Raw genomic sequence first — 54,062 nt, 5'->3', positions numbered from 1 at the left:
AACTCGTCACTGAACTTCCTAGGCATGATCCAATCCTCCTCTAGAAACGATCGGAACTAAACCCAGGACACTTCACTTCGACTGATTCTTTGATTGGGTCTTGGCCTGAATCTTGGCTTGGTTCTTGGCCTGGTTCTTGGCCAGGTTGCGGGCGGCCTGCTCGCTGAGTCGTCGAGAAGCGGCTTGCTCGGCGCGACGAATCTGCTGGAACGTCACGCGCCCAGCGGCGCGGAAGGCGCGGTACGGGTTGAACAGCTGCGGGCGGCGCAGGCGGCGGGCGAACCACTCGCCGAGGACCACGCCACCGGCCAGCGCCAGACACGTGCCGATGGCCAAGAAGAGGTTGTTCAAACCGAGCACAGTCTGCTCGTTGAGCAGTGCGTACATGCTGCGGTAGACACCTGAACCCGGCAGGAACGGGGTCACGCCGGCGACTGCGGTGATCAGGGGGGCGATCAGGAAGCGGCGGGCGAGCAAACCACCGGCTAAGCCGACCATGACCGCACAAATCGCGGTGGCGAACAACCGGCCGGAGCCGAAGGGAATGAGCACGGCGTAGTACGCGAAGCCACCGATGAAAGCGGTCACAGCGGTGACCACGATGGCGCGTCGTTCGGCGTAAACAGCAAGCGCGAAACCGGCGGCGGCGGCTGTGCCACCGAAGATGCGCACGGCGGCGGAACTGTACGTCGGAGTTGGCGGTTGCGTCTCGATCGGCGGCAAACCGGCACCGAATAGGTCCGCGACTTGAATGCCTATGGCTACGCCCGCGACGATCGCGCCGGTGTTGAGAAGCGCTGCGAAGAAACGCCCCGACGCTGTCACTGGTGATCCCGTGACACCGTCTTGAAGTGATTGCACCAGTGTCAAACCGGCGAGCAAGACCACGATGCCTGTTGCGATGACCTGGCTGGGCACAATGGTTGTGCCAGCCCGGGCGGCCAGGGTGTAGAACAAGGCGGCGGGCACCGTGGCTACGAAACCGCCGAGGACGCAATGATAGAAGTACGGCAGCTCTTTCTTCCCCAGCCACGCGTTGATCGAGGTGATCAGGGCGGCGGTGAACGCACCCAGCACCGACATGAACCAGTCGCCGCCGAGCAAGATCGAGATGGCCGCGCCCATAATCGACCATCCGGCGATGGAGACCCACAGCGGGTAGGGCGGTTTGGCGTTGTACAGGTCGTCGAGAATCTTCTCCGCCATCTCCGGCGGCGTCGCACCGGCGCGGATCGAGCGGATCAGACGGTCGACTTCCTGGAGTTTGGAGTAGTTCTCCGACATGTCGGACACGACGCGGAACACGCCCACCGGCTGCTTGCGGGCGGTGCCGATCAGCGAGTTGACGGTAATGGTGTTCAGCGTGATGTCCACGTGGCAGTAGTGCAGGCCGTACGACGATGTGACGGCGTGGATCTGCGCTTTCGCGTCCGAACTGGTTGTGCCGTTGGCGATGAGAATCTCGCCGACGCGCGCGCCGATGGTCATCACCGCGGCGACCTGTGCCGGGTCGGTCAGGTCGACGGGCGCGAGCACCGACGGCGGGGGCGACGTGCGGGCTTGGTCAATGGTCGCCACTGGGCCGGAGGAGCGCAACGCCTCCCGCAAGTTCTTCAACACCGTTGTCACACCGACACACTAACTGCCGCGGCAGGTTTCTGTGTGAAAGAACCCGTCTTTTGTCCCCCGGGGTCAGCCCCTTGTATGATTTCGGGTCAGCGCCTGCCGTTTTTGTGCGGGTGCGGTTGCTGGAGTGGCGCAATCGGTAGCGCAACGGTCTTGTAAACCGTAGGTTGCGAGTTCAAGTCTCGTCTCCAGCTCGCTTCTTGCTTATCGACGCCTACGCCGCCGTCGCCCCCACCGTCTCCGCGCCAGCGCGGGGCGGGCCGAACAGTGAACGCATCGCGCCGTACGGGTGTCGGTTATTGGGGCGTTCGTAACCCCTGGGGGAGACCCATACTGGGGTGCCGCCGCGCATTTCGATGCGGCCGCGGGTGGCGCGCTGCGGGTCATCGTCGTTGACGCGGTTGTGGTAGCGGCACAGCGGTGCGAGGTTATCGAGGTTGGTTTCCCCGCCGTCTTTCCACGGCGTGATGTGGTGGATTTCGCAGTGGTCGGCGGCGTGCCGGCAGTCGGGGCTGGTGCAGACGGGCTGCGTCGCGGCGGCAAGGTCGCGCTGTTTCTGGTTGGCGAAGCGCTCGTCGCGGTAGAGGTTCACTGCGCCTTCCGTGGGGTGAAATAGGGCGGCCTCGAGACCGCACTCAGGTTTCGCGTGGTAGCGGGCAAGGTACTCGGTGCCGGTGATGGTGGTGCCGTTGGTCAGTCCGAGGGTGACGTCGTCGCCGTGGCCGCTGAGGATCTTCGTCCATTCGGGCAGCGGGATGAGCAACAGTGGTCTGGGCACGGCGTACGGGACTCCGCCGCCGTTGCGTATCAGGTCGAGGAAGCGTTCGAGCAGTTGCCCGGCGACGGGCCGTGTGGCGTCGAGGGCCTTGTTCATCAACGCTGCTTCGAGGTCGGCGATGTCGTGCTCGTCTGCGGTGATGATCATGGTGCGCCGCCCGTGGCGCGAGCCGGAGATGGTGATCCGCTTCTGCGGCGGCGTGTCGGCCCCGGGGAGGAGCTTCTTTACCAGCGCGTTGAGTGCCCGGTAGTCGCCCGCGGATTCGAGCAGCCGCACGCGCAGCTTGTTGCGCGCTTTGGGGCTTTTGATCTTCGCGATCTGGCGCTCAATGAGCGCAAGCTTATCGACGCTCAACCCCCGCCTCCTCGCCACTTCCCCCGCCGTTCTCTGCTTAGCGGGGGAGGTGGTGGGACCGTAGTACGCCTCGTGGACGCGTTTCCAGTTGCGGATGGTTGCTTCGGAGAATCCTGCGCTGAGAAGCTTCTGGCGGTCGAAGTCTTTCAAGTGGTCAAGAGCGTTGGTGGTCAGTGCTGAGATGAGGTTGTCGAGTCCCATGGAGCACACGCTAGACCCCTCAAAACTCCAGGTAAAGGGGCTAAAAAAGCGCGAAGAATCTTCACCTCCGAGGGAACCGGCACTCCCGCGGGCGCTGCTGAAGCGACAATGCGCTGCTCGGCGAGCGTGCGTGACGCGGGCACTAAGAGCGAAAGGGGACGGGCGGGGGCAGAGCTGCGAAAACAAAATTGTGGATAACTTTTTCTATCCACAGGCCCCAGGGTCACTTTTGGCCGCGAGGGAACCGGTTTCGCTGGTGACATGCCCCGGATTGAACACGGACTGAATGCGGATTAGGTGTACAGTGGACGTACAGCAAACGTTCAGCAAGACGTTGTTTACTTGCTCTGGAAACGCGCGTGCTTGTCGCGCGAACGGAAAGAGAGGAACCACCCATGGCTGATACGCCTACCCCGCAGAACGTCAAGGTGCTCGTTGTCGACGACGAGCCGAACATCGTCGAGTTGCTCACCGTTTCCCTGAAGTTCCAGGGTTTTGAGGTCGAGTCGGCCGAGTCTGGCCAGCAGGCTCTCGAGATGGCGCGGGAGCTCAAGCCGGACGCTTACATCCTCGACGTGATGATGCCGGGCATGGATGGTTTCGAGCTGTTGGGCAAGCTGCGTGCCGAGGGCCTCGATGCGCCTGTGCTGTTCCTCACCGCGAAGGACGCTGTCGAGGACCGCATCCACGGCCTGACCATCGGTGCGGATGACTATGTGACCAAGCCGTTCTCGCTGGAAGAAGTCATCACTCGCCTGCGCGTGATTTTGCGCCGCGGCAACGTGACCGAGACCGAGACCGGGGACTCCACGATCCGTTACGCCGACTTGACGCTGAACGACGACACCCACGAAGTCACCAAGGCCGGCGAGATCGTGGAGCTGTCCCCCACGGAGTTCAACCTGCTGCGCTACCTCATGCTCAACGCGGAAGTGGTGCTGTCGAAGGCGAAGATCCTGGACAACGTGTGGCACTACGACTTCGGCGGCGACGGCAACGTGGTGGAGTCCTACATTTCCTACCTGCGCCGCAAGGTTGATCAGGGCGAGCCGCAGCTGATCAACACGGTCCGTGGTGTGGGTTACGTGCTTCGCACGCCGCGCCAGCAGAGCTAGCCGGCCGGGGTTAGCGGAAGGTCTCACAGGGTTAGTCGTTGGAGCGAAGCACCACTTTCACCCGGATCGCGACGGGCCGGGTCTCTCACCTGCGCCTGCGTACCCGCCTGCTGATCATTCTCATGGTGATCTCGGGTCTGGGTCTCGCTGGCATGTCAGTCGCAGTGTGGGGGTTGACCCGCAACCAGATCTACGAGCGTGTCGACACTGACCTGTACCGCGGCCTCGACAGCTGGGGCCTAAGCCGCGGAATGGGCCCGGATGTGACCACCGCATCCAATCTGCCGACGGAGTTCATGCTGATCTATTTCAGCCCCGCCGGAGGGTACAGGATGATGAACACTTCCGACCGCATCCCTGACCTGCCCAATGTCGAGCGCGACCGGATGCCGCACACCGTGCGCGCTCTTCCTGTCGACCCGTCGGACCCGCAGGAACCCAACCCGCCCATGTTCCGCATCATCGCGATCGAGGCGCCTGACGGGACGATCACCGCGGTAGCCAAACGCCTTGATGGGGAGAGGAGGATGTTGGAGGGGTTGGCGGTGATTTTGGCGTCGATAAGCGTCATTGTGCTGGCGATGATGGGTGCCGCAGGAACGATTTACGTGCGCCGCGCGCTGCTGCCGCTCAAAGAGCTGGAGAATACCGCGATCGCGATTGGCGACGGCGACATCAACCGCCGCGCACCTGCCTGGCCGCGCGACACTGAATACGGCCGGCTGAGCTTCGCAATGAACACCATGGTCAGCCAACTGCAGGAGACCCTCGACGAGTCGCGGCAGAAAGAGGAACAGATGCGCCGCTTCGTTGGCGACGCCTCCCACGAGCTGCGCACCCCACTGACCAGCGTGCGCGGTTACACCGAGCTGTACCGCGCCGGGGCGACCGATGACGCCGACATGGTCCTGTCCAAGATCGACGAAGAGTCCGGCCGCATGAAGCTGCTCGTCGAGGATTTGCTCGCGCTCACACGCGCGGAGGGGGCGCGGCTGAACATGCGCGACGTGGACATGCTCGAACTCGTCTGCTCCGTCGCGGACTCTGCGCGCGCGGCGTTCAGCGGCCGCAACCTGGCCGTGACGCACGAATCCAGCGACATTCCGCTCGTCTCAGGCGACCCAGACCGCTTGCACCAAGTGGTGCTCAACTTGATCAGCAACGCGTTCAAGCACGCGGGCGACGATGCCAACGTCACCGTGACGGTGCGCGACTACCTCGACCGTGTGTACGTCGACGTCGCTGACGATGGCATCGGCATGAGCAAAGAGGACGCCGCGCACATCTTCGAGCGCTTCTACCGCGCCGACACTTCCCGCAACCGCTCCAAGAGCGGCGGCGGGTCAGGGCTGGGGCTGGCGATCACCAAATCGATCGTTGAGCAGCACGGCGGCGCGATCAGTGTGGCTTCGGAGCAGGGCGTGGGCACGAAGTTCACGATCAGCCTGCCAAAGGCGGGCGCGCACACCGACGCCTAGACGGGTTTAGACGCGGCGGCCGTCCTCGCCTGTGCCCAGCTGCTCGCGGAGTTTCGCAGCGGCGTTGTCCATCTTCGCGTCGTCGGTCTCGTCGGCGCGCATGATGTTCTGCAGGCTGTAGCCGGACATGTCGTTGGCGGGGAAGACGTGAATGTGGGCGTGCGGGACCTCGAAACCGGCGATGAGGTAGCCGGCGCGTTCGGACCCGAACGCGTTGATCACGGCTTGGCCGATTTCCTGGGCGATATCGTTGGCGTGCGTCCACGTGTCGCTGTCGAGGTCGGTCCACTTGTCCACTTCTTGCACCGGGACGATCAGCGTGTGGCCGTACGCGACCGGCTCGATGGTGAGGAAGGCGGCGACGTGGTCGTCGCGGTAAACAAAGCGGCCGGGCAGTTCTCCGTCGATGATCTTGGTAAATACTGTGCTCATACCCGCCCAGGGTAGCGATAGAATTGGGCGCATGCGCATCCTTGTTATCGGCTCGGGCGGCCGCGAACACGCCCTTGTACATGCCCTGTCCGGCCACGAGGTTCATGTGGCGCCCGGCAACCCCGGCATGCAGGCGGAGAGACATGAGGTGCTTGTCGACGATCGCAGTGCCGTCGTCACGCTTGCCCGCGACATCGATGCTGACCTGGTGGTCATTGGCCCTGAGCAACCGCTCGTTGCCGGTGTCGCGGACGCGCTGCGGGAGGCTGGCATTCCTGTGTTCGGACCGTCGCAGGAGGCAGCGCGGCTGGAGGGGTCGAAGGTCTTCGCCAAGGAGGTCATGGCGACTGCGGGCGTGCGTACGGCGCGGTCGAAGCGCGTGACCGATCCGGACCAGGTGAAGGTCGAGCTGAAGAACTTCGGCCCCAACTTCGTGGTGAAGGATGACGGGCTCGCCGGCGGCAAGGGCGTCGTGGTCACTGATGATGTCCGCGAGGCTGTCGCGCACGCTAAGGCCGTTATCGCCGACGGTAACCCAGTGCTGCTGGAGACGTTCCTGTCTGGGCCGGAGGTGTCGCTGTTTTGCCTTGTCGACGGCGAGACTGTCGTCCCCTTGCTGCCCGCTCAGGACAACAAGCGTGCCTACGACAACGACGAAGGCCCCAACACTGGCGGCATGGGCGCGTACGCTCCGCTGCCGTGGCTACCGGAGGACGGTGTGCAGCGCATCGTCACTGAGGTCGTCGAGCCGGTCGCGCGCGAGATGGTGCGCCGCGGCACCCCGTACTCGGGACTGCTGTACGCCGGGTTGGCGTGGGGTGCCGATGGCCCGTCGGTGGTGGAGTTCAACGCGCGCTTCGGTGACCCGGAGACCCAGGCCGTGCTCGCCCTGCTGGACACCCCGCTCGCGGATGTCCTGTACGCCACCGCCACCGGCGCCCTCGCCGACCTTCCGCCGCTGAAGTGGAAGGACGGCTACGCCGCGACCGTCGTGCTGGCCGCGGAGGGCTACCCGGAGTCGCCGCGCAAGGGCGACCCGATCACCACATCCGACCCCACGCTTCTCGACGATCCTTCCCGCGTCCTCCACGCCGGCGTCGCCGCACCCGCTACCTCTACCGACGATGCTGCGGCGCGATACGTCTCTGCGGGCGGTCGCGTGCTCAACGTCGTCGGCACCGGCGCCACTCTTGCCGACGCTACCGCAGACGCCTACCGCACCATCGAGCAGATCGAGCTGCCCGGCTCCTTCTACCGGAAGGACATTGCCCGCAAGGCGGTCGACGGCGAGATCTCGGTCTAGCTCTCCGCTTCGCCTGCTTTTGGCCGGTGGGGCGGCGGACCGGGTCTAAACTGGCAGGCGTGACTACCCCGAATAGCAAGCCGAAGAACGCTAACGTCCTGTCCAACCGATACGCTTCGCCGGAGATGGCGCAGCTGTGGAGCGCCGAGCACAAGATCGTCCTCGAGCGTCAGCTGTGGATCGCGGTCATGCGTGCCCAGCGCGACCTGGGTATCGATGTGCCGGAGGATGCCATCGCGGCGTACGAGGCTGTGGTGGACCGTGTCGATCTGGACTCCATTGCGGAGCGGGAGCGCGTGACGCGCCATGACGTCAAGGCACGCATCGAGGAGTTCAACGCTCTCGCTGGCCACGAGCACATCCACAAGGGCATGACCAGCCGTGACTTGACGGAAAACGTTGAGCAGCTGCAGATCTACCGCTCGTTGGAGCTGGTGCGCGGCCGTGCGATCGCGGTGCTCAACGCGATCGGCAACCGGGCGGCGGAGTACCGCTCGCTTGTCATGGCGGGCCGGTCTCACAACGTCGCGGCGCAGGCAACGACGTTGGGCAAGCGTTTCGCTTCAGCTGCCGACGAGATCCTCGTCGCCCTAGACCGTATCGAGGACCTGTTGGGCCGATACCCGCTGCGCGGCATCAAGGGGCCGATGGGCACGGCGCAGGACATGCTCGATCTCGTCGGCGGGGATGAAGCGAAGCTCAACCAGCTCGAGGGCGCCGTCGCTGAGCATCTCGGTTTTGAGCGCGTCTTTGATTCTGTGGGCCAGATCTATCCGCGTTCGCTGGATTTCGACGCGGTATCTGCGCTGGTGCAGCTCGGCGCCGGCCCGTCCAGCCTGGCTACGACGATCCGTCTCATGGCCGGCAACGAGACGGTCACTGAGGGGTTTAAGGAGGGGCAGGTCGGTTCGTCGGCCATGCCACACAAGATGAACGCCCGTTCCTGCGAGCGCGTCGGAGGGTTCCAGGTAATTCTGCGTGGCTACCTCACCATGGTCGGTGATTTGGCGGGCCAGCAGTGGAACGAGGGCGATGTGTTCTGCTCGGTCGTGCGCCGCGTTGCGCTTCCGGACGCTTTCTTCGCCATCGACGGCATGATGGAGACTTTCCTGACCGTCCTCGCGGAGTTCGGCGCTTTCCCGGCGATGATCACTCGCGAGCTTGACCGCTACTTGCCGTTCTTGGCCACGACGAGGATTCTCATGGCGTCAGTACGCGCTGGCATCGGCCGCGAAACAGCGCACGAAGTGATCAAGGAGCACGCTGTCGCGATGGCGCTGGACATGCGTGAAAATGGTGCGGAGCAGAACCTCATTGAGAGGCTTGCTGGCGACGACCGTCTCCCCCTGACCCACCACGACCTCGAAGCAGCCCTGGCTGACCGCCACGCCTTCATCGGCGCAGCCGAGTCGCAAGTGGACAACGTGCTCGACCGCATCCAGGTCTGGGCACAGAAATACCCCGAGGCGGCGGGTTACGCCCCGGGGGACATTCTGTAGCAGCTGCGGGTGCTGCAATGACCGGTGCTGCGTCGGCGCAGCACCGGCGGGATTTACTCGAAGTAGACCTTGCCGTTGGGGAAGGTGGAGTCGGACTTGCCGAAGTTCATCTCAACGCCGGTGGCTTCGAGACCGGCGCCGCTGGACTCGGTGAAGGTGATGGTGGCACGCTTGTACTCCTTGCCTTCCTGCATGTCCTTGGTACTGGAGGGCATGCGGTCGGACTCGTGAATACCGCAGAGGGTCTCGTTGTCGCCGGAGATGTAGTTGGCTTGGCGGCCCTGCGGGCCGGTCGGGCTGAATCTCGGCGGGGTGAAGATCTCGGAGTCCTTGGCGGCGTCGCTCTCGCCGGCGCCGAGGTACTTGATGGTGGCGATGAAGCACTTGAAGCCGGTGTAGTCCTGACCGGTCAGGCCGCCGCCGGCGTTGGTCTGGACCTCGTCGACGGTCATCTCCTTAGCGGGGTCGACGGTGACCTCGAAGAACAGCGGGGTCTCGGACTCGTAGCCGGGCAGGACGATGTCGACGGGCTCGCCCAGCTTGGCCTTGTCGCCGTCGTTGGCGGGGCTGAAGCCGGCGGGTGCGCCGGGGTATTCGGAGTTGGAGGATCCGGAGGTCCCCTCCGTGCTGGGCTCTTCGCTCTCAGCGGAGGCGGGGCCTTCTTCGGCACCTTCGTCGGTGGTGTTGTCTTCACCTTCGGTGGACTCCTCGTTGCCCGATGGGCCGAACGGAAGCTCCATCATGGAGCAGCCGCTCAGCGTCAGTGCGGAGGCAGTGAGGACGGACAGCAGTGCAGGGCGAACGGTTTTGTGTGTGATCTGGGTCATGGCGGTAATTATAAACAGTTTTAGTTGCGTCGCTGACTAACTGAATTTTTCCCACTCATTTTAAATAGTGGAGGCTAAGTTTTTCCCGGGCGTGCACACGACGCACGCCCTTCCATGAAGGCCGGTGGTGGGACGTGGGAAAGTGAACCGGCGTAGAGTCGCCAGCATGCGTCCTGAGCTTTCTGACTACAAGCATTTGTCTGCCGGCAAGGTCCGCGAGATCTACGAGATCGACACGGACACCTTGCTGATGGTGGCCACTGACCGGATCTCAGCTTTCGATTATTCTCTCGACCCGGAGATTCCCGACAAGGGCAAAATCCTTACACTGACCAGTGCGTTCTTCTTTGACCTGCTCGCGGAGTTCCCGAATCACCTCGCCGGCCCGTTGGATGACGGGAGGATTCCGGAGGATGTGCTGGGGGGTGCTTTCGTCGTGAAGCGATTGGACATGGTGCCGTTCGAATGCGTGGCGCGCGGGTACCTGACTGGCTCGGGCAAGAAGGAATATGACGCGACGGGCTCGGTGTGTGGCGTTGAGTTGCCCGACGGCTTGGTGGAGGCGTCGAAATTGCCGGAGCCGATTTTCACGCCGGCGACGAAGGCGGAGCAGGGCGACCACGATGTCAACGTCAGCTACGACTACATGGCGCGGGAGCTCGGCGAGGACTTGGCGTCGCGGCTGCGCGAGACAACGCTGGCGATTTACACGAAGGCGGCGCAGTACGCGGAGTCGCGCGGGATCATTCTCGCGGACACGAAGTTTGAGTTCGGGCTCGATGACAACGGCACGCTCGTGCTTGCCGACGAAGTTCTCACCCCGGACTCCTCCCGCTACTGGCCCGCGGATTCCTATAAGGAAGGGGAGGCGCAGCCGAGCTTCGACAAGCAGTACGTGCGCAATTGGCTGAGCCAGAAGTCCGGCTGGGATGCGGATAGCGGCACACCGCCGCCGGAGCTGCCGGGCTCGGTGGTGGAGGCCACCCGCGAGCGCTACATCGAGGCCTACGAGCGTCTGAGCGGAAAGAAGTTCATCTAGATGCAGCAACCCAAAGCAGCGAAACACCCCGTCACCCGCAGTTTCCACGGTCGCGATTTCGTCGACGACTACGAATGGATGCGCGACAAGGACAATCCGGAGACCATCGCGTACCTGGAGGCGGAAAACGCGTACACGCAGGAGCAAACGGCGCACCTGACCGAGCTCACCGACGCGATTTACGGCGAGATCAAGTCGCGCGTCAAAGAGACCGACATGTCCGTGCCGCAGCGCCAGGGCGACTGGTGGTACTATGGCCGCACGGAGGAAGGCAAGGATTACGGCATCAGCTGCCGCGTGCGTGTCGACGATTCCACCGATCCCTGGACCGCCCCCACCCTTCCCGCTGACGGCTCCGGTCTGCCGGGCGAGCAGACCATCCTCGATGGCAACGCTCTCGCCGAGGGCCACGACTTTTTCTCCATGGGCGCCTCTAGTGTGACTACGTCGGGCCGCTACTTGGCGTACTCGGTGGACACGGCTGGTGACGAGCGCTTCGACCTGCGCATCAAAGACCTCGAGACGGGCGAACTGCTCGTCGACGTCATTCCCGGCGTCTTCTACGGCGCGACGTGGGCGGGGGAGGACTACCTCTTCTACACGCGTGTCGACGACGCGTGGCGCCCCCACCAAATCTGGCGCCACCGCCGCGGCACAGACGCCGCCGATGACGTGCTGGTCTACCAAGAGGATGACGAGAAGTTCGGTGTCGCCATCACCGCCGACCGTTCCGAGCGCTACCTGTTCCTCATTGCTTCTTCAACACTGACGTCGGAGAACCGAGTGCTGCCGATGTCGGAGCCCGAGGGCGAGTTCCAGCTGCTGTGGCCCCGCGAGTCCGGTGTGGAGTACTTCGTCGACTTGGCCGTCCTCGGTGATACAGGTGATGCAGACAGTGAGCGGGAGCATTGGGTGATCACGCATAACGCGCACGGTCCGAACTTCGCCGTCGGCACGTGCCCCGTCCCCGAGCAGGTGGATGCGGGGCTGCCGCCGATCCGCGAGCTCGACGAGCTCATCGCGCATGACGACGAGCGCCGCATCGAAGGCACCGACGTCTACCGCGACTTCATGTTCCTCGCGTATCGACGCGGCGGCATCGGCCGCCTCGCCGTCGCCGACCTCACTGGTGGTTTCGGCGAGTTCAAGGAGTTGGAGTTCTCTGAAGAGCTCTACACCGCTGGCTTGGGCGGCCACCCGGAATGGGACACCCCGGTTGTGCGCGTGACCTATGGTTCCTACACGCAGCCGTTGCAGGTGTTGGATTACCGCGTCGCTACTGGCGAGTTCACATTGCTCAAGGAGCAGGAGATCGAAGGCGGCTACGACCCGTCCGATTACATCGCCGAGCGCATGTGGGCCACGGCTAGCGACGGGACGAAGGTTCCGATGTCGGTGGTGAGGAGGCGGGATGTCGAAGTGGGCGTCGATAAGCACAAGCCGTGCCTGCTGTATGGATACGGCTCGTACGAAGCGTCGATGGACCCGGGCTTCTCCGTCGCTCGGTTGAGTCTGCTCGACCGCGGCATGGTGTGGGTGTGCGCCCACGTGCGCGGCGGCGGCGAAATGGGCCGGCTGTGGTACGACCACGGTAAAGGCCTGGAGAAAATGAACACCTTCACCGACTTCATCGCCTGCGCTGACGCCCTCGTGGACGCGGACGTGACCAGCTACGATCAACTCGTCGCGGAAGGCGGCTCCGCCGGCGGCATGCTCATGGGCGCGGTGGCGAACCTTGCCCCGGAGAAGTTCGCCGGCATCCAGGCGATCGTGCCGTTCGTCGACCCTCTCACCTCTATCCTCATGCCGGAACTGCCGCTGACCGTGGGGGAATGGGAAGAATGGGGCGACCCGTACCACGACCCGGAGGTCTACGACTACATGGCGCAGTATGCGCCATACGAGAACATCGAGGCCAAGGACTACCCGGACATCCTCGCGGTGACCAGTCTCAACGACACGCGCGTGCTGTATGTGGAGCCGGCGAAATGGATCGCCAAGCTGCGCGACACCGCCACGGGAGGGCAGTTCCTGCTGAAGACCGAAATGGCGGCCGGGCACGGCGGCGTATCGGGCCGGTACGCGAAGTGGAAGCAGACCGCATTCGAATACGCGTGGACCCTAGCGACAGCCGGCGCAGTCGCGGTCGGGCCGGGCACGTCCGCAGGCGCTGTGGAATAATTAGTGCCTATGCCCGGCTACCTGCTTGTCTCTGTCTCGTCGATTTTTGATGAGACGCGTAAAGACGTCCAGAAGCTCGTAGCCGACTTAGATGAACGCGAAATTCCAGTGTCGTTGCTGGTGGCGCCGCACATCGACAAGAAGTGGCACCTGGCGAAAGACAAGTCGACCCGCAGTTGGCTGCATGACCAGATGGGTGACGGGCGGGGCCTGATCCTCAACGGTTTCGACCAGCCCGTACAGGGTCGCCGCGCCGAGTTCGCCGCGCTGGAGGAGCATGAAGCGCGCCTGCGTCTCAAAGGTGCGACGCGGCAAATGGCGAAGCTCGGTTTCGAGCTGGACACCTTCGCTCCGCCGCGCTGGCGGATGTCGGAAGGGACGCTCGTGGCGCTGCAGCACTTCGACTTCCGCCTCGCTGCGTCTGAGCGCGGCATCCACTTCTTGCGCAGCGGCGACATTGAGTACGCCCGCAACCTGTCGGTGGGTGAAGGTTACGGCGCAGCTGGCTGGTGGCGCCGCAACGTGATCAACGCGGCGGTGCGCAGCGCCAAACGCGGCAACACGGTGCGCTTGTCGGTCTCGGGGCGCAACTTGGACTCCAAAAAGGTGCGCAACGACTTCGTCCAGGCTGCCGTCGAGGCTGCCGACGAGGGCTTGAAGCCGGTCAACTACCGGGACCTGAAGAAGCCTAAGCGCTAATCCGGCGCCGCTGCACGCCGCCGATGATGCGGCAGACCAGGTAGATCCCGAAGGAAATGAAGGCGACAAAGACACTGACCGGTACCCCCGGCGCCAGCGACAGGATCATTCCGCCGACGGCGGCGACCTCGGCGAACAGGACCGACCACCCCACCGCGTGAACCGGGTTCGCTGTGATCTGAGATGCTGCTGCGCCGGGTGTGATCAGCAGCGACATGACCAGCAGGGCGCCGACGATCTGCACCGACTGCGCCGAGGCGATGCCGACGAGGACCGCGAACGTGATGGACATGGCGCGCACCCGCACGCCCGATCCCGCAGCCATGATGGGATCGGCAGAGGCGTAGAGCATCGGCCGCCACAGCACTGCCACAGCGGCGACAACGGCGACCGTCGTGACCGCGAGCAGGGCGACGTTGTGTCCGGACACGCCGACAACCTGGCCGGTCAACAGCGACAGCGCGCGGTTGGAATTGCCGGGGTAGAGGTGGATGAACAGCACGGACAAACCCATGCCGAAGCTCATGACCACGCCGACCGCAGAGTCCTGCTGTCCACGGAAGCCGAGCGCCGCCAGCACGATTGCCGCGACGACCGCTCCGGCCACAGCGCCTACGCCGACGTTGAGACCGAACAGGAGCGCCGCGGAGGCCCCCATGAGCGCCAGCTCTGAGGTCGCGTGCACGGAAAACGACATCTGCCGCAGCACGATCAACGGTGCCATCACGCCGGAAAGCACGCCCAGCAGTGCACACGCAGCCAGCGTTGCCTGCACGAAGTCCATGCCCAGGAGGTACTGGGTCATCTCAAAGAATCCGTCCATTACAGCACCACCATGCGTCCGTTCGCTTCGATGACGTCGACACGCGTGCCGTAGAGCTCGCTGAGCACCTCGGAGCGCATGACCTCGCCGACAGTGCCGACGGCATGGCCTTTCGGGCCCAGGTAGAGAACGCGGTCGACCACATCAAGGAACGGGTTGATCGAGTGCGTCACGCACAGCACGGCAGCGTCTAAGTTTTTCAGCCGTGCCACAGTCTGCCGTTCGCGGGCGAGGTCGAGGGAGAGGAGGGGCTCGTCGGCAAGCAAAAGCTCGGGTTGTTTCGCCAACGCTTGAGCCTGGCGGATGAGTTGTTGCTGCCCGCCGGAAAGCAGGCCCACACGCTTGTCGGCGAACCGTTCAGCGCCGACAGCGACGAGTAGTTCGTCGACAGCGCTGCGCGACGGCCGACGCCCATGCGAGAGGGCGAGCGAAACAAGGTCGCGCCCGCGCACCGGCAGATCCTGCGGGAACATCTGCTGCTGCGGGATGAACCCGACGCGGCCGCGGACGTCGACTTCTCCGGCGGTGAGGCGGCGCGTGCCCAAAATTGTGTGCAGCAACGTCGATTTGCCCACGCCGTTGGGGCCGAGGACGGCGATGAATTCGCCACGCTCGACGGTCAGGTCCACCCCCGACCACAATGGCGCGACAGCGGCGCCGGTGAACTGCGCAATCACGTGGGGGAGCTTAGCCGACGCGGCTGTCGATTTCGGTCTCGGGCTGCGGCTCGGCCTTCTCGGCAATCGCGGCGATGTCGCCCACGACCTGCTCGAAATAATCGAGGAAGTTCGTGCCCTCCGGCGGGGTCTCGCGAATTTCGACGATGGGCACGTTGTTCTCCTCCGCCGCCTTCACCAGGCGGTCGGTGGCGTTGTTGCTGCTTTGCGGATTGACAATGAGCAGGTCAAGATCGCCGCTTTCAATCTGCTCGATGAAGTCCGCCACTGCTGACACTGACGGCTCGGAGTGGTTGAGGGCCGCACGCGAGTACTCCTCCGGGGTGAGATCGTGCAGCTCCGTGCCCCAAATCAGCGGCGCGCCGATCGTCTCCGTCATAGCCACGTGCACGTGGGGCAACGCGGCCAGGCGGTCTTCGATCGCGCCCATTCGCTTTTCGACGCTCCCAGCGTCACCCCCAACCCTCTCTTCAACCTGGGCAGCAACGTCTTTGACCTTGCTCGGCGCCATCCAGACGTGCTCGAGCTGGTCGATGTCCTGGGGCAGTCCGGCGGTGGAGTGGTCGCCGTGGTCATGACCGTCGTGCTCGTGATCGTGCTGGTGATCGCTGTGGCTGTGATCGTGTTCCTCTTCCGCGCCGTGGCTTTGCAGCGGGACAGCGTGAATGATGCGGTCTTGCTCGGCGACGGTGTAGAGGGCGGCGTCGTAATGCCCGCCGTTAGCGACGACGGTGCCGGCCTGCTTGAGGCGGGTGAGGTCTTTGGCGTTGGGTTCGAAGTAGTGGGGGTCGAGGGAGGCGTCGCTAATAATGGCGTCGACCTCGGTGCCGGTGACGGCGGAGGCGACATCGGCCCATACCTTCGTGGTGGCTACGACGCTGGCCGGTTCAGCCCCGCCGGCCCCGTCAACACCGTCGCCACCGGGGGCAGAGTCGGTGGAGCAGCCGACGAGAGCGGCGCCGGCCAGGACTGCGGCGGAGGTGGCGGAGAGGGCTCGTGTGAGGGGGTTGAGTCGCGGTTGTTTCATAGGACACATCCAACCATTGTTGAAAACGGATTTCAATACGAACAGTGTTCTGTCGTCTATGGAGTGTGGGCCCTGTCGGATATACTGGCCGAGTATTTCTGCTGTTCTTTGGCAGCTTCGGAAACGATCTCACGCGAAGGATTCTCATGGCACGTGTCGTAGTCAATGTCATGCCTAAGGCTGAAATTCTGGACCCGCAAGGCCAGGCGGTGCACCGTGCGCTGGGGCGCATCTGCGTCGATGGTGTCACGGATGTCCGCCAGGGCAAGCGTTTCGAGCTTGAGGTGGAGGACTCCGTGACGGACGAGGAGCTTCAGCGCGTGGCGGAAACGCTGCTAGCCAACACGGTTATCGAGGACTTTTTCATCGTGCGGGAGGAAGTCAAGTGACCGCGACGATCGGAGTGATCACGTTCCCGGGCACGCTTGACGACGTTGATGCGATCCGCGCCGTCCGCAACGGCGGCGCCGAGCCGAAGCCGTTGTGGCACGCCGACGAGGATTTAACCGGTGTGGATGCGGTGATCGTGCCCGGCGGCTTCTCCTACGGCGATTACCTGCGCTCGGGCGCGATTGCTGCAATGACGCCGATGATGCGCGCTGTGGTGGACGCTGCGAATAAAGGCATGCCGGTGCTGGGCATCTGCAACGGTTTCCAGATCCTCACCGAAGCGGGCCTGCTGCCGGGCGCGCTGACGCGCAACGAGGGGCTGCACTTCCACTGCGTGGACACCTACCTCGAGGTGGCCAACACCGAGACCGCGTGGACGAACGAGTTCACCTCCGGCTCCAAGATTCTTGTCCCGGCGAAGCACGGCGAGGGTCGCTTCCAGGCCGACCAGGCCACCATTGACGAGCTGGAGGCAGAAGGTCGCGTCGTGTTCCGCTACACGGACAACTTCAACGGCTCGATCAATTCCATTGCGGGTGTCACCAGTAAGAATCGTCGTGTGGTGGGGGTTATGCCGCACCCGGAACATGCCGTCGATACGCTCACGGGCCCGTCGACCGATGGCCTGGGGCTGATCCGCTCGGCACTCAACGAGATTTCCAAGATTGGAGCGTAACTGTGGCCGTACACAATGACACTGTCGAGGCCGCGAAGGCATCGCCTGAGCAGGAGCAGCCGTACGCCGCGCTGGGCCTGAAGGACGACGAGTACGCCCGTATCCGCGAGATCCTCGGCCGCCGCCCCACGGATGCGGAGCTGACCGTGTACTCCGTGATGTGGTCAGAACACTGCTCCTACAAGTCCTCGAAGGTGCACCTGCGCTACTTCGGCGAAACGATGACGGAAGAAATGGGCGCGAAGCTGCTCGCCGGGATCGGTGAGAACGCCGGTGTGGTTGACATCGGTGACGGCAACGCGGTGACCTTCCGTGTTGAGTCCCACAACCACCCCAGCTACGTCGAGCCCTACCAGGGTGCGGCGACCGGTGTCGGCGGCATCGTCCGCGATATCATGGCCATGGGTGCCCGCCCGATCGCGGTCATGGACCAACTGCGCTTCGGTCCGGCTGACGCGGAAGACACGAAGCGCGTTCTGCCGGGTGTGGTGTCCGGTATCGGCGGCTACGGCAACTCGCTGGGTCTGCCCAACATCGGTGGTGAGACCTGCTTCGACGAGACCTATGCCGGCAACCCGCTGGTCAACGCGCTGTGCGTGGGCACGCTCAAGGTCGAGGACCTCAAGCTCGCCTTCGCGTCCGGCAAGGGCAACAAGGTCATGCTGTTCGGCTCGCGCACCGGCCTCGACGGCATCGGTGGCGTGTCCGTCCTCGCTTCTGAGAGCTTCGAAGATGGTGCGGAGCGCAAGCTGCCCGCCGTGCAGGTCGGCGACCCCTTCGCGGAGAAGGTGTTGATCGAGTGCTGCCTCGAGCTCTACGCCGCTGACGTGGTCGTGGGCATCCAGGACCTTGGCGGCGCGGGCCTAGCCTGCGCGACCTCCGAGCTGGCTGCTGCCGGCGACGGCGGTATGCGCGTCAACCTCGACGCTGTCCCGCTGCGCGCAGAGAACATGACCGCCGCAGAAATCCTCGCCTCCGAGTCGCAGGAGCGCATGTGCGCTGTCGTTGCGCCGGAGAATGTCGCGCGTTTCAAAGAGATCTGCGCCAAGTGGGACGTCAACTGCGCTGAGATTGGTGAGGTCACCGGCGAGGGCGACCGCCTGGTCATCGAGCACGACGGTGAGGTCGTTCTCGACGCTCCGCCGTCCACGATCGCCGACGAAGCTCCGGTGTATGACCGTCCCTGGGCTCGTCCGGAGTGGATGGATGAGGTGCAGGTGGCTGGTGACGTCGATAAGCAGGAAGACCTGGCGGACGCATGGCTGAAGATGGTCGCATCGCCGGCATTGTGCTCGCGCGATTGGATCACCGAGCAGTACGACCGCTACGTGCGCGGCAACACGGTGCAAGCGCGCCACGCGGACTCCGGCGTTTTGCGTATCGACGAATCCACCCGCCGCGGTGTCTCCGTCTCCGCCGATGCATCCGGACGCTACACCTACCTCGACCCCAACATGGGTGCGCGGCTGGCGCTGGCTGAGGCGTACCGCAATGTCGTGGTCACCGGCGCGCGGCCGGTCGCCGTGACCAACTGCCTCAACTTCGGCTCGCCGGAGCACCCCGACGTGATGTGGCAGTTCCGCGAGGCAGTCCACGGGCTTGCCGACGGCGCAGTCGAACTGAGCATCCCTGTCTCCGGCGGCAACGTGTCCTTCTACAACCAGACTGGAGACACCCCGATCCTGCCGACGCCGGTCGTCGGCGTGCTCGGTGTGATGGACGACGTGGCTGCATCCGTCAGCCCGCGCGTGGTCAACAACGGTGAATCCGAGATTCTCGTGCTGCTGGGCGAGACCCGCGACGAGTTCGGCGGTTCCGTGTGGCAGGAGATCTCTGGTGCGCCGCTGCGCGGCCTGCCGCCGCAGGTCGACCTGGCCAACGAGGCGCGCCTGGCCGAATTCTTCGCGCCCGAATCCCCAGCCGCCGAAGATTCGGATCGCCCAGACGGTTCACCCGCCCGCGGCCTCACCGCCGCCCACGATTTGTCCGAAGGCGGGCTGGCGCAGGCTGTCTTCGAGATGATCAAGGAGACCGAGAAGGGCGCGGAGCTGGATCTGTCCGGTGTGCACGAGGATGCATTCACCGCGTTGTTCTCCGAGTCCGCTTCCCGCGTGCTCGTCGCGTGCAGCCCGGACCGCGTCGACCGCGTTGTCGCCGACGCCACCGAGCTGGGCATTCCGGTGGGCATTGTCGGCTCGACGAACCTTTCCGGTGACATCACGTTCGCCGACGGCACGGCAGCCGCCGGTCAGAGCGTATCTGTCGCGGCGCTGCGTGACGCGTGGTCGGCGACACTGCCTGGCCTGTTCGCGCACGCCGACGCCCCGAACTCTGCGGTGTAAACGCAGGGCTTTAACCGCATACTCCCCGGCACCCGCCTCACTTCGCAAGAGCGGTGGCCGGGGAGTTTCCTTTTCACGCAACGGGAAGTCCTGGCTGCATGTGACTAGGAGCGACAGGGCGGTTAGCCGCAGTGCGAATCGAACGCACGTTCGACGATAGGGCAAGTCGTGTCGGGCAGAGGTTTTAAAGTGCAAAAACCAATCCACTTGAACGTAGCTAAGGAGGGGCTTGAAGTGGATCTGAACAGTAAGCCGCCTTTCTCGAAGGGCGATATGAAGCGAGCCGGGAAAGCGCTCATGGCGGGCGAGGGCCTGGATGTTGAGAAGTACGAAGACATATTGGTGTGGCACGATTCGTTGATCGCTGAGACGTGGCGTTTGTGCGACGAAGCGATCGCAGACTACCGGGCTGCGGTGAGTAATTCCGGCCTGATTTACCAGTTGGATGGTGAAGTCGTAAGGGGTGGGCGAACTAAGAGCGAGGACACTTTGGTTGCCAAACTCGCTCGAATCAACATCGGTTTGGAATCGGTGCAGGACTTCGCGGGTGCGAGGTATGACATTCCTTGTGGTCTCACTGCGCAGCGTGAGATCGCTCGCCGCATGGTGGGTGTTCTTGAGGCAGCTGGCGGAAATGTTGAGGTGAAGGACTACCTAGTTGATCATCAGCACGGCTACCGGGCGATTCATTTATGGGTGCGCAGCAACGCAGGACGAATCGAAGTGCAGGTCAGAACTACCCTTCAGGCGAAGTGGGCGAACCTGAATGAATCCTTGGGCGACAAGGTTGGGCGAGGGATCAGATATGGTGAACCAACAATCGAGGAATACGGGGAGGCTTTTCCCATCATTCAGCGTGTCCGGTTTTTCTCGGATGCTATCCGGTCGCTTGAAGAGCGCAGGGAGGCGCTGCTCAGGGATCTATCTTCTGAAGCTGATGTTGCTACCGAGCTGCTTCAGCGCGGGTGGGCAAAATCTTCTCAGGAGGAACTCGAATTAGTAGAGTTAATGCGCAGAACGAGTAACGAGATCTTCTACCTGGAGGGGCGAGGGCAGTGATTCATTTCCTTATCGAATACCACCGTCCTACGGGGCGACTCGAGGTGACCCCGTACGAGGACGCCCGGGAAGCAGCCAAAGAGCGGATCAACCGACAGCTCAACCGTCCCGACACCGACACGGAGGTCGTGGTGATATTGTCCGACAGTCTCCGCAGCCTCAGGCAAACGCACTCGCGGTACTTCGCCAGCGAGGACGCAATCATCCACGATCTCGTCCCCGCGAACGCCTAACGGCCAAACCAATCAAACAGGCCGGGGCTGGAGCGCTGCGAACCAGCGTTCAGGCCCCGGTCTTCCTGCTGCCAGAAACATACGGGCTGGCCGTCTAGTCGACGGTCTGGCGGGCCGGGTTCGGCTCGACCAGCGGCATCGGCGCGTACTTCTGGCGCAGGTCCTGCAGGATCTGCGTGTGCTCCCAGAGGGCCTTGTCCTCGTCGGTGACGGGGGTGAACTGGCGGGCGGGCAGGGGGGTACCGTCCATGTCGACGGCCATGTAGGTGAAGGTGGCATGGATGGCGGTGGCCAGATTGTCGCGGCCGCCGCGGGGGTCGCCGGCGCGCACGTGCGTGGTCACGTTCATGGATTTGTTGCCGGTGCGTGTCATGCGCGCGTCGACTTCGATGAGGTCACCGATGGAAATGGGCTTGTAGAAGCGGATGCCGCCGGCGTAAACGGCGAAGGTGCGTTCGCCGGACCATTCCATGGTGCAGGAGGTGCCCACGGAGTCGATCCATTCCATGGCGGTGCCGCCGTGGACTTTGCCGCCCCAGTTGATGTCGGTGGGTTTTGCCATGAAGCGGTGGATGATGCGCGGGGCGTCGGAGTCGCCGTCGTAGGACTGCTTGAGCATTTCGGTTTCGATCTCGTCGCGCAGCTGGATGCGGGATTTCGCGGCTTCCTGGACGCGGCGTTCCTCGTCGGTGGTGGGCACGAAGGCGGGCACGGGCATGGATTTGCCGGTCTCGGGGTTCTTGGCCACGAAGATGACTAGGCAGTCGCAAGCACGGGTGAACACGCCTTCGCGCGGGTCGGCGGAGAGCACTTCGTTGACGATGTGCATGGAGGAACGCCCAGTCATGGCGATGCGGGAGCGCACCTCGACGATGTGGCCGGACGGGATGGGGCGGGTGAAGTGGATGTGGCCGACGTAGGCGGTCACGCAGTAGGTCGCAGACCACTGGACGGCGCAGGCGTAGGCGGCTTTATCGATCCATTCGAGCACGCGGCCGCCGGAGACTCCTTGGGATCCGGCGAGAACAACGTCGGTGGGAGCGGCCATGAAGCGCAGGGTGATGGAGGGGTCTTTGGTCGGCGTTACCTTCTCGGTCATTGCTCTGACTTTAGTCCTTGCTGGGTAAGCAGGCTGAGTCGGCCTAGGATGGGCGCCATGGCTCCGAAGAATGATCCTGTTGCGACGCGTGCGGCTGTTGAGGCGGTGCGCGGGTGGATCGAGGATCCGTCGCAGCCGCGTCCTCCGCGCGCCCAGCTCGCAGATGCTTGTCGACGCACCGCCCGCGCCCTCGCCGACGAACTCCCCGGTCACACTGTGGAAGTTCGGGTCCCACCGTTCGTGGCGGTGCAGTGCGTGGAAGGGCCGAGGCACACCCGCGGGACGCCGCCGAATGTGGTGGAGATGGCTCCGGAGGTGTGGCTGCAGCTGGCGACGGGGCAGGCTGAGTTTGCGGAAGCGGTCGCTGACGGCCGGGTGAGCGCCTCCGGTTCGCGGGCCGGGGACGTGGCTGCGGGCCTGCCGGTGGTGAGGTTGTGATTGCCCGTCTCACGTCGTGATCCACTAAAGTTATGCAGGTGCAGAACCCGATGCTGAATCTGGAAGCAGACGAGCCCGAGCCACGCGAAGAATGCGGTGTGTTCGGGGTGTGGGCGCCCGGGGAGGACGTGTCGAAGCTGACGTACTTCGGCCTGTTCGCCCTCCAGCACCGCGGCCAGGAGGGTGCCGGCATCGCGGTGGGCGACCAGGGGCGCATCGTGGTCTTCAAGGACAGCGGACTGGTCTCCCAGGTTTTCGATGAGGCGATCCTCGACGCGTTGCAGGGCGACGTGGCGATCGGCCACACCCGCTATTCCACAGCTGGTGCGCAGAGCTGGGAGAACGTCCAGCCGATGTTCCGGACCTCGCCGAACGGCACCGATGTGTCGTTGGCGCACAACGGCAATCTGACGAACTACGCGACACTGCGCGATGAGGCAGTTGCGCGCAAGCTCGTCCCGCGCGACGGCGTTGACGGGCAGGGTTCTTCGTCCGACACGGCTGTTGTCAGTGCCTTGCTTGCCGACGGAGTGACCGGCGAGCGCACCCTGCTCGATTCCGCCCGCGAACTGCTGCCGCAGATTAAGGGCGCTTTCTGTCTGGTGTTCACCGACGGCCACACGTTGTACGCTGCCCGTGACCCGCACGGTGTGCGCCCGCTGTCGCTCGGCCGGCTGGAGAAGGGCTGGGTCATCGCCTCTGAAACGTCAGCGCTGGACATCACGGGCGCTTCTTTCGTGCGCGACATCGAGCCTGGCGAGCTCATTGCGATCGACGCCTCCGGCATCCACACCGAGCGCTACGCCGAGCCGACGCCGAAGACCTGCGTATTCGAGTACGTCTACATTGCCCGCCCCGATTCGGTCATTGAGGGCAAGACAGTCAACGCGGCCCGCCTGGAGATTGGCCGTAGGTTGTCGCATGTGGCGCCGGTGGATGCGGACGTCGTCATGCCTGTGCCGGAGTCGGGCACTCCCGCCGCGATCGGGTATGCCGAAGAGTCCGGTATTCCGTTCGCGCAGGGCCTGATGAAGAACGCGTATGTAGGGCGCACGTTCATCCAACCGTCGGACACGCTGCGCCAGCTGGGCTTGAGGTTAAAGCTCAACCCGGTGCGCGAGATCATCGAGGGCAAGTCGCTCGTGGTCGTGGACGACTCCATCGTCCGCGGTAACACGCAGCGCAAGCTGATCCGGATGCTGCGTGAAGCGGGCGCTGCCGAGGTGCATGTGCGCATTGCCTCCCCGCCGGTGAAGTGGCCGTGCTTCTACGGCATCGACTTCGCCAGCCCGGGCGAACTGATTGCTAACAACGCCGGCGGGGATGATGCCGCTGTCGCCGAGAACATTTGCCGTGTCATCGGTGCGGATACACTGGCATTCGTCTCGATCGACGACATGATCGCCTCCACGGAGCGGCCCGCGGCAAGCCTGTGTGCGGCCTGCTTCAACGGCCACTACCCGCTGGGCCTGCCGGAGAACAACGTGAACGCGGATGCCGTGCGCCGCATTCAAGAAGGGATGTTTTAAGCCATGACCACCTCCGAGTCGGAAGTCTCCTACGCCGCTGCCGGCGTCAACATTGAGGAAGGCGACCGCGCAGTCGAGCTGATCAAGGACCACGCCAAGCGCGCCACCCGCCCCGAGGTCCGTGGTGGACTGGGAGGCTTCGCCGGTCTCTTCGCGCTGGGTAACTACAAGCAGCCGCTGCTCGCGGCTGGTTCGGACGGCGTGGGCACGAAGCTCGCCGTCGCCCAGACGATGGACAAGCACGACACGATCGGCATCGACCTGGTGGCCATGTGCGTCGACGATCTTGTGGTCTGCGGCGCGGAGCCGCTGTTCCTGCAGGACTACATCGCGGTGGGCAAGGTCGTGCCGGAGAAGATTGCCGATATCGTCGGCGGCATTGCCGAGGGCTGCGTTCAGGCCGGATGCGCTCTGCTCGGCGGGGAGACTGCGGAGCACCCCGGCGTGATGGGGGAGAACGAGTACGACGTGTCCGCCACCGCTGTCGGTGTGGTGGAAGCTGAGGAGGTGCTCGGGCCGGACCGCGTGCGCGAGGGGGACGTCATCATCGGCATGGCCTCTTCTGGTCTGCACTCCAACGGCTACTCGCTGGCCCGCCACGTCCTGCTGGAAAAGGCCGGCCTGCCGCTGGACGGCCACATCGAGGAGCTGGGTCGCACCCTCGGCGAGGAGCTGCTGGAGCCGACCCGCATCTACGCCCTGGATTGCTTGGCGTTGGCCAACGAGTGCGAGGTGCGCACGTTCTGCCACGTCACCGGCGGCGGCCTGGTGGGCAACATGGAGCGCGTCATCCCCGAAGGCAAGGTCGCGGAAATGCACCGCGCAACATGGAGCCCGCCGGAAATCTTCCGCACGATCCGCTCTGTGGGCAAGGTGCCGGACACCGAGATGGAGAAGACCTTCAACCAGGGTGTCGGCATGGTCGCCATTGTTGCGCCGGAGGACCGCGACCGCGCGCTGGCGATGCTCACCGCCCGCCACGTCGAATGCTGGGAGCTCGGCGAAGTCCGCGGCGCCACCGACGCAGACGAGGGCGCACGCGCTGTGCTTGTGGGGTCCCACTCTTTCTAAAATTTTCCTGCGCTGCTCGTGTGGCCGTGTTTGCGCAGGCGGCGGCTGTGTGCGCGTTAATTTGACTCGCACGCTATTATGGCTTGCAGGACAAATTTTTAAGATATGAAAAGGGCCGCCGAATTCCCGAGCCGCCCTTTAGGACACCTCAAGGGGGTCACGCCATGGGCCGCGGACGCGCCAAAGCAAAGCAGACCAAGGTTGCACGCCAGCTGAAGTACAACACGCCTGACATGGATCTGGATTCGCTCCAGCGTGAGCTTGCAGGCGAGCCCACCCGTTCCGAGTGGGATGAGGATGACTCCGACGACTACGAGGTAGACCCGCAGTACGCTGAGTACGCGGACTGGGATCCGGAGGACGACGCGCAGCGTCGATAAGCTCGCTTAAGCGCACCCCGTTTTTATGTGGTGGGGTGCGTTTTCGCGTTGCCGCGCAGCTTATCGACGGCCACCCGCCCCGCCCGCTGGCCCTCATCCGCAGGGAGAGAGTCAGGATCGACGGACGCGGAAATGACGATTGGATCGGCGGCGCTTTCTGTGCCGTCGGCGTCGTCTGCGCCGGTGCCCGCGAGGATTTCCAGCTGCGCACCGACAGCCGCGGCGGGGCCCGACGTGGCTGGGGCGTTGAGAGCAGACCGCTTCACCAGCGCTAGGCCGATCGGACCGTAGTCGCAGTCGTGCGCGACGGAGCCGAGGCGTCCGACGGTGCGCCCGCCCATGGTGATGGTGTCACCGGGCTGGGGGTCGACGGGGGCAGAACCGTCGATATGCAGCATGACCAGAAGGCGTGGGGAACGGCCGAGGTTCTCCACACGCGCGACGGTCTCCTGGCCGCGGTAGCAGCCCTTGTCTAGGTGCACGGCGCCCAGGTTGCCGCCCCGGGCGATGAGCGTGTGCACTTCGTGCGGGATGGATTTGGCGTCGAGGTCTGCACGCTGCTCTGGTTCGAGGGCCTTGATGCGCTCGGCTGTGAAGGTCATGATGCCGGCGGGCGTCAGTGCCGCGCCGTCGGCACCGGTAAGTGCGCGGAAAGCGTTCATCAACTCCTGGCGCGGGACGGCGATGTCGACACGCCGCGGGCCACGCCAGTCGACGGTGCGCACGAACGCGGGAGTCGCGGCGAGCACGCCTGGGTCGAAGGAAGACGGGGCACCGAGCACGGTGAGGATGGCCAGGTCCGCCTCTTCGACGGTGACGTCGGACCAGAAGATCATCTTGGTCAGGAAGTCGAGGAAAGTCTCGAAGGCGTAGGAGGGGACATCGAGGTAGAAGGCGTCCTCAGTGCGGGTGACATCGGCGTGGTGGAGGATCCGGCCTTGCATGTCCAGGTCGAGGGCGGCGGCGGTGAAGCCGGGGGAGACATCGTCAAGCTTCTGCGAGAGCAGGTTGTTCAGGAACACCGGCGCGTCAGGCCCGGCGACGCGGATGACGTGGCGGTGGCTGCGGTCGATGACCACCCCGCCGCGTTCGAGTGCGCGTTGTTCGCGCAGGGGGTCGCTGTAGTGGGAGGGGACGCCGGCGGCGTCGATAAGCGACGCGTCGGGTAGTTCTGTGGCGCCGCGCACGGCGAGGATAGGCGAACGGTAACTCACCTGTCCGATCCTACGCGGGCATAATGGGCCGGTATGCGCGCCCAACAGCCAGTGATCTATCTCGTGGAGCCGTTCGGCGGTTCCCTGCGACGCCAAAATGCCAACCTTCCGCACGTGTACTGGGACGATGCTGCCGTCACGCGCGGCGACGGCTGCTTTGAGACCATCCTCATCCGGCACGGTGAACCGGTGAATCTGGCGGCACATGTGCAACGCTTTCAAAGTTCTGCGCAGCTGCTGGGCCTGCCCGCGCCGGAAGCGGCGACGTGGGAGAAGGCGACAGCCGAGGCAGTGGGGGACTTCGTGCGCGAGTCCGGACTCGATGCAGCCGAGGTGGAGGCGAAGTGCCAGTGGACCTACACCCGTGGGCGTGAGTCGACGGGCGTGCCCAGCGCCTGGGTGACGGTCCGGCCGATTCCGCAGGAGCAGCTGGACCAGCGCGAGAATGGTGTGCGCGTGATGACGGCGCAGCGCGGCTACACCTTAGCCAGCGGCAGCGACGCCGACGCCGCGCCGTGGCTGACTGTCGGCGCGAAGTCGCTCAACTACGCCGCGGCGATGGCTGCACTGCGGTGGGCGAAGCAGAACGGATACGACGATGTCATCTACGTCGACGCGTCCGGCCGCGTCCTGGAAGGAGCGACATCGTCTGTGCTGGTGGTCAGCGGCGGCAAGCTGCGGACGCCGGTCACGGGCGGCGACGTGCTGCCCGGCACGACACAGGCGTCCGTGTTCACTCACGCCGAGCGTGACGGCTGGAAGTGCAAAGAGAAAGACCTCACCGTCGCTGACCTGCGAGGCGCCGACCAGGTATGGTTAGTCAGCTCCGTCCGCGGCGGGGTGCGCGTCACCACGATCGACGGGGAGGAGCTGCCTGCACCGTCCAAGAAGGACGAGAAAAAGCTGCGCCAGCTTATCGACGCAGCTTTGGCAACCCCAGCCACTTCTTAACGGCCGAGCACAGCGAGACCGTTAACCAGCCACGCGCTTGAGCTCGCCCGACATGTAGGGGATGAAGGTGATGTCGTCCTGGGTGGAGCCGGCGGCGACCCGCTCGTCGACCCAGCCCAAGTTGTTGTTGGGCATGAGGCCGTACAGGCGCTTGCCGGGGCCGTGGGTGGCGGGGCCGGTCTCCGTGGCGATGGTCGAGGCCGACTGCAGCTGCCAGGCGCGCTCGTTGACGGGCTCGCCGTACATGATCTCCACCAGGCCGCGGGAGTTGGTCAAGGTGACCTCAATGGCGTCGTCGAGGGAGATGCGCCAGAAGCCGGACTCGCGCTGATCGGCGCCGACGGGGTTGCCGTCAGCATCGATGCGCCACGTGCGGGAGTCGAAGCGCAGGTAGTTCTCACCGTCGTGGGAGATGATCAGTTGCTGGCCGAAGGCGTATTCGGCGGCGTCGCCGTCAGCAGCGCTGTCGTCGACGGCTTGGCCGGTGCCCTGCCAGACGCCCACCAGTGGCAGCAGTGCCAGGAGGCCGTCGTGCAGGCTGGGGCCTTCGCGCAGGTTCGCGGTGTCGTCCGGAAGCGGGATTTCATCGAGCCCTAGCGCCGGGATGTTGCGGTGCGCGGTGTTCTTCGACTGCTCTGCGGCGAGGTTGACTGCCTCGTTGCCGTCCAGGGCGTTGCGCTCAGGGGTCGTGCAGTTGTCGGTGTTGTCCATGCCTACCCACAGTAGTCACCGCGGGACCTAACGGGCAGTGGCGGCTACCGGCGAGAGCATGTCTTGGGTCAGCTCCACATCCCGGCGTTGTGCGGAGAAGCGGATGGAGCCGCCGGAGACGTCGACTTTGTCTGCCTGCGCACCGATCGGTAGGTCGCGGGTGTCTAGTTCGAGGGTGTAGGCGGAGGTGACGGTGTCGGTGAGTGCGTCGGGGACGTCGATAAGCTGCTTCGGCTCCATGCGGAAGGTTGTGCCGGTCAGACGCAGGGTGACCACCGCGGTGGTTTTCTCCTCTGTGCCGGGGACGGTGCCGGAGAGCTGGGCTTCGGCCTCGCTGCCGCCGGTCGGGGAGATGTTGTACGGGTTGGCGATGTCCAGGTCCGTCATGCCCAGTAACTGGCCGAATGCGACACCGTCGAGCGACAGCGTGTTCTCCACGCGTTTGGCGCGCGCACCAATGAAGTCAGCGTCGTAGGCCTTATCTGCGGGGATCGTGATCTCGTAGATGTCGGTGCGGGAATTGGCGATGCCAATGCCGTCTACCTGCACATCGAGCGCCTGGAAACTCACGCGTGGCACCTCATCGGTGAAGCGGACCTGTGCGAACGGTAAACCGCCGACGTACGTCTCCGGGTCTGCCGCCAAATCGTCTGCGGCGCGTGCGTTCGCCGCCAAGCGCTTCTCGATGCTCGCCGTGCCCGCCGCGTCTGTCACGAACCCGATTCCGAGCACAACCGCAAGGACTCCAGCGACCACTGCGCCGGCTTTGAGCCCCGTGCGCGGCGTTGTCTGCCGCTGCGCCAATGTCGTGCCGTCCGCCATGTCTTTTACCGTAGCCTGGGGGCATGACGGACGTTTCCATTACCACTGTTTCCTTCCGCGACCGCGACGCTGACACAGCCGGGGCGGCGCGCGATATCCTCGCCCGCGCTGCTGAGCACGATGGCGTGGAGGCGTTCTCCGAGGCCTTCGTCCGCGGTCTCGACGGCGACGAGCACACGCACATCGCAGCGCTTATCGACGGCTCCCTTGCTGGCCTCGCCGCCCTCGCCCCCGACGGATCGGCCGAGCTGGCAGTCGACCCGCCGCGGCGCGGTGCTGGAGTAGGCGCAGCGTTGGCGCGGGAGGTGCTGCAGCGCCGTGACGACGCTGGTTTGTGGGCGCACGGTAACCTGCCTGCAGCGCAGGCGCTCGGAGCATCTCTTGACCTCGATGTTGTGCGCGAGCTGCTTGTCATGGATGTCGCGGGAGAGAAGCTGGCGGCCGTCGCGCGGGGCACGGATGAATTGCTGGGCGAGATCGCATCGTGGGCGGGTGGCTCCCATATAGAGGACATCAGTTACGCGGAGGCGGTGGGCAAGTGGGGGCGCGAAGACGTCGATAAGCAATGGCTCGCTGTGAACAACGACGCGTTTTCGTGGCACCCCGAGCAAGGCGGCTGGGATCTGGACCGGCTGAAAGAGGGAATGGACACGGACTGGTTCGACCCGAACGGCGTGCGGCTGCTGTGGGATGTTTCCGGCGAGCCGGCGTTAGCGGGATTCCACTGGACGAAGCGGCATTCCCGCACTCTCGGTGAGGTCTACGTTGTCGGATTGGCGAGCAATTACCGTGGCACCGGGCTAGGCGAACCGCTGATGCGCGCCGGGCTGGAGCACTTGGTGAATGGCGGTGCGCAGCGCGTCATCCTGTACGTGGAGTCAGACAACGAGCCAGCGGTGAAAAGGTACGTAGACATGGGGTTTAGCGTCGCGGAACGCCATGTTGTCTACTCAAATCAGCGCACTTTGTGACATAGAACGCACCACTAATTCACAGGAGACCACAAAGTTAACGCATTGTTCACCGTTTAGAACCTGTTGGGTTAACGCGCAGCCCGTAGCTTTCCCATACGTGAGCACCCAGCCACGGTGACTGGCGCGCGAAAACGCGCATCCGTGACCACGGCGGCTTGGGACCGATGCTCAGAAGAAGATCTGAATTCGCACCGGAAAGGTATCCCGTGATCCGTAACATCAAGCGCACCGCCGCTCTCGCCGGCCTTGCAGCACTGACCTCCGTTTCCCTGGTCGCTTGCGGCGACTCCGCAGACAACGGCGACAACTCCAACGACTCCGCAAACGAGAGCACCGACACCGGTGAAATCGAGGGCCTGTCCGGCGAGTCCGGCCAGCTCGTTGCTGAGGGTGCTACCTCTCAGGCAAACGCCATGGACTACTTCGGTTCCCGCTACGCTGAGGCTGTCGACGGCGCTAACCTCGCGTACAACGCAACCGGTTCCGGTAGCGGCATCAAGAACTTCGTGGGCAACCAGGCTGCTTTCGCCGGCTCTGACTCCCCGCTGAAGGAGGACAAGGGCGAGGTTGAGCAGGCCAAGGAGCGTTGCGGTGGCAACGACGCATGGCACCTGCCGATGGTCATCGGCCCGGTCGCTGTCGCCTACAACCTTGAGGGCGTTGAGGACCTGAACCTGTCCATCGACAACATCGTTGAGATTTTCGACGGCACCATCACCAAGTGGAACGACCCGAAGATCGCTGAGAACAACGATGGCGCAGACCTGCCGGACCAGGAGATCTCCGTGATCTACCGCTCTGACGAGTCCGGTACCTCCGACAACTTCCAGAAGTTCCTGTCTGCTGCTTCCGACGGCAAGTGGGAAGGCGAAGGCAAGGCATTCCCGCAGAAGGTCGGCGCTGGTGCTAACGGCTCCACCGCTGTTGCTGAGCAGGTCAACGCCACCAACGGTGCCATCACCTACGTTGAGGCTGGCTACGCCCGCGACCTCGAGCTCGGCGTTGCTAACGTCGACTTCGGCAATGGCCCGGTCGAGCTGAACAACGACACCGTCAACGCTGCTCTGGATAAGGTCGAGTTCAAGTCCGAGGGCAACGACATGGTCGTCGACGCTGACGCTCTCTTCGCCCAGCAGGAGGCTGACTCCTACCCGCTCATCCTGACCACCTACGAGATCGTCTGCTCCAAGTACGACGACGAGAAGACCCGCAACCAGGTCAAGGACTTCCTGACCGTCGTTCTGGAGTCCCAGGACGAAGAGCTCGAGGACGCTGGCTTCATCCCGGTTTCCGGCGAGTTCGCTGACAAGCTGCGCGAGTCTGTCGAAGCCATCAGCTAAGCGCTTTTGATGGTCGCCTAGGACTGCGGTCCTAGCCGACCGGCATACCCCCTGCTACCGAAGTGAGCCGGGGGTATGTCTTTGTGGCAACGAGTTTCTGAGTTCTAACTGAGAAACCACATGTCTTCTTCTGCGGACCCGCATGAGCGGAGCACCGCATTCAGAACTTTCACACAAAGGATTCGTCACTATGGCTGACAACGAATTGCCGGCAACTGAGCACGACGACCGCGGCGCCGGACCTGCCACTCGCGAAGATGCGGTGGTCAGCTCCTCCCAGGCCACACCGCGCGAGAAGGGCCAGGACCCCGCAGTTTCTGACACCCCCGCAACTGGCCACACCTCCGGCGGAGGCGCTGGCGTCAAGCGCCCGGGCGACCGCATCTTCGAAGCTCTCTCCACCATTTCCGCGGCGCTGATCACTGTGATCATCGCGGCCGTCGGTCTGTTCCTCGTGCTGCAGGCGATCAAGCCGCTGCGCCTGAACAAGGAGAACTTCTTCACCTACACCGGTCCCTGGCAGACCTCGAACCTGGAGAACATGCAGTTCGGTATTCCGAACCTGTTCTTTGTGACCATGATGGTCTCGATCATCGCCCTGATCATCGCTATGCCGATCGCCCTGGGCATCGCCATCTTCCTGTCCAACTACGCGCCGAAGCAGCTGGTTCGCCCGCTGGCAACGCTGGTGGACATGCTCGCCGCCGTGCCGTCCATCGTTTACGGTCTGTGGGGTGCGCAGGTCCTCGGCCCAGCACTGTCCGGTTTCTACGAATGGATCCACGGCACCTTCCTCGGGAACACATTCCTGTTCACTGCGGACGGTAACTCGCCGGCCTTCGCCACCAGCCGTAACATCCTCACCGGTGGCATCGTCCTGGCGATCATGATCCTCCCGGTCATCGCCGCGACTGCGCGTGAGGTCTTCGTGCAGACCCCTCCCGGCCAGATCGAGTCCGCTCTGGCACTCGGTGCTACCCGCTGGGAAGTCATCCGCATGACCGTGCTGCCGTTCGGCCTGTCTGGCTACATCGCCGGCTCGATGCTTGGCCTGGGCCGCGCTCTCGGTGAGACCATGGCGCTCTACATGGTCGTGTCCCCGAGTGGTGCCTTTCGTGGGTCGCTGTTTGACGGCGGCACCACCTTCGCTACCGCGATTGCAAACGCGTCCGCAGAGTTCAACAACGAGGTCTCGGCAGGTGCCTACATCGCTGCCGGCCTGGTGCTGTTCTTGCTGACCTTCATCGTCAACTCGATCGCCCGCGCGATCGTCAACAAGTAGGAGAGTAGCCATGAGCACTGCATATTCCGGCAACTCTGGCCAGCCTGACAAGGCAGACAAGGCCGACAAGGTTGTGAAGGAAGACAAGGTTGTAAAGACCGACAAGGACTCCACCGGCGCCTCCGCTGGTTCGGCCGCGGCAACCGCAACCGCAACCGAAACCGCCACCGAAACCCGCGAGCCGGCTCGCACCAACTCTGACGGGGACAACCCGTTCACCGACATTTCTGGTGGCCGTAAATTCACCAACGGCTTCATGGGCGGCCTGATGTGGCTGGCCATGATCCTCGCACTGATCCCGCTCGGCTGGCTGCTGTTCACCCTTGTCAGCCGCGGCATTGGCCCGATCTTGGACGTCGATTGGTGGACTGAGGACATGGGTGGCGCGCGTACCCGTGCCCCAGGCGGCGGTGCAGCGCACGCCATCGTCGGTACCCTCGTCCAAACCCTCATCGCGTCCCTGTTCTCCATCCCGATCGGTGTCTTCACCGCGATTTACCTGGTGGAGTACTCCGGCGGCAACCGTCTGGGCAAACTGACCACCTTCATGGTGGACATCCTCTCCGGTGTCCCGTCGATCGTGTCCGCCCTGTTCATCTACGCCCTGTGGATCACCATCCTCGGCCAGGAGCGCTCCGGTTTCGCCGTCGCCCTGTCTCTGATCCTGCTGATGGTCCCCATCGTGGTGCGAAATACGGAGGAGATGCTCCGTGTCGTCCCAATGGACCTACGAGAAGCCACGTACGCACTGGGCGTGCCGAAATGGAAGACGATCGTCCGCATCGTTTTGCCGACGGCCCTGTCCGGCATCGTCACCGGCATCATGCTGGCTGTCGCCCGCGTCATGGGCGAGTCCGCTCCGGTGCTGATCCTCGTGGGTTCGACGAAGGTGATGAACGCGTTCAACATCTTCGAAGGACCGCAGTCGTCGCTGCCGCTGTTCATGCTCGACATGTGGAAGTCTGGTTCGGCTCAGGCCGTTACTGACCGCCTGTGGGGTGCTGCCCTCACCCTGGTCCTCATCGTCGTCGCCCTGAACCTGCTTGCTCGCCTCATCGCGTCCAAGTACTCGGTCAAGAAGTAAGCCGCTAACCCCCTTTCACTCTCCAGGAGAAAACACAATGTCTAAGCTCGAGCTCAACGATCTCGACATTTACTACGGCGACTTCCACGCCGTGCAGAGCGTCAACATGAAGATCCCCGGCCAGGCCGTGACCGCATTCATCGGTCCGTCTGGTTGCGGCAAGTCCACCGTGCTGCGCACCCTCAACCGCATGCACGAGGTCATCCCGAACGCCTCCGTCGACGGCGAGGTCCTCCTCGACGGCCACGACATCTACGCCGACAACGTTGACCCGGTTGCAGTGCGCAACACCGTCGGCATGGTGTTCCAGAAAGCGAACCCGTTCCCGACCATGTCCATCGAGGAGAACGTCGTCGCTGGCCTGACCCTCCAGGGTGAAAAGGACAAGAAGAAGCTCAAGGAGATCACCGAGCAGTCCCTGCGCGGTGCGAACCTCTGGGACGAGGTCAAGGACCGTCTGGACAAGCCGGGCGGCGGCCTCTCCGGTGGTCAGCAGCAGCGTCTGTGCATCGCTCGCGCGATCGCTGTCCGTCCTGAGGTCCTCCTCATGGACGAGCCCTGCTCCGCTCTGGACCCGATTTCCACCCTCGCTGTTGAGGACCTCATTCACGAGCTGAAGGACGAGTACACCATCGTCATCGTGACCCACAACATGCAGCAGGCAGCCCGCGTGTCCGACAAGACCGGCTTCTTCTCCCTCGAGGCCACCGGTAAGCCGGGCCACCTGGTGGAGTTCAACGACACCACCACCATCTTCGAGAACCCGGAGCGCAAGGAGACCGAAGACTACATCTCCGGTCGCTTCGGTTAAATCGCTCTTCTTCGGGATACCACGTAAAGCCCTTCGGTCTTCGGGCCGGAGGGCTTTCGCCCTGTTGACGGGGCGTGCGGAACAGTCGTCGGCCTAGTCTTCGGCGAAGTAGCGCTCGAGCTCCTGGAAACGTTCATCCATTTCCACGTCTTGGCCGTCGGAGTCTTTGCTTTCAATGTAGTTTTCCGGGGTCAAGCCAGTGACGAGGAAAACGATGCGTGCGGCGACGTTGACGCAGTGATCGGCGTAGCGTTCGTAAAAACGCGCGATGAGCGCTAGGTCGACGGCGAGGCGGTTGGGGCCTTCCCATTCGCGGCTGGTCAGGGTGGTCAGGAGTTGCTTGTGGGTGTCATCGACAGCGTCATCAAGCTCATTCATCTCCAGCGCGAGGTCCGCGTCGGGGCTGATGAGCTGGTCGTGGATCAGTTCCCCCATCGTGTCCGTGCGTCCGGCGAACTCCACGATGCTTTCGCGTAACGACGCCCCCGGCCCGTCAAGCGGCACCACCGGGTCGGGGTGGCGCAGCCGAGCTGTATTGGCGATGTGCTTGGCCAACGCGCCCATGCGGTTGAAATCTTCGACAATGTAGATCGACGTGAAGACCTGCCGCAGCTCGGAGGCGACCGGGTTTTCCAGGGCGAGCAGCTGCATGGAGCGGCGTTCGCACCGGTCGCGGATCTCTTTGAGGGAGTCGGCGGCGGTCAGGGCAGCTTCAGCGTCGTCAAGCGATGCCTCGAGCACCGCGGTCGACGCATGCTTCATCATCGTGCGCACAGTGTCGCTCATCCTCTGCAGGTCGCGCGAGAAGGCGTCGAGGTGGTCGCGGTAGGCGGTTCGCATGCTTTATGACGTTACCCGCCCGAGTTCTCAATCTCCGCCCCCACAGGCACCGCGTCGTCCTCGGGATCGTCCAGCCACCCTTCGGGCAGAACGACCTTCGCGCTGGAGCCTTTGCGGCCGCGGGCTTCGTCGGCGGCTTCGGCCATGGCGTCGGAGTCGAAGATAGTAGATAGGTGGGAGTGGAGCTCCTCGAGCGTGGAAACTCGGGCGAGCTCGCTGCGGAACTGGCCGCCGACGGGGAAGCCGCGCAGGTACCAGCCGACGTGCTTGCGTAGCTCGGGGCACCCACGCTCTTCGCCGTTGTGGGCGGCGAGCAATTCACCGTGGCGGGCCATGATGCGGGCGACTTGGCCAAGCGTCGGTTCTGCCGGAACCACTTCGCCGCGCAGTTGGGCGGAGAGCTGGGCGAAGAGCCACGGCCGGCCAAGGCAGCCGCGGCCGACGACGACACCGTCGCAGGCGGTGCGCTCCATCATCTCTTCTGCGTCGGTGGAGGCGAAGATGTCGCCGTTGCCCAGCACGGGGATCCCCGTGCCATCCATATGCTCGACCAGCCGGGAGATTTCGTCCCAGTCTGCGGTGCCGGAATAACGCTGGGCGGCCGTGCGGGCGTGCAGTGTGACGGCCGATGCGCCTTCTTCAGCGGCGATGCGGCCGGCATCCAGGTGGGTCTTGTGCTCGTCGTCAATGCCCACGCGGAACTTCACGGTGACCGGAACGCGGCCGTCAGCTGCTTTGACCGCGGCGGAGACGATGTTGCGGTACAGCCCGCGCTTGTACGGAATCGCGGAACCGCCGCCGCGGCGGGTCACCTTGGGCACGGGGCAGCCGAAGTTCATATCCACGTGGTCCGCCATGTCGCCCTCGACGATCATTCGGACAGCCTTGTAGGTGTATTCCGGGTCGACGGTGTACAGCTGCATCGACCGCGGTGTCTCCTGCGGCGCGAATGTGGTCATGTGCAGGGTCTTCTCGTTGCCTTCCACAAGCGCGCGGGCCGTGATCATCTCGCACACATACAGTCCCGATACCGTGCCCGTGAGATCTTCCTCGATCTCGCGGCACAGCACACGGAACGGCATGTCCGTCACGCCGGCCATCGGAGCGAGGATGACCGGCGAGGCGAGTTCGATGCCGCCGATGCGCAGTTGGGGGGCAGTGGTAATCACAACGCTCATTGTTCCCGCTTGGCCACGCCGGACACAAACCCGGACACGGCCGAGACGCAGGCCATGTTACTTACTAGGTAGTGGCGCAAAAATGCCAGGTGCGTCACAATGGTGTGAAAGAAGCACACGCGACATACAAGGAGTACAACATGAGCGACCGCATTTCGCACGCGCAGCTGCGCGACAAGGTCATGTCCGCCGACGAGGCTGCCCAGTTCGTCGAGCACGGCGACAAGGTCGGCATGTCCGGCTTCACCGGCGCGGGCTACCCGAAGGCGCTGCCGACCGCCATCGCGGAGAAGGCGAAGACCGCCCACGACAAGGGCCAGGACTTCAGCATCGATCTGTTCACCGGTGCTTCCACTGCCCCGGAGTGCGACGGCGTGCTGGCTGAGGCGAACGCGCTGCGTTACCGCATGCCGTACCAGTCCGACCCGACGATGCGTAACAAGATCAACTCGGGTGAGATGAAGTTCCAGGACATCCACCTGTCCCACTCCGGCATGATGGTTGAGCAGGGCTTCTTCGGCGACCTCGATGTCGCCATCGTTGAGGCTGTGCGGATCGATGAGAGCGGCAACATCATCCCGTCTTCCTCCGTGGGTAACTCCGTGGAGTTCCTTAACGCTGCCAAAAAGATCATCATCGAGGTCAACGAGTGGCAGTCTGAGGAGCTCGAGGGCATGCACGACATCTGGCTCGTGCCGCCGCTGCCGAACCGCATCCCGGTCCCGATCACCAAGGCCGGCGACCGCATCGGCACCACCTACATCGAGATCGACCCGGAGAAGGTCGTCGCTGTGGTGGAGACCAACGACCCGGACCGCAACGCACCCTTCAAGGCGCCGGATGAGACCTCCGAGCAAATCGCCGGCAACTTCCTCGACTTCCTGGAAAACGAGGTCAAGGCTGGCCGTCTCGCCTACGACGGCTACGTCATGCAGTCCGGCGTGGGCAATGTCCCGAACGCTGTGATGGCGGGCTTGATGGAGTCCAAGTTCGAGAACATCCAGGCCTACACCGAGGTGATCCAGGACGGCATGGTCGACCTGATCGACGCCGGCAAGATGACCGTGGCTTCCGCAACCTCCTTCTCCCTGTCGCCGGAGTACGCGGAGAAGATGAACAACGAGGCATCCCGCTACCGCGAGTCCATCATCCTGCGCCCGCAGTCCATCTCCAACCACCCGGAGGTCATCCGCCGCACAGGCCTGATTGCCACCAACGGCATGATCGAGGCGGACATTTACGGCAACGCCAACTCCACCCACATCAACGGCTCCCGCCTGATGAACGCCCTGGGCGGTTCCGGCGACTTCACCCGTAACGCGTACATCTCCTCCTTCATCTCCCCGTCGGAGGCGAAGGGCGGCGCCATCTCCGCCATCGTGCCCTTCGTGTCGCATGTGGACCACACCGAGCACGACGCGATGGTCTTCATCACCGAGTACGGTGTCGCTGACCTGCGCGGCCTGGCTCCGCGCGACCGCGTGGCCAAGATGATTTCGATTGCCCACCCGACCTACCGCCCGCTGTTGGAGGAGTACGTCGCGCGCGCCGCGAAGTCCAAGTACCAGTCCACCCCGCACGACCTGCGTCACGCCTTCGACTTCCACCTCCGCATGGAAGAGACCGGCACGATGAAGCAGGACTAAGTTCCTGCCCGCACTCCGGTCGGCTGAACTTCAGGCCCGATTACTTGCGAGGGGTCCCAAGGGTTTACCATGGGACCCTGCGGGCCTTTAGCTCAGTTGGTAGAGCTACGGACTTTTAATCCGCAGGTCCCGGGTTCGAGCCCCGGAGGGCCCACGATCCGTTGAAGCCCCTGGTCATGATTGGCCAGGGGCTTCGTTGCGCGTGCACCAGGCCGCGCTTGTGTCCCTGGCTTAGACTTGCTGCGTGGCTAGTCCGACAATCGCCGTGGTGATCCCGTGTCTCAATGACGCGGAGTTGCTCGAGCGTTGTCTGCGCAGCATCAACCGGCAACGTCGCGCGGCGGATTTCACGGTCGTCGTCGACAACGGGTCGGACGATGATTCAGTGCAGGTTGCCACGGCGCACGGTGCGACTGTCATCACGGAAGCGCGTCGTGGAATCACATGGGCAGCGGCAGCGGGTTATAACGCGGCATGCGGGTTAGGTGCCGACTACATTGTTCGCACCGACGCGGACGCGTGGCTGCCGGAAACATATCTGGAAAGGGTGGAGCAGCAGTGGCGTCACGCTCCTGCCCACACCGTAGGGATCACCGGCCCCGCGCTTTTCGACGGCACACCCCACCTCATTTCCCGCCTCTACCTATCCATGTACCGTCTCTCGGTCGGTTCTGCCCTGGGCCACCCGCCGTTGTTCGGGACCAACAGCTCGTTTCGCACCGAGTGGTGGCAGGCCGTCGGCAGCACGCTGGATCTCGCTGACACTGAATCGCACGACGACATTCAGCTCTCTTTTGCGGTGCGGCCGGGGGAGACGATCCGCTTCGTGCCCGAGCTTGTGGTGGGAATGGACGACCGAGCCTTGCGTGGCCGGCGCCAGCTTCGCCGGCGGTTCCTCAGAGGGTGGCATTCGATGATGCGGGGATTTTCTTCCTCCCCTCCGTGGCAGCGCTTGCCGCAGCGCCTAGTGCAGGCCCGAACGGGAGCCGGTCCCGCGCTGTAGGCTCGGTGAGGTACCTACTGCTCTGCTGCAAAGGCCCGTTGTGACAGATTCCTATCTTGCCCGCTACGACCGCATGGCGGACAGAGCCGCGGCGCAGGTGATCGGGCAGTACTCCACCAGTTTCTCCCTAGCCACGCAGGTGCTCGACGCCGACACGAAGCGCGACATCCGCAACGTGTACGCGGTGGTCCGAATCGCTGACGAGATCGTCGATGGCACCGCCGCTGAGGCCAACGAGTGCCCGGAAACCCTGTTGGAGCTCTACGAAGAGCAGGTCTTGCACGCGCCGATGCACCGTTTTCACACCGACCCGGTGCTCCACGCCTGGGCGAACACGCACCGCCGCTGCGGCATCAAAGATGACCACGTGCGGGCGTTCTTTGCCTCGATGCGCCGCGACATTACGCATTCGGATTACTCCGAGGAAGATTTGGGGGACTACATTTACGGTTCCGCCGAGGTGATCGGCTTGATGTGCTTGGACGTCTTCCTGCACGGCCACGACCCCACGGATGAGGACCGCCGCACGATGGAGGAGGGCGCCCGGGCGCTAGGATCCGCGTTCCAAAAGGTCAATTTCCTCCGCGACCTCGGTGAAGACCGCGACGGCCTGGGGCGCGCGTACCTGGGCACGGAGCTTGACGACGCCGCAAAGCGCACCCTCACCAGCGGCATCAACCGCGAACTCGACCGCGCCCGCACAGCCATCCCGCTCCTGCCTCCTGCAGCGGCACGGGGAGTGGCAGCGGCCGAAGCGCTCTTCCGCGACCTGAACGAGCGCATCGCGGCCACACCGGCGCATGAGGTGGCCGCGACGAGAATCAGCGTGCCTAACCACCGCAAGCTGCTGCTCACGGCGCGGGCAATCAGGAAAGTGAGAACCCAGTGACCCACCCCGAAACAGCGATCGTGATCGGTGCCGGCGTGGCCGGCATGGCCACAGCCGCACTGCTGGCCAAAGAGGGCATCAAGACCACGGTCGTGGATAAGTTGCCCACCCATGGCGGCCGGGCCGGTACGGAATCTGTCGAGGGTTTCCGCTTTGACACCGGCCCCAGCTGGTACCTCATGCCGGACGCGTTTGACCACTTCTTCGCGCTGTTCGGCAAGCGCACCGCCGACGTGCTGGATCTGGCACCGCTCACCCCCGCGTACCGGCTGTTTCCCGAGGGCGATGCGCCCATAGACGTCACCTCTGGCCGCGACAACGCCGCCGAACTTTTCGAGTCCATCGAGCCCGGCGCCGGAGCAAAGCTGCGCACTTACCTCGACACTGCTGAAGAGACCTACGAGCTCGCGCTGGAGAACTTCCTGTACACGACGTTCCGCTCTATCGCGCCGTTCACGCAGATCTCCGGCCATTACAGTGAGTTGGCGCGCTATCTCACCGAGCCGATCGACCGCTTCGTGGCTAGCCGTTTCACCGACGTCCGCCTGCGCCAGATGCTCACGTGCCCGGCAGTGTTCCTCTCCTCGCACCCGGCGCGCACGCCGTCGATGTACCACTTGATGAGCCACACCGACCTCACCCAGGGCGTGCAATACCCCCTAGGTGGATTCGCCGCAGTGATGGACGCGCTCTACGACATCGCCGTGGAGCAGGGTGTGCGCTTTTCCTTCAATACCGAAGTCGCAGCGATCAACTATTCTGGGCGCACGGCCACAGGCATCACGCTTATCGACGGCCGCACCCTCCCCGCCGACATCGTCATCTCCTGCGCGGACCTGCACCACACGGAGACCCGCCTGCTGCCGAAGAAGAAGCGCACCTACGACGAGAGCTACTTCGCCCCGCGCGATCCAGGTCTGGGCACGGTGCTGGTCATGCTGGGCGTGGAGGGGGAGATTCCCCAGCTTGCGCACCACAACTTGCTGTTCTCCCGCGAGTGGGACGACGATTTCGCCGCGGTCTTCGATGGCCCCGTTCCGCAGCGGCCGATTGGCGCCTCCCGTTCCATCTACGTCTCCAAACCGAGTGCGACCGATCCTGGCGTGGCCCCTGCGGGGCATGAGAACCTCTTCGTGCTCGTCCCCGTCGCAGCGGAGGAGGCCATCGGCCACGGGAATATGTACCGGGAGCAGGCGAGCGAGCAGGTCGAAAGGATTGCTAGCGCTGCCACCCAGCAGATTGCTGATTGGTGCGGGGTTGAGGGGTTGGAGGGAAGAATCGTCGTCAAGCAAACGCTGGGACCGGCGGACTTCGCTGAGCGGTACCACGCGTGGTCGGGCGGATCCATCGGGCCCGCGCACACGTTGAGGCAGTCGGCGTTTTTGCGTGGGTCCAACAAGAGCCGCAAGCTGGACAACCTGTACTACGCCGGCGGAACGACAACCCCTGGTGTGGGTGTGCCCATGTGCCTGATCTCCGCCGAAAACGTGATCAAGCGGCTGCGCGGCGACACGAGCGCAGGCCCGCTGCCGGAGACGCTCTAATGCAGTTCGCGTACCTGGGGGTGCTGCTGTTCTCGTTGGCAGGCATGGTAATTATCGACCACCGCTGGAAGACTGCGTTCTTCCGTGACTCGCGCCGGGCCTGGCTGCTCTCTCTGGGGTGTGTGGCGGCGCTGCTGTGCTGGGACGGACTCGGCATTGCCACTGGCACGTTCGTGCGCGGCGATTCGCCCTACATGGTGGGCATCGATCTTGCGCCGCAGCTGCCGCTGGAAGAACCGATTTTCCTGTTCTTTCTCACGTACCTGACGATGAACCTGACAGGACTGCTGCGCCCGTGACCTACCTTCTGATTTCTGCCCCGTTCTTGATCGCGGCCGCGGCATTGTGGGCTAGGCAGCGGCCCTGGAAGTTGACCGCCGCGGTGGCCGGCATCCTGTTCGTGCTCACCATCGTCTTTGACAACCTCATGGTGGCAGCAGGCCTGTACGAATTCGGTCACGCCACCACCCTCGGGCTGAACATCGGGCGGATTCCGGTGGAGGATCTGTTCTACCCACTGTTCGCAGCCCTGGTGGTCACCGCGTTCTGGGGGCGTGACTGATGCGGGTGCTGCGCGGAATTCTCGCGGCGTCGCGGCCGCTAAGCTGGGTAAACACAGCTGTGCCATTCGCGTTGACCTAACTGTTGGCGCAGGGAGAGTTCTCCGCGCTGCTGGTAGTGGGCTTCATCTTCTTCCTCACCCCGTACAACATCGCGATGTACGGGATCAATGATGTCTTCGACTACGAATCTGACATCGTCAACCCACGCAAAGGCGGTGTGGAAGGCGCTGTGCTGCCGAAGACCATGCACCGGCTCCGTGGCCACAGAGCTCGGCGCCCGGACGACCACGCGGTTCGCGGGCGTGCTGTACGGTCTGGCGGCTGGGCTGTGCTTCGTGCTGCCGGCCCCGGGGTGGGTTGTGGGACTGCTTGGCCTGGGATATGTGGCCAATACGCTGAGGTTTTGGAACGTCACTGATGCCACGTCGGCGACAGTGAATCGTGCGTGGAGGGTCTTACTCTGGCTGAATTACGTGACTGGCGCAGTCGTGACCATCTCGGTGCTTTCGAACGTTCTGGGATTCTCAACCTAAGGGTCGGCGCCCCAGCATGAGGCCGTCGAAGGGGCGTAGGGTGGCGCCTATGGTCGCAGATCGCGCAAACAGCGAAGACAGCAGAATCAACACGAGCACCGGCAGCACCAGAATCAGCCTCAGTAAGGCCGAGGGCAGTCGCCGCAGCTCCGCCGAGAAGCCGTGGCTGCGCTTCTACCCTGAGTGGACCGACCACACGTTGAACTACGGCGACGACACGCTGGCGGACCTCTACGACAAGAATCTCGCGGCGAACGGGCGGAAGCCGGCGACGCGGTTCTTCGGCAGGTCCATGACCTATGCTCAGCTCGACGAGCAGGTCCGCCGTGCTGCCGACGGGTTGCGCAAGGTCGGGGTGGCCCAGGGCAACCGCGTGGCCATCATGCTGCCGAACTGCCCACAGCACGTCGTGGCATTTTTCGCCGTACAGAAGCTCGGCGCGGTCGTGGTGGAGCACAACCCGCTCTACACGGCGAATGAGCTGCGCCCCCAGTTCAACGATCACGGTGCCAAGGTCGCTGTGGTCTGGGACAAGGCCGCCGACACGGCGAAAAAACTCGCGAAAGACACCCCGCTGGAGACAATCGTCAGCGTGGACATGACAAAAGCGATGCCCGTGGTGCAGCGGGTGGCGTTGCGGGTGCCCGTCGGAAAGCTCAAGGAAGCGCGCGCGTCGCTGACAGCGCAGGCGAAGGACACGCTGCCGTGGGAGAAGTTCCTCGGCGAACCCCGCGCGATCGACACGCCGCGCATGCTTAGCGACGACCCCGCCCTCATCCTCTACACCTCCGGCACCACCGGAAGCCCCAAGGGTGCGCCGCTGACGCACCGCAACTTGCTGGCCAACCCGATCCAGGGGCGCGCATGGGTCAAGGAGCTGCAGGAACCCGGCCAGCGCATGCTGGCCACGCTGCCGTTCTTCCATGCTTACGGTCTGACGTTCTCGTTGACGCTGACGTTCCTCATCGGCAGCGAACTGATCTTGCTGCCCGCCCCGACGATGGACCTGATCATGGGCGCGATGAAGAAAAAGAACCCGCCGACGTTCGTGCCGGGTGTGCCCACCGTATTTGAGCGCATTGTGTCGACGGCTGAGGAAGAAGGCGCGGACATGTCCGCAGTACAGACGGGCTTCTCTGGCGCGTCGTCGCTGCCGGCGGAGGTCATCGAGGGCTGGGAGAAGGCGACCGGCGGCCGGCTCGTGGAGGGCTACGGGCTGACAGAGACGTCGCCGATTCTCATCGGTAACCCGCCGACGGATGATCGCCGGCCCGGGTACATCGGCATCCCGTTCCCGGACACGGAGATCCGCATTTCCAACCCCGATAACCTCGACGAGGAAATGCCCTACGGTGAGGCCGGCGAGATCCTGGCCAAGGGGCCGCAAGTCTTCGGCGGGTACCTGAACAACGATGAGGCGTCAGCCACAGTCTTCCACGACGGCTGGTTCCGCACCGGCGACATGGGCGTGATGGATGAAGACGGCTTCATCAAACTGGTCAGCCGCATCAAAGAGCTGATCATCACCGGCGGGTTCAACGTCTACCCGGCGGAAGTGGAAGAGACGTTGCGCACGCACCCAGACATCGAGGAGGTCACCGTGGTTGGTCGTCCCCGCACGGACGGTTCCGAGGACGTCGTCGCGTGCGTGGTGCTGGCGGAGGGCACGAAGCTCGACCCGGACGGCCTGAAAGAATTCGCGCGTGAGAACCTCACCCGGTACAAGGTGCCGCGCACCTTCTACCACTTTGAGGATCTGCCGAAAGATCAGCTAGGTAAGATCCGCCGCCGCGAGGTGCGTGACGCGCTACTCGCCCGCATCGACGGCGAATAGTCGCGCTAGTCCCAGATGCCGAGGTTCATGAGGATCGCGCCGTCGTCACGCACGAGCGCGAGGTCGCCTTCCTCGGCTTGAGGGATCTCACGGATGAGGCGCTGGATCCGCAGCTGGTAGCGCTTTTCCTCGCCGTCGACGGTGAGAGTGCCCACGGAGTTGAGCATGTCGTGGTTCTCAACGACCACGTTATCGACTGTGACATCCTCACTGCCCGTGCCGCGGACGGCGAAGATCGGCGAGGTCTCAGAGAAGTCTGCACCGTTGTCGCCGGTCAGGATCACCTGCGCGAATTCGCGCACTGCGACAGGGTCTGCTGTCAGGTGTGCCACGGAGCGGCGGCCGAGGACGGAGTGGGTAAGGGGCGTCAGCTCGTCGTCAAGCGCCATGTCTTCCTCGCGGTAGCTGAAGCCGCACTGCGTGAGGTTGCCCTCGTTGTCGGGGCCGACGAGCACCTCGATGCCGACTTTGTCGTCGCGGTCGTACGCGCGGTAGGAGCCGTCGACCTGGGTGATCCTCGAGAATTGGTTGGCGAATTCGTCTTTGGTGGGGTGGAGTTCTGCGTCGCTGTAGATGTTTGCGGTAGCCATAATCCCTACTGTAGGCTTTTCGCATGGCAGAGCTCGCCGTTGCTTTCGGATTCAGCTTGTTCGCAGGCTTATCGACGGGCCTCGGCGGCCTCATCGTCGCCCTCAAGAACACTCCCAGCCAGCGCTTCTTGGCGGGAGCTCTCGGTTTGTCCGCCGGGGTTATGGTGTTCGTCTCCCTGGTGGAACTGCTCCCGGAAGGGGTGGACGGGCTCAGCGAGGCGGGACGCAGCCGCCCCGACGTGTGGGCCGCAGTCGCTTTCTTCGCCGGTATTGCGCTCATCGCTGTCATTGACCGGTTCGTACCGGAAGAGATCAACCCGCATGAGGGGCCGGACGTGCGCGCCGCCGGCCGGATGCGCCGGGTGGGCGTGATGACGGCGCTGGCAATCGCCATTCACAACTTCCCCGAAGGCTTCGCCACCTTCTTTGTCGCGCTGCAGGATCCGGCGTTCGCGCTGCCCATCGCGGTGGCCATTGCGATCCACAACATTCCCGAAGGCATCGCGGTGGCGGTGCCCATGCGTGAAGCGACGGGTTCTAAGTGGCGCGCGGCGTGGTGGGCAACACTGTCGGGTCTGGCGGAGCCACTCGGCGCGGTGGTGGGCTACCTGCTTCTGCGGCCGTTCATTGGTCCCGAGGCGCTCGGTGTCGTGTTCGCGGCAATCGCGGGAGTAATGGTGTTTGTGAGCATCGACAAGCTGCTACCCACCGCCATTGAGACCGGCCGTCACCACACCGCCATATACGGTTTTGTCGCCGGCATGGCTGTGATGGCAGTGAGCTTGCTTTTGCTCGCCTAATTTCAAAGCCGCAGCAGGTCATGCTCAACCTCGAATCCGTAAAGCACGACCTGTAACTCGCTTTTGCTCGCTAAAGTGACGGGTATGGCTCTCCTTCGACTGATCCTCAACATCATTTGGCTGATCACCGCCGGTATCTGGTTGTTCCTTGGCTACGTTCTCGCCGGCGTGTTGGCCTGTCTGCTCATCGTGACCACCCCGTTCGGTCTGGCGTCCTTCCGCATCGCCGGGTACGTGCTCTGGCCGTTTGGCCGCGAAGTAGTTGACACCGGCCAAGGCGGGGGCTTCAGTCTGATCGGCAACGTCATCTGGTTCATCGTTGCTGGCCTGTGGTTGGCACTCGGACACATCGCCACTGCTCTGGCCCAGGCGATCACAATCATCGGGTTGCCGTTGGCGTGGGCGAACCTGAAGCTCATCCCGGTCACCTGCTTCCCCTTCGGCAAGACCGTCGTGAACTCCCACGACAACCGATCCACCATGGTGCCAGTCACCCGCTAGATGGGTGAGAAAGATTTCCGTGGCGCCTCGGAGGTCACCCGGTACGCGGTGAGCACCGTCCTCGCATTCGGCGCGATCATCATGCTGCGGTTGCTGCTCCCGCGGGAAATGCTCGCGCAGCATTCGGAGATGGTGATCATCAGCACCTACCTGATTTACTGGGTCGTCTACGTCACGATCTTCGGCTGGTGGACGGTGCGCCTGCTCTCGCGCCTCAACCCGGCTGAGCTGCGGGCATATGCGCGATCCGAGCGTGCCTCCGCCGAGAGTAAGTGGGGTTAAGGGGTGGGGAATCAAGGGGGCCGCGAACCTTTCCGGCCTCGGCGCGATCGTGGCGATGGCCGCGGCGATCGCGATGAGTCGCTTCGATGTTTTCCGGGAGGATTGGCGCTGGTTGGCAGTCGGCGGTATCGCGGTGGTGTGGTCGTGGGTGTTCATGATCGTCACCTACGCGGCGGAGTACCTCGAGCTCGACTATCGGTACCGGGCGGAAGGGGAGCAGCCTATGTTCGACTTCTCCTACTTGGATGAGGAGCCGCTCTTCGGCGACTACCTGAACCAGGCAGTGATGGTGTCCACGATGGGTGCAAGTGTTCCCGCCCCCCGACAAACAGGCACGCCTGGAAAGAGATCCGCTACAACACTTTGATTGCCTTCACGTTCAACACCATGGTCATCGCCATGGTGGTCTCCGTCTTGAGTGCTACTCTCGCCGCATAAATAGCTGACCACCTGTGCATTTGGAGGGGGTTGACGGGCCGGTTTATGATAGGCAAGCTGTCCAGCGGACGGCGAACAAGTCAATACGGCTTTGCCCCCATCGTCTAGTGGCCTAGGACTCCGCCCTTTCACGGCGGCAACACGGGTTCGAATCCCGTTGGGGGTACGAAGGCCCTGTGGCGCAGTTGGTTAGCGCGCCGCCCTGTCACGGCGGAGGTCGCGGGTTCAAGTCCCGTCAGGGTCGCCATGTGCCCCGAGGGTTTCCTCGGGGCTTTTTGCTTATCGACGATTAACCTGCAACCTCCGTGAATCGCCGTACGGCTGCAGTACCTCGCCTGAGGGCACGGGGTGACCGGGCCCATGTAGAAGGAGACCAGCGTCTTCTTCTACGACGTGATAAGTCGTTGTGCCCCCGCTTTGGCACGGTCAAGCGATCCGAAGTCGCCGAATATGGCCGCGCAAACCAACGCGCCTTCGTACAACTCATGAATGAGTTCACCAGTTTGTGTGTCGCCAGTTAACGCGACGAAAAGAGTGCGCATCCACCGCTTCTCGCTCTGAATCACTGCTTTCAGTTCTGCGCCGCAGTCGTTGCCAAGCTCGGCCCATGCGTTCACGAACCCGCACCCTCGAGGGTTGTTGGCGATCCATTCTTGGGTGAGATTGAACACTGATTCGACAGTGTCCGATCCTGCTTTCTCTGCCTCATTGACGCTGTGCAGCACTAGTTGTTGCCACTGATTCGCTCGAGCAGTGAGATACGCGCAAACCAGCCCGTCCTTGGACCCGAAGCGCTGATAAAGCGTTCGCTTTGTCACGCCAGCGTTCTCCACGACGAGGTCCAAACCGGTTGCGGCAATACCTTGTGAATAAAACAAATCCGTAGCTGCCAGCAGAATTCGTTCACCAGCCGGGGTGGTGCTGGGTTTTGGGAATGGACTGAGGTGCGTTAGATCAACCAATTCTCGCTCCTTCGGGGAGGGTACATTGACAGTATACCGACCGGTATATTTACCTATCTTTCATGAAGCCAATTCTCATTTCAATCGCATTCATCATCTGCTGGAGCTCTGGGTTCGTGGGTTCCCTGCTGGTAGGTGAAAATGCCTCGCCTATCGGGTTGTTAGCGTGGCGATACATCGCCACGGCTGTGCTGCTCGCCGGGGTCATTTTGCTGCTCCGAAGCGCTAAGCACCCGGCAAAAGCTCGCTTGTTGCCAGCCCTGACGAGATCCGCTTGGAAGCATCAAATCTTAATGGGGGTTCTCTCTCACGCGACCTTTCTTGGCGCCGTTTTTTTGGGCTTCAGACCTAGCTATTGATCCCGGGATTACCTCTCTTGTGTGCGCCTTGCAGCCGATTCTCGTCGCGGCTGTGGGGGCGCGTCTGTGGGGCGATCCGTTCAACTTCCGGATGGCGGCTGGCCTGGTGCTAGGCCTAGTTGCAGTCGGATTGGCTGCCGGTTCAATCGATTTTTCTTCCACGTCGGTGTTTGGGTTGTTGTTACCGTTCGTCGCTTTGTTGGGATTGTCCGCGAGCGCGGTCCTTGAGCGGGCATCGAATGCTCAAGGAAGCATCGTGCAGGCCCTCGCCATACAGACGGCTACCGCAGCTGTGATCTTCACGGGAGTCGCGTTGGCGATGGGGGACATGGGTGTCCATGTCAACGCTGACTTCGTCTGGGCGATGGTTTGGCTCATGTTTCTTTCTGGCATCGGTGGCTACGCAGCTTATACAGCATGTTTGCGGACCATGGGGTCGACCATGACTAGCTTGTTACTGTTCGTGACCCCGCCGGTTACTTCTTTCTGGACATGGTTGATGTTTCAGCAGCCGGTCAACGCTGGTCAGATCGCGGGCATGGTTCTCGGGATTGTAGCGGTAGCGCTCACCGTGAACGGAGAACGCCGTGAGCGGAGCAACACTTGAGAAAATCGTAGTTGTTCTGGCGATTTGTTAGCTTAGTCAGCGTCTGTGTAAGCTATTAACTCGTGCAAGACGCGGAAATCACATAGCCGCGGAAGTGCGAAAACAAAAGAATAAGGCCCTGTGGCGCAGTTGGTTAGCGCGCCGCCCTGTCACGGCGGAGGTCGCGGGTTCAAGTCCCGTCAGGGTCGCTGAACTGCTTAGTTTCAGCGGTTCCGGCCAGATAGCTCAGTTGGTAGAGCACACGCCTGAAAAGTGTGGGGTCGCCAGTTCGATCCTGGCTCTGGCCACAGAATGAATCCCTCCGCGAAAGCGAAGGGATTTTTTCGTCTGTAGGGTCGTGCCATGAGCGATAACCAGAACAACGACTACAAGGTCGAGCACAACGAAGTTGGGCACCGTTACGTCATCGAGGTCGACGGGCAGCAAGCAGGCTTCGCCAACTACCACGAGACCGGCGACGTGCGGGACTTCAACCACACCGTCATCGACCCGGCGTTCCGCGGTCGAGGACTATCCGGCAAGCTGATCAAGGCGGCGCTCGACGACACCCGTAGCGCTGGCAAGCAGATCGTGCCGTCGTGCTCTGCCGTGGAAAACTTCATTGCGAAGAATCCGGAGTACAACGACCTCGTGTCGTAGTTGCCCTTGCCAACATAACGCCGTGGACACGAGCAGCTAGAAACAACTAGCTAGAACGTTTCTTTCTTGGCGAGAAATGTAGCCTTCTAGTCGATTGGCTCTAGCTAACCGGAGATTTCGGCAAAAGGGCGGCGCCTGTACCACCGCACTCGTGTCCTAGATCACGTAGTTCGAGTCGTTCGCCACGTAGGCGTCCGGGTCCACCAAGTGCTTGCGCTCGTCTTTCATGCGCGGGCGGCATTTGGCGGGGATGCCGATGGCGATGCAGTTCGCTGGGACGTCTTTTGTCACCACAGCGTTGGCGCCGACAGCGGAGCCCTCGCCAATCGTGATCGGGCCCAGTACCTTCGCGCCCGCTCCGATGGTGACGTTGTCGCCGATAGTGGGGTGGCGCTTGGTCTGCGTGAGTACCTGCCCGCCCAAGGTGACCCCGTGGTAGAGCATGACCCCGTCGCCAATCTCGGCGGTTTCACCGATCACGATGCCCATGCCGTGGTCGATGAAGAAGCGCCGCCCGATCGTGGCACCGGGGTGAATCTCCACACCGGTGAGAAAGCGGGTGAACTGCGCCAGCACACGCGCGGGCCCCTTGTGACCGTTCACCCACAGTTTGTGGCTGATCCGATGCGACCAGATGGCGTGAAGGCCGGAGTAAACAATGGCGTTCTCCACGTCGCCGCGGGCGGCGGGGTCATGCTGCCGGGCGTTTTCCAAGTCCTCACGGATTGCGCTGATCACCTTGAACATGTCGCCAGAGTTTAGCAGCGCGAAACGGAACGCCCCCGCGGCCCTGCGGGTTTAGATTCACAGGATGCGGGGGCGGTGACGGGGCGGTCAGCCGTCGATAAGCAATGCTTAGTCGCGGATGTCCTCGTACAAAATGGTGGAGATGTAGCGCTCGCCGAAGTCGCAGACGATGGTGGCGATGGTCTTGCCGGCGTTCTCCGGGCGGGACGCGACCTCAAGTGCAGCCTTGATGTTGGCACCGGTGGAGATGCCGCCCAGGATGCCGTCCTTCGCTGCGAGCTCGCGGGAGGTCGCTACGGCATCCTCGTTGGAGATGGTGATCACTTCGTCAACGATCTCGCGGTCGAGGGTGCCCGGGACGAAGTTCGCGCCCAGGCCCTGGATCTTGTGCGGACCCGCGGTGCCCTCGGACAGCAGCGGGGAAGCGGACGGCTCGACCGCGACGAGCTTGATGTCCGGGTTCTTCTCCTTGAGGTACTTGCCGGCGCCGGAGATGGTGCCGCCGGTGCCCACGCCTGCCACGAGGATGTCGATCTCGCCGTCGGTGTCGTTCCACAGCTCTGGGCCGGTGGTCTCGTAGTGGACCTTCGGGTTGGCTTCGTTCTCGAACTGGCGGGCAAGGATGGCGTTGTCGGTCTGCGCGACAATCTCGTCTGCCTTTTCGACAGCACCCTTCATGCCTGCGGAGCCCGGGGTGAGCTCGATCTGCGCACCGTATGCGCGCAGGACAACGCGACGCTCGACGGACATGGTTTCCGGCATGGTCAGGATGACCTTGTAGCCGCGAGCTGCACCGACAAGCGCGAGGGCGATACCGGTGTTGCCGGAGGTTGCCTCGACGATGGTGCCGCCCGGCTTGAGTTCGCCGGAAGCCTCAGCTGCGTCGATGATTGCGCGGCCGATGCGGTCCTTGACGGAGTTGGCCGGGTTGAAGAACTCCAGCTTGCCCAACACGCGTGCGTTAGCGGCGTCGGTGTCCTTGGTAATGCCGTTGAGCTGGACCAGCGGGGTGCCGCCGATGGTGTCCAGGATGTTGTTGTAGATGTTCGCCATGAGGTAGCGCTCCTTGCGTTGGTCGCATGTGTCTTTTTCGGGCGGTAGCGCGGGTGCTCCGCTCACGGAAACCGATCGTACATCAATTCGCGCAGAAACCTAGACCGCTCGGTATAACTATGTTGAACCGACCTGTTTTGCGGCGGTGACGTGCGCGGGGGCACCCACTCGGGGGAGAGGGATGGTAGCTTCGTCCGGTGATTCGGGCATTCCGACATGTCAGTGCACATGTCAACGACGTGCCTTAGGGGAGGGGTCGCAATTTGGTTACCCCCATAACCGGGTTATTATGGACCTCATCCGCACACCGAACCAGATGTTTCCCTGAGTCGGGGAATCACTTGCAGTGGGCGCTCTGATGAAGGAGAACGAATGGATCCGCACCGGGTCAAGGACGATGAGGACGCAATCCGCGCCTCACTGACGTCCCTTAAGACCGCGACCGGAATCCCGGTGGCCATGTACGGCACACTGCTTGCAGACAATCGACTGCAGATCACCCAGTGGGTGGGGCTGCGCACGACGTCGCTGCACAACTTGGTTCTGGATCCGAACCAGGGCGTCGGCGGGCGTGTTGTGGCTACCCGTCGCGCGGTGGGCGTGTCCGATTACACCCGCGCGAGCGTCATCTCCCACGAGCACGACGCACCGATCCAGGATGAAGGCTTGCATTCTGTGGTAGCTGTGCCTGTCATCGTGCAGCGCGAAATCCGCGGCGTCCTGTACGTGGGTGTGCATTCACCCGTGCGGTTGGGTGAGAAGGTCATCGAGGAAGTCACGATGACAGCGCGCACGCTTGAGCAAGACCTCGCGGTCAACTCCGCTTTACGACGAGCCGAGGGCGGCAAAACTGCCACCGCTAAGACCGGCCGCGTGATGAACGGGGCCGAGTGGGAACAGGTGCGTGCCACCCACTCCAAGCTGCGCATGCTGGCGAACCGTGTGGAGGAAGGTCCGGTCCGCAAGGAGCTGGAGCAGCTGTGTGACCAGATGGTCTCCCCGGTGCGTGTCAAACAAGCGACGAAGCTGTCTGCTCGTGAGCTGGACGTTTTGTCGTGCGTAGCCCTGGGGCATACGAACGTGGAGGCCGCCGAAGAAATGGGCATCGGCGCGGAGACGGTGAAGTCCTACCTCCGCAGCGTGATGCGCAAGCTCGGAGCCCACACGCGCTACGAGGCTGTGAACGCCGCACGCCGCATTGGCGCACTGCCTTAAAACTTTCATTACCCTGGGTGCCGTGAAACAGCGATTTCTGGTCCAAGGTGGCACCCGTCTGCAGGGCTCGGTGCGAGTCGAAGGCGCGAAGAACAGTGTGCTCAAGCTCATGGCAGCGGCCCTTCTCGCGGAGGGAACAACGACCCTGAACAACTGCCCCGAGATTCTCGACGTCCCGTTGATGAAGAAGGTTCTCGAGGGCTTGGGCTGCCAAGTGGAGATTGAGGGCACAGTCGTGCGCATCCACTCGCCAGCGTTCATTTCTTCCCGCGCTGATTTCGACGCGGTGAGGCAGTTCCGTGCGTCGGTTGCGGTGCTCGGGCCGCTCACCGCGCGCTGTGGTGAGGCCGTCGTTGCGCTGCCCGGTGGAGATGCGATCGGTTCACGTCCCCTGGATATGCACCAATCGGGTTTGGAGAAGCTCGGTGCGACGACGCACATCGAGCACGGCGCTGTGGTTGCCCGCGCGGACAAACTGCGCGGTGCGAAGATCAGCCTCGACTTCCCGTCCGTGGGCGCAACAGAGAACATTCTCACGGCCTCGGTTCTTGCGGAAGGTCAGACGATTCTGGACAACGCCGCCCGCGAGCCTGAGATTGTGGATCTGTGCGAGATGCTCAATGAGATGGGAGCGCGGATCCAGGGTGCGGGCACGTCGACCATCACTATCGACGGCGTGGAGTCGCTTCGCCCGACGGAGCACACCGTCGTCGGTGACCGCATTGTCGCAGGCACCTGGGCCTACGCGGCCGCGATGACCCAGGGTGACGTGACAGTCGGCGGCATCGCCCCGCGTCACCTCCACCTCGCTTTGTCAAAGCTGCGGACTGCAGGCGCTGACGTGGAGACCTACGACCAGGGCTTCCGCATCCGGATGAATCGCCGCCCCCAGGCGGTGGACTACCAGACGTTGCCGTTCCCCGGCTTTCCTACTGACCTTCAACCCATGGCTATCGGCTTGAGCGCTATCGCCGACGGCACATCGGTGATCACGGAGAACGTCTTCGAATCGCGTTTCCGCTTTGTCGACGAAATGCTCCGCCTGGGTGCTGACGCCACCGTTGACGGCCACCACGTTGTCCTGCGCGGCGTGAACAAACTCTCCTCCACCGACGTGTGGTCCTCCGATATCCGTGCAGGCGCCGGCCTTGTTCTCGCTGGCCTTGTCGCCGATGGGCAGACCGTCGTCCACGATGTCGAGCACATCGACCGCGGTTACCCCTACTTTGTCGAGAGCCTCAATGCGCTCGGCGCCAACGTGCAACGAATTAGCGTTTAAAACGCTTATCGACGGCACCTAGAAACCGTGTTTGTGCTGGGGGTTTGTGTTGTTGGTGGTTGGTGTGTAGCTTTATGTGAGTCAGCGTGACCGAC

General features: G+C 63.4%; 54 protein-coding genes, 6 tRNA genes and 1 pseudogene. 44 read left to right on the top strand and 17 right to left on the bottom strand.

Going from position 1 to position 54,062, the window contains the following annotated elements; all coding sequences use genetic code 11:
* Positions 1-72: 72 nt before the first annotated feature.
* The gene (locus tag KBX19_RS10650; protein ID WP_370687023.1) at positions 73-1,629 is read right to left on the bottom strand and encodes a threonine/serine exporter ThrE family protein; all 1,557 of its coding nucleotides are present in this window, start codon (positions 1,627-1,629) and stop codon (positions 73-75) included.
* A gap of 118 nt (positions 1,630-1,747) precedes the next feature.
* Between KBX19_RS10650 and KBX19_RS10645 the strand changes: the two genes are divergently transcribed.
* Positions 1,748-1,820: transfer RNA gene (locus tag KBX19_RS10645), tRNA-Thr, on the top strand.
* Positions 1,821-1,840: 20 nt separating this feature from the next.
* Here the strand turns inward: KBX19_RS10645 and KBX19_RS10640 are convergent.
* The gene (locus KBX19_RS10640; protein WP_255998923.1) at positions 1,841-2,959 is read right to left on the bottom strand and encodes an HNH endonuclease signature motif containing protein; all 1,119 of its coding nucleotides are present in this window, start codon (positions 2,957-2,959) and stop codon (positions 1,841-1,843) included.
* A 395-nt stretch (positions 2,960-3,354) separates the two neighbouring features.
* On the opposite strand from KBX19_RS10640, the gene KBX19_RS10635 reads away from it, so the two are divergent.
* Positions 3,355-4,074 (top strand): response regulator transcription factor, encoded by a 720-nt coding sequence (locus KBX19_RS10635; protein ID WP_255995486.1) that lies wholly within the window; start codon positions 3,355-3,357, stop codon positions 4,072-4,074.
* A gap of 38 nt (positions 4,075-4,112) precedes the next feature.
* Positions 4,113-5,552, top strand: a complete 1,440-nt coding sequence (locus KBX19_RS10630; RefSeq protein ID WP_255998921.1) for a cell wall metabolism sensor histidine kinase WalK — start codon at positions 4,113-4,115, stop codon at positions 5,550-5,552.
* A gap of 6 nt (positions 5,553-5,558) precedes the next feature.
* Here KBX19_RS10630 and KBX19_RS10625 read toward each other — a convergent pair whose 3' ends face one another.
* Complete coding sequence (locus tag KBX19_RS10625; protein ID WP_255998919.1) at positions 5,559-5,984, bottom strand: HIT family protein; 426 nt, start codon at positions 5,982-5,984, stop codon at positions 5,559-5,561.
* Positions 5,985-6,015: 31 nt separating this feature from the next.
* Between KBX19_RS10625 and purD the strand changes: the two genes are divergently transcribed.
* On the top strand, positions 6,016-7,287 hold the full coding sequence (gene purD, locus KBX19_RS10620) for a phosphoribosylamine--glycine ligase (protein ID WP_255998917.1): 1,272 nt from the start codon (positions 6,016-6,018) through the stop codon (positions 7,285-7,287).
* A 59-nt stretch (positions 7,288-7,346) separates the two neighbouring features.
* Entirely contained in the window at positions 7,347-8,786 is a 1,440-nt protein-coding gene (purB, locus tag KBX19_RS10615; RefSeq protein WP_255998914.1) for an adenylosuccinate lyase, read from the top strand.
* 53 nt (positions 8,787-8,839) lie between these two features.
* Here the strand turns inward: purB and KBX19_RS10610 are convergent, their stop codons facing one another.
* Positions 8,840-9,613: a hypothetical protein gene (locus KBX19_RS10610; RefSeq protein ID WP_005288632.1), complete on the bottom strand. Its 774-nt coding sequence runs from the start codon at positions 9,611-9,613 to the stop codon at positions 8,840-8,842.
* Positions 9,614-9,779: 166 nt separating this feature from the next.
* Between KBX19_RS10610 and KBX19_RS10605 the strand changes: the two genes are divergently transcribed.
* The 3 genes from KBX19_RS10605 to KBX19_RS10595 are packed head-to-tail and all read left to right on the top strand — an operon-like array spanning position 9,780 to position 13,532.
* Complete coding sequence (locus tag KBX19_RS10605; RefSeq protein WP_255995489.1) at positions 9,780-10,652, top strand: phosphoribosylaminoimidazolesuccinocarboxamide synthase; 873 nt, start codon at positions 9,780-9,782, stop codon at positions 10,650-10,652.
* Positions 10,653-12,833 (top strand): S9 family peptidase, encoded by a 2,181-nt coding sequence (locus KBX19_RS10600; RefSeq protein ID WP_255998912.1) that lies wholly within the window; start codon positions 10,653-10,655, stop codon positions 12,831-12,833.
* Positions 12,834-12,842: 9 nt separating this feature from the next.
* Entirely contained in the window at positions 12,843-13,532 is a 690-nt protein-coding gene (locus KBX19_RS10595; RefSeq protein WP_255998909.1) for a DUF2334 domain-containing protein, read from the top strand.
* Here KBX19_RS10595 and KBX19_RS10590 read toward each other — a convergent pair.
* From KBX19_RS10590 to KBX19_RS10580, 3 genes are read right to left on the bottom strand one after another with little or no spacing between them, the layout of a single operon-like run.
* The gene (locus KBX19_RS10590) at positions 13,522-14,355 is read right to left on the bottom strand and encodes a metal ABC transporter permease (protein ID WP_005288642.1); all 834 of its coding nucleotides are present in this window, start codon (positions 14,353-14,355) and stop codon (positions 13,522-13,524) included. The genes KBX19_RS10595 and KBX19_RS10590 overlap by 11 nt on opposite strands.
* Entirely contained in the window at positions 14,355-15,032 is a 678-nt protein-coding gene (locus KBX19_RS10585) for a metal ABC transporter ATP-binding protein (RefSeq protein ID WP_005288646.1), read from the bottom strand. Before KBX19_RS10585 ends, KBX19_RS10590 begins: the two co-directional genes overlap by 1 nt.
* A gap of 10 nt (positions 15,033-15,042) precedes the next feature.
* Positions 15,043-16,059, bottom strand: coding sequence for a metal ABC transporter solute-binding protein, Zn/Mn family (locus tag KBX19_RS10580; RefSeq protein ID WP_255998908.1), 1,017 nt, complete (start codon positions 16,057-16,059; stop codon positions 15,043-15,045).
* A gap of 146 nt (positions 16,060-16,205) precedes the next feature.
* On the opposite strand from KBX19_RS10580, the gene purS reads away from it, so the two are divergent.
* The 5 genes from purS to KBX19_RS10555 all read left to right on the top strand — a co-directional run bounded on the left by purS (position 16,206) and on the right by KBX19_RS10555 (position 20,759).
* The gene (gene purS / locus KBX19_RS10575) at positions 16,206-16,448 is read left to right on the top strand and encodes a phosphoribosylformylglycinamidine synthase subunit PurS (protein ID WP_005288654.1); all 243 of its coding nucleotides are present in this window, start codon (positions 16,206-16,208) and stop codon (positions 16,446-16,448) included.
* The gene (gene purQ / locus KBX19_RS10570) at positions 16,445-17,125 is read left to right on the top strand and encodes a phosphoribosylformylglycinamidine synthase subunit PurQ (RefSeq protein ID WP_255998907.1); all 681 of its coding nucleotides are present in this window, start codon (positions 16,445-16,447) and stop codon (positions 17,123-17,125) included. The genes purS and purQ overlap by 4 nt, the downstream gene beginning before the upstream one ends.
* Positions 17,126-17,127: 2 nt before the next feature.
* Positions 17,128-19,467, top strand: coding sequence for a phosphoribosylformylglycinamidine synthase subunit PurL (purL, locus tag KBX19_RS10565; protein WP_255998906.1), 2,340 nt, complete (start codon positions 17,128-17,130; stop codon positions 19,465-19,467).
* 189 nt (positions 19,468-19,656) lie between these two features.
* Complete coding sequence (locus KBX19_RS10560) at positions 19,657-20,526, top strand: hypothetical protein (protein WP_255998904.1); 870 nt, start codon at positions 19,657-19,659, stop codon at positions 20,524-20,526.
* Positions 20,523-20,759 carry a hypothetical protein gene (locus KBX19_RS10555; RefSeq protein ID WP_255998903.1) on the top strand — a complete coding sequence of 79 codons (237 nt, stop codon included), beginning with the start codon at positions 20,523-20,525 and terminating at the stop codon, positions 20,757-20,759. The genes KBX19_RS10560 and KBX19_RS10555 overlap by 4 nt, the downstream gene beginning before the upstream one ends.
* 94 nt (positions 20,760-20,853) lie before the next feature.
* Here the strand turns inward: KBX19_RS10555 and KBX19_RS10550 are convergent, their stop codons facing one another.
* Positions 20,854-21,858, bottom strand: a complete 1,005-nt coding sequence (locus tag KBX19_RS10550) for an acyl-CoA thioesterase (protein WP_255998901.1) — start codon at positions 21,856-21,858, stop codon at positions 20,854-20,856.
* Between the two features lie 57 nt (positions 21,859-21,915).
* Here KBX19_RS10550 and KBX19_RS10545 point away from each other — a divergent pair, with 57 nt between their 5' ends.
* From KBX19_RS10545 to KBX19_RS10530, 4 genes are all read left to right on the top strand, one after another.
* Entirely contained in the window at positions 21,916-22,296 is a 381-nt protein-coding gene (locus KBX19_RS10545; RefSeq protein WP_255998900.1) for a sterol carrier family protein, read from the top strand.
* A 32-nt stretch (positions 22,297-22,328) separates the two neighbouring features.
* Positions 22,329-23,825: an amidophosphoribosyltransferase gene (gene purF, locus KBX19_RS10540; protein ID WP_255998897.1), complete on the top strand. Its 1,497-nt coding sequence runs from the start codon at positions 22,329-22,331 to the stop codon at positions 23,823-23,825.
* Between the two features lie 3 nt (positions 23,826-23,828).
* Positions 23,829-24,896, top strand: coding sequence for a phosphoribosylformylglycinamidine cyclo-ligase (gene purM / locus KBX19_RS10535; protein ID WP_255998896.1), 1,068 nt, complete (start codon positions 23,829-23,831; stop codon positions 24,894-24,896).
* A 164-nt stretch (positions 24,897-25,060) separates the two neighbouring features.
* Positions 25,061-25,276, top strand: coding sequence for a DUF3073 domain-containing protein (locus tag KBX19_RS10530; RefSeq protein WP_005288680.1), 216 nt, complete (start codon positions 25,061-25,063; stop codon positions 25,274-25,276).
* Positions 25,277-25,299: 23 nt separating this feature from the next.
* Here the strand turns inward: KBX19_RS10530 and KBX19_RS10525 are convergent, their stop codons facing one another.
* The gene (locus KBX19_RS10525) at positions 25,300-26,490 is read right to left on the bottom strand and encodes a folate-binding protein (protein WP_255998894.1); all 1,191 of its coding nucleotides are present in this window, start codon (positions 26,488-26,490) and stop codon (positions 25,300-25,302) included.
* A gap of 33 nt (positions 26,491-26,523) precedes the next feature.
* Here KBX19_RS10525 and KBX19_RS10520 point away from each other — a divergent pair, with 33 nt between their 5' ends.
* Positions 26,524-27,441 carry an aminodeoxychorismate lyase gene (locus KBX19_RS10520; RefSeq protein WP_255995504.1) on the top strand — a complete coding sequence of 306 codons (918 nt, stop codon included), beginning with the start codon at positions 26,524-26,526 and terminating at the stop codon, positions 27,439-27,441.
* 21 nt (positions 27,442-27,462) lie between these two features.
* On the opposite strand, the gene KBX19_RS10515 is transcribed toward KBX19_RS10520, so the two are convergent.
* Entirely contained in the window at positions 27,463-28,152 is a 690-nt protein-coding gene (locus KBX19_RS10515) for an FABP family protein (RefSeq protein WP_255998891.1), read from the bottom strand.
* 27 nt (positions 28,153-28,179) lie between these two features.
* Positions 28,180-28,974 carry an LmeA family phospholipid-binding protein gene (locus tag KBX19_RS10510; protein ID WP_255995506.1) on the bottom strand — a complete coding sequence of 265 codons (795 nt, stop codon included), beginning with the start codon at positions 28,972-28,974 and terminating at the stop codon, positions 28,180-28,182.
* Positions 28,975-28,997: 23 nt separating this feature from the next.
* On the opposite strand from KBX19_RS10510, the gene mshD reads away from it, so the two are divergent.
* From mshD to pstB, 5 genes are all read left to right on the top strand, one after another.
* Complete coding sequence (gene mshD, locus KBX19_RS10505; protein ID WP_255998888.1) at positions 28,998-29,945, top strand: mycothiol synthase; 948 nt, start codon at positions 28,998-29,000, stop codon at positions 29,943-29,945.
* Positions 29,946-30,112: 167 nt separating this feature from the next.
* Complete coding sequence (gene pstS, locus KBX19_RS10500; protein ID WP_005288696.1) at positions 30,113-31,288, top strand: phosphate ABC transporter substrate-binding protein PstS; 1,176 nt, start codon at positions 30,113-30,115, stop codon at positions 31,286-31,288.
* Positions 31,289-31,478: 190 nt separating this feature from the next.
* Positions 31,479-32,570 (top strand): phosphate ABC transporter permease subunit PstC, encoded by a 1,092-nt coding sequence (gene pstC, locus KBX19_RS10495; RefSeq protein WP_255995508.1) that lies wholly within the window; start codon positions 31,479-31,481, stop codon positions 32,568-32,570.
* 10 nt (positions 32,571-32,580) lie between these two features.
* On the top strand, positions 32,581-33,654 hold the full coding sequence (pstA, locus tag KBX19_RS10490) for a phosphate ABC transporter permease PstA (protein WP_005288702.1): 1,074 nt from the start codon (positions 32,581-32,583) through the stop codon (positions 33,652-33,654).
* Positions 33,655-33,691: 37 nt separating this feature from the next.
* Positions 33,692-34,465 (top strand): phosphate ABC transporter ATP-binding protein PstB, encoded by a 774-nt coding sequence (pstB, locus tag KBX19_RS10485; RefSeq protein WP_005288704.1) that lies wholly within the window; start codon positions 33,692-33,694, stop codon positions 34,463-34,465.
* A 93-nt stretch (positions 34,466-34,558) separates the two neighbouring features.
* On the opposite strand, the gene KBX19_RS10480 is transcribed toward pstB, so the two are convergent.
* Both KBX19_RS10480 and dusB read right to left on the bottom strand, forming a co-directional pair.
* Positions 34,559-35,305: a phosphate uptake regulator PhoU gene (locus KBX19_RS10480; RefSeq protein ID WP_255998887.1), complete on the bottom strand. Its 747-nt coding sequence runs from the start codon at positions 35,303-35,305 to the stop codon at positions 34,559-34,561.
* Positions 35,306-35,316: 11 nt separating this feature from the next.
* The gene (gene dusB / locus KBX19_RS10475) at positions 35,317-36,483 is read right to left on the bottom strand and encodes a tRNA dihydrouridine synthase DusB (protein ID WP_255998886.1); all 1,167 of its coding nucleotides are present in this window, start codon (positions 36,481-36,483) and stop codon (positions 35,317-35,319) included.
* Positions 36,484-36,623: 140 nt separating this feature from the next.
* Between dusB and KBX19_RS10470 the strand changes: the two genes are divergently transcribed.
* From KBX19_RS10470 to KBX19_RS10430, 9 genes and pseudogenes are all read left to right on the top strand, one after another.
* On the top strand, positions 36,624-38,129 hold the full coding sequence (locus KBX19_RS10470) for an acetyl-CoA hydrolase/transferase family protein (protein ID WP_255998885.1): 1,506 nt from the start codon (positions 36,624-36,626) through the stop codon (positions 38,127-38,129).
* A gap of 81 nt (positions 38,130-38,210) precedes the next feature.
* A tRNA-Lys gene (locus KBX19_RS10465) sits at positions 38,211-38,283 on the top strand.
* A gap of 90 nt (positions 38,284-38,373) precedes the next feature.
* Positions 38,374-39,132, top strand: a complete 759-nt coding sequence (locus KBX19_RS10460; protein WP_255998883.1) for a glycosyltransferase family 2 protein — start codon at positions 38,374-38,376, stop codon at positions 39,130-39,132.
* A 40-nt stretch (positions 39,133-39,172) separates the two neighbouring features.
* The gene (locus KBX19_RS10455; protein WP_255998881.1) at positions 39,173-40,021 is read left to right on the top strand and encodes a squalene/phytoene synthase family protein; all 849 of its coding nucleotides are present in this window, start codon (positions 39,173-39,175) and stop codon (positions 40,019-40,021) included.
* Positions 40,018-41,565, top strand: a complete 1,548-nt coding sequence (gene crtI / locus KBX19_RS10450) for a phytoene desaturase family protein (RefSeq protein ID WP_255998879.1) — start codon at positions 40,018-40,020, stop codon at positions 41,563-41,565. The genes KBX19_RS10455 and crtI overlap by 4 nt, the downstream gene beginning before the upstream one ends.
* On the top strand, positions 41,565-41,864 hold the full coding sequence (locus KBX19_RS10445) for a lycopene cyclase domain-containing protein (protein WP_255995514.1): 300 nt from the start codon (positions 41,565-41,567) through the stop codon (positions 41,862-41,864). The genes crtI and KBX19_RS10445 overlap by 1 nt, the downstream gene beginning before the upstream one ends.
* A complete protein-coding gene (locus tag KBX19_RS10440; protein WP_255998876.1) occupies positions 41,861-42,127 on the top strand; it encodes a lycopene cyclase domain-containing protein in 267 nt (88 codons plus the stop codon). The genes KBX19_RS10445 and KBX19_RS10440 overlap by 4 nt, the downstream gene beginning before the upstream one ends.
* Positions 42,127-42,661: pseudogene (locus KBX19_RS10435) on the top strand (UbiA family prenyltransferase). Before KBX19_RS10440 ends, KBX19_RS10435 begins: the two are co-directional and overlap by 1 nt.
* 49 nt (positions 42,662-42,710) lie before the next feature.
* Positions 42,711-44,495, top strand: a complete 1,785-nt coding sequence (locus KBX19_RS10430; RefSeq protein ID WP_255998874.1) for a long-chain-fatty-acid--CoA ligase — start codon at positions 42,711-42,713, stop codon at positions 44,493-44,495.
* Positions 44,496-44,500: 5 nt separating this feature from the next.
* Here KBX19_RS10430 and KBX19_RS10425 read toward each other — a convergent pair whose 3' ends face one another.
* Positions 44,501-45,085: a hypothetical protein gene (locus tag KBX19_RS10425; RefSeq protein ID WP_005288738.1), complete on the bottom strand. Its 585-nt coding sequence runs from the start codon at positions 45,083-45,085 to the stop codon at positions 44,501-44,503.
* A 23-nt stretch (positions 45,086-45,108) separates the two neighbouring features.
* On the opposite strand from KBX19_RS10425, the gene zupT reads away from it, so the two are divergent.
* The 6 genes from zupT (at position 45,109) to KBX19_RS10395 (ending at position 47,353) form a co-directional block, all read left to right on the top strand.
* Positions 45,109-45,885, top strand: coding sequence for a zinc transporter ZupT (gene zupT / locus KBX19_RS10420; RefSeq protein ID WP_005288741.1), 777 nt, complete (start codon positions 45,109-45,111; stop codon positions 45,883-45,885).
* A gap of 84 nt (positions 45,886-45,969) precedes the next feature.
* Positions 45,970-46,386: a YccF domain-containing protein gene (locus KBX19_RS10415; protein ID WP_255998873.1), complete on the top strand. Its 417-nt coding sequence runs from the start codon at positions 45,970-45,972 to the stop codon at positions 46,384-46,386.
* A complete protein-coding gene (locus KBX19_RS10410) occupies positions 46,387-46,668 on the top strand; it encodes a hypothetical protein (protein WP_255998871.1) in 282 nt (93 codons plus the stop codon). It abuts the gene before it with no gap.
* Positions 46,625-47,035 carry a hypothetical protein gene (locus KBX19_RS10405; protein ID WP_255998870.1) on the top strand — a complete coding sequence of 137 codons (411 nt, stop codon included), beginning with the start codon at positions 46,625-46,627 and terminating at the stop codon, positions 47,033-47,035. Before KBX19_RS10410 ends, KBX19_RS10405 begins: the two co-directional genes overlap by 44 nt.
* A gap of 164 nt (positions 47,036-47,199) precedes the next feature.
* Positions 47,200-47,272, top strand: a tRNA-Glu gene (locus KBX19_RS10400).
* Between the two features lie 4 nt (positions 47,273-47,276).
* A tRNA-Asp gene (locus KBX19_RS10395) sits at positions 47,277-47,353 on the top strand.
* Positions 47,354-47,492: 139 nt separating this feature from the next.
* Here KBX19_RS10395 and KBX19_RS10390 read toward each other — a convergent pair.
* Positions 47,493-48,068, bottom strand: coding sequence for a TetR/AcrR family transcriptional regulator (locus tag KBX19_RS10390; protein ID WP_255998868.1), 576 nt, complete (start codon positions 48,066-48,068; stop codon positions 47,493-47,495).
* A 387-nt stretch (positions 48,069-48,455) separates the two neighbouring features.
* On the opposite strand from KBX19_RS10390, the gene KBX19_RS10385 reads away from it, so the two are divergent.
* From KBX19_RS10385 to KBX19_RS10370, 4 genes are all read left to right on the top strand, one after another.
* Positions 48,456-49,034, top strand: coding sequence for a DMT family transporter (locus KBX19_RS10385; protein ID WP_255998867.1), 579 nt, complete (start codon positions 48,456-48,458; stop codon positions 49,032-49,034).
* 114 nt (positions 49,035-49,148) lie between these two features.
* Positions 49,149-49,222 (top strand) — tRNA-Asp (locus KBX19_RS10380).
* A gap of 26 nt (positions 49,223-49,248) precedes the next feature.
* Positions 49,249-49,321: transfer RNA gene (locus tag KBX19_RS10375), tRNA-Phe, on the top strand.
* A 55-nt stretch (positions 49,322-49,376) separates the two neighbouring features.
* The gene (locus KBX19_RS10370) at positions 49,377-49,673 is read left to right on the top strand and encodes a GNAT family N-acetyltransferase (protein WP_255995517.1); all 297 of its coding nucleotides are present in this window, start codon (positions 49,377-49,379) and stop codon (positions 49,671-49,673) included.
* 156 nt (positions 49,674-49,829) lie between these two features.
* Here the strand turns inward: KBX19_RS10370 and epsC are convergent, their stop codons facing one another.
* Positions 49,830-50,420 carry a serine O-acetyltransferase EpsC gene (epsC, locus tag KBX19_RS10365; RefSeq protein WP_255998865.1) on the bottom strand — a complete coding sequence of 197 codons (591 nt, stop codon included), beginning with the start codon at positions 50,418-50,420 and terminating at the stop codon, positions 49,830-49,832.
* A 108-nt stretch (positions 50,421-50,528) separates the two neighbouring features.
* Positions 50,529-51,473, bottom strand: coding sequence for a cysteine synthase A (gene cysK / locus KBX19_RS10360; RefSeq protein ID WP_255998925.1), 945 nt, complete (start codon positions 51,471-51,473; stop codon positions 50,529-50,531).
* Between the two features lie 372 nt (positions 51,474-51,845).
* On the opposite strand from cysK, the gene ramA reads away from it, so the two are divergent.
* Together ramA and murA are read left to right on the top strand one after the other, a co-directional pair.
* On the top strand, positions 51,846-52,688 hold the full coding sequence (gene ramA, locus KBX19_RS10355; protein ID WP_255998863.1) for an acetate metabolism transcriptional regulator RamA: 843 nt from the start codon (positions 51,846-51,848) through the stop codon (positions 52,686-52,688).
* Between the two features lie 22 nt (positions 52,689-52,710).
* A complete protein-coding gene (gene murA, locus KBX19_RS10350) occupies positions 52,711-53,967 on the top strand; it encodes a UDP-N-acetylglucosamine 1-carboxyvinyltransferase (protein ID WP_255995521.1) in 1,257 nt (418 codons plus the stop codon).
* Positions 53,968-54,062 lie beyond the last annotated feature (95 nt).

The organism is Corynebacterium sp. CCUG 71335 (assembly GCF_024454075.1).
GTDB classification, from domain to species: domain Bacteria; phylum Actinomycetota; class Actinomycetes; order Mycobacteriales; family Mycobacteriaceae; genus Corynebacterium; species Corynebacterium genitalium.
The sequence above is the reverse complement of the archived record's forward strand: the minus strand, read 5'-3'. Positions and strand labels throughout refer to the sequence as shown.

Coding starts and splice junctions, on each gene's coding strand:
- KBX19_RS10610 (WP_005288632.1), bottom strand. CDS start 9,613: ATGACCCAGATCACACACAAAACCGTTCGCCCTGCACTGCTGTCCGTC.
- KBX19_RS10405 (WP_255998870.1), top strand. CDS start 46,625: ATGCGCGATCCGAGCGTGCCTCCGCCGAGAGTAAGTGGGGTTAAGGGG.
- pstS (WP_005288696.1), top strand. CDS start 30,113: ATGCTCAGAAGAAGATCTGAATTCGCACCGGAAAGGTATCCCGTGATC.
- KBX19_RS10625 (WP_255998919.1), bottom strand. CDS start 5,984: ATGAGCACAGTATTTACCAAGATCATCGACGGAGAACTGCCCGGCCGC.
- KBX19_RS10480 (WP_255998887.1), bottom strand. CDS start 35,305: ATGCGAACCGCCTACCGCGACCACCTCGACGCCTTCTCGCGCGACCTG.
- purD (WP_255998917.1), top strand. CDS start 6,016: ATGCGCATCCTTGTTATCGGCTCGGGCGGCCGCGAACACGCCCTTGTA.
- KBX19_RS10605 (WP_255995489.1), top strand. CDS start 9,780: ATGCGTCCTGAGCTTTCTGACTACAAGCATTTGTCTGCCGGCAAGGTC.
- mshD (WP_255998888.1), top strand. CDS start 28,998: ATGACGGACGTTTCCATTACCACTGTTTCCTTCCGCGACCGCGACGCT.
- KBX19_RS10410 (WP_255998871.1), top strand. CDS start 46,387: ATGGGTGAGAAAGATTTCCGTGGCGCCTCGGAGGTCACCCGGTACGCG.
- purM (WP_255998896.1), top strand. CDS start 23,829: ATGACCACCTCCGAGTCGGAAGTCTCCTACGCCGCTGCCGGCGTCAAC.
- ramA (WP_255998863.1), top strand. CDS start 51,846: ATGGATCCGCACCGGGTCAAGGACGATGAGGACGCAATCCGCGCCTCA.
- KBX19_RS10515 (WP_255998891.1), bottom strand. CDS start 28,152: ATGGACAACACCGACAACTGCACGACCCCTGAGCGCAACGCCCTGGAC.
- KBX19_RS10640 (WP_255998923.1), bottom strand. CDS start 2,959: ATGGGACTCGACAACCTCATCTCAGCACTGACCACCAACGCTCTTGAC.
- cysK (WP_255998925.1), bottom strand. CDS start 51,473: ATGGCGAACATCTACAACAACATCCTGGACACCATCGGCGGCACCCCG.
- KBX19_RS10415 (WP_255998873.1), top strand. CDS start 45,970: ATGGCTCTCCTTCGACTGATCCTCAACATCATTTGGCTGATCACCGCC.
- pstA (WP_005288702.1), top strand. CDS start 32,581: ATGAGCACTGCATATTCCGGCAACTCTGGCCAGCCTGACAAGGCAGAC.
- KBX19_RS10550 (WP_255998901.1), bottom strand. CDS start 21,858: ATGACCGAGAAGGTAACGCCGACCAAAGACCCCTCCATCACCCTGCGC.
- purS (WP_005288654.1), top strand. CDS start 16,206: ATGGCACGTGTCGTAGTCAATGTCATGCCTAAGGCTGAAATTCTGGAC.
- pstC (WP_255995508.1), top strand. CDS start 31,479: ATGGCTGACAACGAATTGCCGGCAACTGAGCACGACGACCGCGGCGCC.
- KBX19_RS10425 (WP_005288738.1), bottom strand. CDS start 45,085: ATGGCTACCGCAAACATCTACAGCGACGCAGAACTCCACCCCACCAAA.
- KBX19_RS10430 (WP_255998874.1), top strand. CDS start 42,711: ATGGTCGCAGATCGCGCAAACAGCGAAGACAGCAGAATCAACACGAGC.
- KBX19_RS10510 (WP_255995506.1), bottom strand. CDS start 28,974: ATGGCGGACGGCACGACATTGGCGCAGCGGCAGACAACGCCGCGCACG.
- KBX19_RS10520 (WP_255995504.1), top strand. CDS start 26,524: ATGCGCGCCCAACAGCCAGTGATCTATCTCGTGGAGCCGTTCGGCGGT.
- KBX19_RS10470 (WP_255998885.1), top strand. CDS start 36,624: ATGAGCGACCGCATTTCGCACGCGCAGCTGCGCGACAAGGTCATGTCC.
- KBX19_RS10635 (WP_255995486.1), top strand. CDS start 3,355: ATGGCTGATACGCCTACCCCGCAGAACGTCAAGGTGCTCGTTGTCGAC.
- zupT (WP_005288741.1), top strand. CDS start 45,109: ATGGCAGAGCTCGCCGTTGCTTTCGGATTCAGCTTGTTCGCAGGCTTA.
- KBX19_RS10590 (WP_005288642.1), bottom strand. CDS start 14,355: ATGGACGGATTCTTTGAGATGACCCAGTACCTCCTGGGCATGGACTTC.
- KBX19_RS10600 (WP_255998912.1), top strand. CDS start 10,653: ATGCAGCAACCCAAAGCAGCGAAACACCCCGTCACCCGCAGTTTCCAC.
- purF (WP_255998897.1), top strand. CDS start 22,329: ATGCAGGTGCAGAACCCGATGCTGAATCTGGAAGCAGACGAGCCCGAG.
- KBX19_RS10595 (WP_255998909.1), top strand. CDS start 12,843: ATGCCCGGCTACCTGCTTGTCTCTGTCTCGTCGATTTTTGATGAGACG.
- KBX19_RS10530 (WP_005288680.1), top strand. CDS start 25,061: ATGGGCCGCGGACGCGCCAAAGCAAAGCAGACCAAGGTTGCACGCCAG.
- KBX19_RS10545 (WP_255998900.1), top strand. CDS start 21,916: ATGGCTCCGAAGAATGATCCTGTTGCGACGCGTGCGGCTGTTGAGGCG.
- pstB (WP_005288704.1), top strand. CDS start 33,692: ATGTCTAAGCTCGAGCTCAACGATCTCGACATTTACTACGGCGACTTC.
- epsC (WP_255998865.1), bottom strand. CDS start 50,420: ATGTTCAAGGTGATCAGCGCAATCCGTGAGGACTTGGAAAACGCCCGG.
- KBX19_RS10445 (WP_255995514.1), top strand. CDS start 41,565: ATGCAGTTCGCGTACCTGGGGGTGCTGCTGTTCTCGTTGGCAGGCATG.
- KBX19_RS10580 (WP_255998908.1), bottom strand. CDS start 16,059: ATGAAACAACCGCGACTCAACCCCCTCACACGAGCCCTCTCCGCCACC.
- dusB (WP_255998886.1), bottom strand. CDS start 36,483: ATGAGCGTTGTGATTACCACTGCCCCCCAACTGCGCATCGGCGGCATC.
- KBX19_RS10370 (WP_255995517.1), top strand. CDS start 49,377: ATGAGCGATAACCAGAACAACGACTACAAGGTCGAGCACAACGAAGTT.